Here is a 56,789-nt window from a genome sequence, read left to right on the forward strand (position 1 = left end):
AACTGCATGATTGCCGACCTGTGCGACTACAAGGAGAAGTCGCCGATGCCGGCCGTGGTATAGAGCAAAAAAAACGGCCCGCAAGGGCCGTTTTTTGATTCGCAGCAAGCGGGAGCTTACAGCAAGACCATATTATCGCGATGAATCAGCTCATGGCCTTCCATGTAGCCGAGGATGGACTCGATCTCGGTGGAAGGCTTGCGCATGATGCGGCGCGCTTCGCCGCTCGTGTAGTTGGACAGGCCGCGCGCCACGGGCGCGCCATCGGCATCGACGCAGGTGATCACGGCGCCGCGGCCGAATTCGCCATTCACGCCCGTCACGCCGATCGGCAACAGTGACTTGCCTTCCTGGCGCAGCTTTTGCACGGCGCCAGCATCGAGCACGACGGCGCCGGCCGTATGCAGATGATCGGCCATCCACTGCTTGCGCGCCGTCAATTGCCCCGTTTGCGCCCGCAACTCCGTGCCGATCGCTTCGCCCTGGGCCAGGCGGCTGAGCACGTCGCTGTCGCGGCCCCAGGCGATGATGGTATGGGCGCCGGACTTGGCGGCGCGCTTGGCGGCAAGGATTTTCGTCAGCATGCCGCCACGCCCCAGGCTGCTGCCGGCACCGCCGGCCATCGCTTCCAGGGCCGGATCGCCGGCGATGCCTTGCGTGATCAGGTAAGCGTCCGGGTCCTTGCGCGGGTCGGCCGAGAACAGGCCGTGCTGGTCCGTCAGGATGACCAGCGCATCGGCTTCGATCAGGTTGGCCACCAGGGCGCCCAGTGTGTCGTTGTCCCCGAACTTGATTTCATCGGTGACGACGGTGTCGTTTTCATTGATGATCGGCACCACGCCCAGACGCAGCAGGGTCGTCAGGGTGGAACGGGCATTCAGGTAGCGTTCGCGGTCGGCCAGGTCGGCGTGCGTGAGCAGCACTTGCGCCGTGCCGAGGCTGTGGGCGCGGAAGCTGCTTTCATAGATTTGCGCCAGGCCCATCTGGCCGACGGCGGCGCAAGCCTGCAATTCGTGGATATCGGTGGGGCGCTGCTCGAAACCGAGGCGCAGCATGCCTTCGGCGATAGCGCCGGAACTCACCAGCACGACTTCCTTGCCCAGGACGCGCAAGCCGGAAATCTGCGCGGCCCAGCGCGCGATGGCGGCATGATCGAGTCCGCGGCCATCGTTGGTGACCAGCGAAGAACCGACTTTGATGATGATGCGGGTAGCTTTTTGAATCACGGAATCCATGGGGCGGCGCTCTTCACTTAATAGACGTCAGCGCGCAGGACGCAGCAGCAGCAAGGCCAGCCCCGCCGTCAGCTCCATTGCGCACATGAACAACACAAAACCCTGGGGCAAGCCGAAGCTGATGGCCGCGAACAGACGGCCGGCGGGCTGCGCCAGGACCAACATTGCAGTGATATCGCCGAGGACAGGCGGTTCGCCCTGCCGTGCCGCGAACAGCGCCAGGAGCGCGGTAGCGCCCCAGACACCGACATGAGTAGCGTAGAACTGGCTGTAGCCGTTGACGCCATTGAGGAAGATGCCCATGCCGGCCGCCATTTCATCGGCGAACAACAGGCAGGCGACCGCGCTCAGCCCGTAAGCATACGCGATCAGATGCAATACACGGCGCTGCCACGCTTGCTTGCGCGCTGGCGCGACAGCGGCCGTCTGTACCGACATCAGGGTAAAGCCTTAGTCGAGGATCTTGAAACGCGGATCATCCGGGTCGATCGACGAGATACCGCGTGCTTCTTCGGTCATCTGCGTTTCTTCGGCACGGCTTTCGCTGTGTTTCTTCTCTTCCAGATGCTGGTAAATCGCATTCACCAGTTCCGGGCAACCCTGATGGTTCAGCGCGGAGATCTCGAAGACGGGACCTTTCCAGGCGAAACGCTTGAGGAAGTCCTTGACGATCTTCTTGCGCTCTTCTTCCGGCACCATGTCGAGCTTGTTCAACACCAGCCAGCGCGGTTTGTCGACCAGCGACTCGTCGTACTTTTTCAATTCCTTGACCAGCGCCTTGGCTTCCTTGACAGGATCGACGTTGGTTTCAAACGGCGCCAGGTCGACGATGTGCAACAGCAGACCCGTGCGCTGCAAGTGGCGCAGGAATTGATGGCCCAGGCCCGCGCCTTCGGAAGCGCCTTCGATCAAGCCGGGAATGTCGGCGATCACAAAGCTCTTCTCGTGCGACACGCGCACCACGCCCAGGTTCGGGTGCAGGGTGGTAAATGGATAATCGGCAATTTTCGGACGCGCGTTCGAGACGGCCGAAATGAAGGTCGACTTGCCGGCGTTCGGCATGCCCAGCAGGCCCACGTCAGCCAGCACTTTCAGTTCCAGGCGCAGTTCGCGGCGTTCGCCTTCCTTGCCCTCGCCTTTTTGACGCGGTGCGCGGTTGGTCGAGGACTTGAAGTGGATATTGCCCCAGCCGCCTTCGCCGCCCTTGGCCAGCATTTCGGTCTGGCCGTGCTCGGTCAGATCGGCCAGGATTTCGCCGCTCGCGTTGTCGATGATCAAGGTGCCGACCGGCATGCGCAGGTGGATGTCATCGGCGCCCTTGCCATAGCAATCTGCGCCACGGCCAGGCTCGCCATTGCGAGCCTTGTGCATTTTGGAGAAGCGGAAATCGACGAGCGTGTTGATATTGCGGTCGGCGACTGCCCAAATGGTGCCGCCCTTGCCGCCATCGCCGCCATCGGGACCGCCGAAAGGCCGGAATTTTTCACGGCAGAAAGAGGCGCAGCCGTTGCCGCCATCGCCCGCGATGACTTCGATTTTTGCTTCGTCGATAAACTTCATAATTTTGCCGCCATAAAACTAAAAAGGCTCTACCTTGGGCAGAGCCTTTCGATTGAAGGCTTGCGCCTTACATCATGCGATCATTGCGGAGCGAACTGGCGCTCCGCGACGAATTACGCTGGTACTGCTGCGTTAGGTACAACGGTCACGAATTGCTTCGAGCCTGCACCTTTGACAACGAACTTCACTTTGCCCGCGATCAGCGCGAACAACGTGTGGTCCTTGCCCATGCCTACGCCTTCGCCAGCGCGCACTGGGGTGCCGCGTTGACGAATGATGATGCCGCCAGCATTGATAGCTTGGCCGCCGTAGACTTTAACGCCCAGACGTTTTGATTCTGAATCACGGCCGTTTCGCGTTGTGCCGCCGCCTTTTTTATGTGCCATTTAAGACTCCTTGATAGCTGATTAATTCAAACAGCGGCGATTAGCCGTTGATCGAAACGATTTGGATTTCGGTAAAATTCTGGCGATGGCCTTGATGCTTTTGGTAATGCTTACGACGACGCATCTTGAAAATTTTGACCTTATCATGGCGACCATGCGCCACAACCGTAACCAGTACCGTTGCACCTTCGACCAATGGAGCACCAAACTTGATGCTGTCGCCCGCGCCTACTGCGAGAACTTGATCGATGGTGATTTCGGAACCAATGTCTGCCGGTATCTGTTCTACTTTAAGTTTTTCGCCAGCGACAACTTTGTATTGTTTGCCACCGGTTTTTATGACCGCGTACATGATTTGAAACCTCATCAAATGTTGAAAGAATTTGTCCCACTGCCATGAAAAGCAAGCCGTGCACAACAGGGGGAACCAGCGATTATACACGGACTGAGAAATTGCGTCAAAAACTATTCACAAAGCTTGATGATCGTGGTATGTCGACAACCTGACCATCATGTCAGGCTTGCGCCAGGCGGACAGCAAAACGCGCGCCAGTGCCAACAAGGTCAATCAATTGCTCTACAGTCATAGGCAAACGTCACGCACGCGCAAGCCTTGTCGTATAATCGCGGCACCCACAATCTAATGCAGGTTCGCCTTGTCTGACGCTAACAAACACGTTAACCAAAACACCATCGTGCAAACGATTGCCGCCGATATGGATGCAGTCAATACGGTGATCCGCCAAAAGTTGCACTCCGATGTGATTCTGATCAACCAGATCGCTGAATACATCATCAGCGCAGGCGGCAAACGCATCCGTCCCGTGCTGATCTTGCTGGTGGCCAATGCCCACGCCTATCGCGGCACGGCGCACCATGAACTGGCCGCCGTGGTCGAATTCATCCACACCGCCACCCTGCTGCACGACGACGTCGTCGATGAATCGTCGATGCGCCGCGGACGCCAGACGGCCAACGCCCTGTTCGGCAATGCCGCTTCGGTGCTGGTGGGCGACTTCCTGCACTCGCGCTCGTTCCAGCTGATGGTATCGCTGAATAATATGCGCGTCATGCAAATCCTGTCCGACGCCACCAACGTGATCGCCGAAGGCGAAGTGCTGCAGTTGCTGAACATGCACGATCCGGACGTGACACAGGAAAGCTATCTGAACGTCATCCGCTCGAAGACAGCCAAGCTGTTCGAAGCGTCGGCGCAACTGGGCGCCCTGATCGCTGGAGCCAGCGAAGACGATATCGAAGCGGCAGCCGAATACGGCCGCTCGCTGGGCACAGCTTTCCAGCTGATCGATGACGTGCTCGACTATGCAGGCGACGCCGCCGAAATCGGCAAGAACGTGGGCGACGACTTGCGCGAAGGCAAACCGACCATGCCGCTGATCTGGCTGATGGAAAACGGTACGCCAGAGCAACGCGAACTGGTGCGCAGCTGCATCGAGCAAGGCGACGAACAGCATTTCGACGCTGTCCTGACGGCCATCACCAGTAGCGGCGCCCTCGACTACACGCGCAGGCAGGCGGAAATCGCCGGCCAGCGCGCCGCCGATGCCATCGCCGGCTGGCCGGACAGCGTCTACAAGCAATCCATGCTGCAGCTGTGCTCGTTTGCCGTGGACCGCAATCACTGATCGCGTTTCATCCTATGCAATACAAAACGGCGCCACTGGCGCCGTTTTCTTTATGTGCCGCTTATTTGCTGCGCTCATGCTCCATCGCCGCGCCCGCCAATGCCTGGACGATGGCCGGTGCCGCTTCCAGCCGCTCGCTGTAGCGGCTGCCCAAATAATCGCGGCGGTCGCGCACCAGCAGGGTGAATTTATACAACTCCTCCATCACGTCGACCAGGCGCTCGTAATACGGCGACGGTTTCATGCGGCCGTCATCGTCGAATTCCTGATACGCCTTGGCAACCGAAGACTGGTTCGGTATCGTCACCATGCGCATCCAGCGTCCCAGCACGCGCAAGCCGTTGACGGCATTGAACGATTGCGAACCGCCCGACACTTGCATCACAGCCAGGGTTCGGCCCTGCGTGGGCCGCACGCTGCCCGTTTCCAGCGGCAGCCAGTCGATCTGCGACTTGAACACGCCCGTGACGGCGCCATGGCGTTCCGGGCTGCACCACACTTGCCCTTCCGACCATAGCGACAGCGCGCGCAATTCCTGCACCTTCGCATGCTCGGGCGACACGCTGTCGACCATGGGCAAGCCATGCGGATCGAACACGCGCGTGTCGGCGCCAAAGTGGCGCAGGATGCGTTCCGCTTCCAGGGTCAGCAGCTTGCTGTACGAACGCTCGCGCAAGGAACCGTACAGCAGCAGGATGCGCGGCGCATGGGTGGACACGCTGGCCGGCGCCAGCTTGTCCAGGTCCGGCACGTCCAGGTGCGCGGCATTGATATTCGGCAAATCATTCATTCAGGCCACCGGCTTGCCGTTGGCGCCGACCACGGCCTGGCCGTCTTCCTTGACGAAGGCCCCTTGCTGCGGCAGCGGCAGGATGTCCAGCACTTTTTCCGACGGCCGGCACAGGCGCACGCCCAGTTCCGTGACGACGATGGGGCGGTTGATCAAGATAGGATGGGCTTGCATGGCGTCGAGCAGGGCCGCATCGGACAAATCCGGATTGGCCAGGCCCAGCTCGTCGTACAGGGCGCCCTTGTCGCGCATGACGGCGCGCACGGTCAGGCCGGCGCGGGCGATCAGGTCGACCAATTCCTCGCGCGAAGGCGGATGCTTGACGTAATCGATGATGACGGGCTCGACACCCGTGTTACGGATCAGGGCCAGGGTATTGCGCGAGGTGCCGCACGCCGTGTTGTGATAGATCGTGATCGTCATGTCGTGGTGTCCTTGAGTAAATGAGATTCAGTGGCGCAACAAGGGGCGCCAGCACAGCAGTTCTCGGTCAAGAAGGCCAGCAAGCCATTCATGCCCGCATAGTTGGCGGCGTAGATGATGGAGCGGCCCGCCTTGCTCGCCGTCACCAGGTTGGCGTGCGCCAACTCCTTCAAGTGAAACGACAGCGACGATGGTGCGATCGCCAGCGCTTCGGCGATTTTCGTCGCCGCCATGCCTTGCGGCCCCGCTTGCACCAGCAGGCGGAACACGGCCAGCCGCGATTCCTGTGCCAGCGCAGCCAGGGCAGCGATGGCGGCCGCGCTTGTCAGCGGCGCAGCCTGCGTTGCGATAGTATTGTTGTTTTCCATAATTCAATAATACTCGAATTATGGAATCAATGCCAGTAATCACGATGCGTACGTAACCCAGCGCACCGACTGTCATGATCAATCGGTCTATCTTGATGAAAAAATCACTGCGATTGGCATCCCCATGACACGCTCGACACCCCTGAAAATCCTCGGCTGGAGCCTGGCCGCCCTGCTGGCCCTGATCGCCATCGTGGTCATCTTCGTGCTGACCTTCGACTGGAACCGCGCCCGCCCTTACATCAACGAAAAGGTGTCGGAAAGCACGGGCCGCACTTTCGTCATCGGCGGCGATTTGCAGGTGCAATGGAAGCAAGGGCTGAAAACGGAGCCGGGCTGGCGCCGCTACATGCCGCGGCCCATCATCAGCGCGCGGGACGTGCGCATGAGCAACCCGGACTGGGCGACGGCCGGCCCGCAACTGGCCAGCGCGAAACGCATCGACGTGGCCATCCATCCGCTGCCCCTGCTGCAACACAGGCTGGTGCTGACGGACCTGGCGCTCGACTCTCCCAATATTGCCCTGCAGCGGCGCGCCGATGGCAGCAACAGCTGGACCTTGAAGGACAACGGCCCTTCGGCATGGGACGTGGAAATCCAGCGCATGGCCTTCGGCGATGGTGCCATCCGCTATCTGGACGAGGGCATCGCGCTGGACCTGCGCGCCAAGGTCAGCTCGACAGCGCCCGACGCCACGCCGGGCGACGCGCCAGGCAGCGCGCCCGTGCAGAAATACGGCATCGAATTCACCCTGGGCGGCAGCTACCGCAAGGCGCCCGTGACGGGCGGCGGCAAGGCAGGTGCCGTGCTGTCCTTGACCGATAACAACACTGTCTATCCCGTGCAGGCGCATGCCGTGCTGGGCAAGAACAAAGCCAGCATCGATGGCACCTTGACGGACCCGCGCTCGCTGTCGGGCATCGATTTGCAGCTGAGCCTGGCCGGCGCCAGCATGGCCGACCTGTATCCGCTGACGGGTGTGCTGCTGCCGGAAACCCCGGACTACGCCACCAAAGGCCGCCTGCTGGGCAAGAAGGACGGCGCCATCTGGAACTGGACCTATCAAGACTTCAAGGGCACGGTGGGCCAGAGCGACCTGGCTGGTACCCTGCAGTACTTGCCGCGCCAGCCGCGTCCCTTGCTGCGCGGCGAAGTGACGTCGCAGCAATTGCGCCTGGAAGACCTGGGCCCCACCATCGGCGCCGACAGCAATGCGCAGAAACAGGCGCGCGGCAAGGCGCCTGTGCAGCCCGACAACAAAGCCTTGCCCGTGGAGCAGTTCAATACAGCCAAATGGAATGCGCTCGACGCCGACGTGAAATTCACGGGCAAGAAACTGGTGCGCACGCACGATATCCCGCTCAACAATGTCGTCGCCAACATCCACATGAAAGACAAGGTGCTGAGTCTGACGCCGCTCAACTTCGGCATGGCCGGTGGCGACATCACCTCGAACATCACGCTCGACGGCCGTCAAAAGACCATCGCCGCGCAAGCCAAGGTGGCGGCGCGCCACCTCAAAATTCGCGAACTGTTTCCCAAGCTGCAATCGATGCAAGCGAGCTTCGGCGAAGTGTATGGCGATGCGGCGCTGACGGGCCACGGCAATTCCGTCTCGGCCATGCTGGCCAGCGCGAATGGCGAGCTGGCGGCCACTGTCAGCGAAGGCTCCGTCAGCCAGTTCATGCTGGAACTGGCTGGCCTGAACCTGGCCAACGCCGTCTTCGTGAAAATCTTTGGCGACAAACAAGTCCACCTGAACTGCCTGGCCAGCGACTTCGCCGTCACGAATGGCCAGGCCAACGTGCGCCGCTTCGTGCTCGACACGGACAGCGCCGTCGTGAATGTCACGGGCAACGTCAACCTGGCAAGCGAAACCCTGGACCTCGACGTGCGCCCCCGTACCAAAGGCGCCCGCATCATCACCCTGCGCACGCCGCTGTATGCGAAAGGCACGTTCAAGAACCCGGACGTGGGCCCGCAAAAAGGCCCGCTGGCGTTGAAAGCCGGCGCCGCCGTGGCGCTGGCCACCGTCGTCACGCCGCTGGCCGCCCTGCTGCCGCTGGTCAGTGTCGACAAGGCCCCCGACACGGACTGCGCCGCCGTCATGGCGCAAGCCAACGCCACCCGCAAGGCCCCGACTTCGCCTGCGACGAATGCGCCAGCCAAGAAAGTGAGCGAAGCGGAAATCAGGAAGGCGCAGCAGGAAAAGAAATAGACCTTGATGCAGCCGCTTGAAAGCCGTGCCACCATCTGCTGTAATGAAGGAGCGGGGTGTGGCTCAGCCTGGTAGAGCGCTGCGTTCGGGACGCAGAGGCCGGAGGTTCGAATCCTCTCACCCCGACCAGCTTTTTTCCTCACTAGGCTGGCGTGAACTGCCGTCACCTTGACCTGCGCGTTGGCAGGTTGCCGGGAAGTATGATATTAACTGCATTATTAATATCTTGATCACTTCTCGCGCAAGGGCCTGACCGATGTCTTTCCTGATAGTTCTGGCCGCACTGGCCTTCCTGATGCTGGCCGCCTACCGTGGCTACAGCGTGATCCTGTTTGCGCCGGTCGCCGCGCTGGGTGCCGTGCTGCTCACCGATCCGTCCGCCGTGCCGGCTGTCTTCAGCGGTATCTTCATGGAAAAGATGGTGGGCTTTATCAAGCTGTATTTCCCCGTCTTTTTGCTCGGCGCCGTGTTCGGCAAGCTGATCGAGCTGTCCGGCTTTTCACAGTCCATCGTCGTGGCCGCCATCCGCTATATCGGCATTTCGCGCGCGAATGCCGTCATCGTTGCCGTGTGCGCGGCCCTGACGTACGGCGGCGTGTCGCTGTTCGTGGTGGTATTTGCCGTGTACCCGTTCGCGGCCGAGCTGTACCGCCAGAGCAATATTCCCAAGCGGCTGATGCCGGGCGCCATCGCCCTGGGCGCATTTTCCTTCACCATGGATACCTTGCCCGGCACGCCGCAAATCCAGAACATCATCCCCACCACCTTTTTCAATACGACCGGCTGGGCCGCGCCATGGCTGGGCACAATCGGCGCCGTGCTGACGGTGATCATGGGACTGGCCTTCCTGGAATGGCGCCGCCGGTCCGTCATGGCGACGGGCGAAGGTTATGGCGTGGAAGCGGAACAGGCCAAGACAGGCGGTGGCGACTTGCCCCATCCGCTGCTGTCGGTGGCGCCTTTGGTGCTGGTGGGCGTGGCCAACTTTGCGCTGACCAAGCTGATTCCCCACTGGTATGGCGACAGTTACGTACTCACCGCCGAGGCCCTGCCCGGCTTGCATGCGCCCGTGTCGACGTCGATAGCGTCAGTGACCGGTATCTGGGCCGTGGAAGGCGCCTTATTGCTGGGCATCTTGCTCGTGTGCCTGACGGCCTTCGGGCGCATCCGCGCCGCCTTTGCCGAAGGCACCAAGGCGGCCGTGGGCGGCGCCCTGCTGGCGGCCATGAATACGGCATCCGAATATGGCTTTGGCGGCGTCATCGCCGCCCTGCCCGGTTTTCTTGCCGTCAGCAACACCTTGCGCAGCGTGCCCGATCCGCTCGTCAACGCAGCGGTCTCCGTGACGACCCTGGCCGGCATTACGGGATCGGCTTCGGGCGGCATGAGCATTGCGCTGGCGGCCATGTCGGACAGTTTTATCCAGGCCGCGCAGCAGGCGCACATTCCGCTCGAAGTCATGCACCGCGTGGTGGCCATGGCCAGCGGCGGCATGGATACCTTGCCGCACAATGGCGCCGTGATCACCCTGCTGGCCGTGACGGGCCTCACGCACCGCCAGTCCTACCGCGACATTTTCGGCATCACCGTCATCAAGACGGTGGCCGTGTTCCTCGTCATTGCCATCTATTACATGACGGGACTGGTGTGAGGCTTGGGCAAGCTACAGCCGCGACGACGATGCCGGCTTCGCCAACGCTTGCGCCGGCTTGAACAGATGGCTGATGCCCATGGTCAGCAGCGGGCCAGCCAGCGCCAGGTAGGAACTGTCGACACCGTACGGATTGCCCGCCAGGAACCAGCCGATGGTGGCGATCACGGAAACGATCACGCCGACAAAGGCGCCGCGCGGCGTGCCGAACTTCGGCGCATAGAAGGCCATCAGTACCAGCACTGCCAGGGTGGCGCGCAGGGCCTTGCCCAGGAAGGCGATCATCAGCAGTTTTTCCGCATACAGCGCCAGCACCAGCGGCAGCAAGCCGGCCACGACGATGGCGATGCGCAGGAACATCAGCGATTTCGCGTCGTTCTTCGCCTTGTTGTACCAGGGATCATAAAAATCCTTCATGGCCAGGGTGGCCGATGCCAGGGTGGTGGCGGAAATGCCGCCGAACAGGGCGCCGGCCAGGCCGACGATCATGATGCTGGCGGAAAACGCCGGCATGTGGGCGATCAGGGTCGGGAAGGCGTCGATCGACTTCATGCCCGGATACAGCACGGCACTGCACATGCCGATCAGGGCCGCCATCAGGCCGAACGGAATCATCAAGGACGACACGTAATAGCAGGCCCGCTTGGCCACGGCCGGATTGTCCGTGCTGACCAGGGCCTGGATCACGTATTGCGTGGCGAAGATGGAACCGATGCCGCCGATCATCCAGGCGATGATCTGGCCCCAGCCGATCTCGACCCAGTTGAACATCTTGGCCGGCAGTTGCGCCTGCAGCGCGCCGATGCCGCCTGTTGCTTCCAGCGCATACGCCAGCGCCAGGATCACGCCCAAGTACTTGACGATGGAGTGGGCAAAATTGGTGTACACCACCGAGCGCATGCCGCCCAGGCTGACATAGATCACGGTAATGGCGCCCACCAGCAAGATGGCCACGGTCTTGTTGATATGCAACACGGCTGCCAGCACGGCGCCGCCACTCGCGTACAGGGCCACGGCAACGATGCTCAGCGCAACGATGGTGAGGATGGACGCCGCATAGCGCACGGGTTCGCCGTAGGTTTGCGCCAGGATGCCGGAAATCGTCGACTGCCCGCTTTCCTTGTATTTTTTCACCAGCACGATGGCCAGCAGCAAGAAGCCCAGCGACAGCGCCACCAGATTCCAGGCGGCGGAAATACCCAGTTCATAACCCTTCTGGGCCGTGCCGATGCTGACGGAGCTGCCGATAAATTCCGACAATAGCAGCGCGCCGATCAGGTAGGCGGGATAATTGCGCCCGCCCGCCGTCATGCCCTCGGCGCTGTTGGCATGCTTGCGCACGCTATACGTAATGTACGACATGAGGGCGAAATAGCCCACCGTGACTGCCGCGATAATGATCAATCTGTTTTCCATCTGTCTACTCCAAGTTTGCTTTTTTTCTTATTATTTTTTCAAAAAAGCTTCCCCTGCCGCGTGCCGGTCTTTGCCGGTGGCGGTGCTCAGGGGCAAAGCGAAATCTTACCTTGCCGGCGACGATACAAAGGCGCGCAGCTGCGCCGTGAAGGCTGGCGCCGCCTCGACATTCGACAAATGCGACGCGGGCACCTGGGCCAGCTGCGCGCCTGCCACCTGCCGCTGCAGCCAGCGCGCATCGTCCACCGTGGTGACGGGATCGTGTTCGCCGGCGATGATCAGAGTGGGCACCGCAATCGTGGGCACCTGCGCGCGCAAGTCCGCCTGCGCCAGCGCTGCGCAGCAGGCCGCGTAGCCTTCGGCATCCTGTCCGCGCAGGGTGGCGATCATGCGCGCCACCGTGGCCGCTTCCCGCGCGATGAAGGCTGGCGTGAACCAGCGCGCGGCGGCGCCATCGGCCACCGTGTCCATGCCGTCGCGGCGCACCTGCACCGCGCGCGCCAGCCAGGCGTCGGCCGTGCCGATGCGCGCCGCCGTATTCGCCAGCACCAGATGCGTCAGACGCCGCGGCTGATGGATGCCCAGCCACTGGCCCGTCAAGCCGCCCATGGAAATGCCGCAGAACGCGGCACGGGCGATATCCAGGTGGTCGAGCAGCGCCACCACGTCCAGGCCCAGGCGCTCGATGCCGAACGGCGCGCCGCCGCTGGCCGACCGGCCATGGCCGCGCGTATCGTAGCGCACGACATAAAAGTCGCTGGCCAGGTTCGCCGCCTGGGCATCCCACATGGACAGGTCCGTGCCCAGGGAATTCGACAGCAGCAGACATGGTTTTCCCCGCTCGCCATCGGTGCGGTAATGCAGCAGCGTATCTTCCCCGTTCCAGGTGGTCACGACAATTCCGGTATCCGTGTGTTTCATCGCATGTCTCCATTGCTCTGCGGGTCAGGCATCGCCGTCGCGCACCGACGAGGGATGGCGGCACAGCGGCATCACGTCGATCTGCATGTAGGGAAACAGCGGCAAGGAGGTGAGCAAGTTGTGCAGCTCCTCCACGCTGTCCACATCGAAGACGCTGATGTTGGCGTACTGGCCGGCGATGCGCCACAGGTGGCGCCACTTGCCCTCGTGCTGCAGGCGCTGCGCCAGTTCCCTCTCCGTCTGTTTCAGCTGCGCTGCCTGTTCCGCCGGCATGCTGACGGGCAGGTTCACGTTCATGCGTACATGGAATAACATGGTGTCTCCTTTATTGACGCTGCATGGCACGCAGCTTGTCGGTATCGATCTCCACGCCCAGGCCCGGCCCCGTCGGCACTTGCAGCATGAAATCGCGGTAGACCAGCGGCTCGCGCAGGACTTCCTGCGTCAGCAGCAGTGGCCCGAACAGCTCCGTGCCCCAGGCCAGTTCCGCGAACGTGGAGCACACGTGGGCCGTGGCGGCGGTGCCGACGCCGCCTTCGAGCATGGTGCCGCCGTACAGTCCCACGCCGGCCAGGCGCGCCACGGTGGCCACTTCCAGCGCGGGCAGCAAGCCGCCCGACTGGGTGATTTTCACCGCATACACGTCGGCCGCATCGGCCTGGGCCAGCGCCAGCGCATCGGCGGGACCGTGCAAGGCTTCGTCGGCCATGATGGCCACGTCGAAGCGCCGCGTCAGGCGCGCCAGCGCGGCGCGGTTGCCGGCTTTCACCGGCTGCTCGATCAGGTCGATGCCGCCCGCTTCTAGTGCGGCGATGCCGCGCACGGCGTCCGTCTCGCTCCAGGCCTGGTTGACATCGACGCGCACGCTGGCCCGTTCGCCCAGCGCCCGCTTGATCTCCAGCACGTGGGCCACGTCATCCATCACGTCGCGCATGCCGATCTTCAGCTTGAAGATGCGGTGCCGGCGCAAGTCCAGCATTTTTTCCCCTTCGGCGATATCGCGCGCGGTGTCGCCGCTGGCCAGCACCCAGGCCACAGGCAGCGCATCGCGCACGCGGCCGCCCAGCAATTCCGACAGCGGCACGTTCAGGCGGCGCGCCTGCGCATCGAGCAGCGCCGTCTCGATCGCGCACTTGGCGAAGCGGTTGCCCTGTATGACCTTGCGCACCCTGGCCATGGCCTTGGCCACTTCGCTCGCTTCCATGCCGACCAGCAGCGGCGCGATATAGGTATCGATATTCGTCTTGATGCTTTCCGGGCTTTCGCCGCCGTAGCTCAAGCCGCCAATGGTGGTCGCTTCGCCCCAGCCCGTGATGCCGTCAGCGCAGCGCAGCCGCACCAGCACCAGGGTTTGCGTATTCATGGTGGCGACGGACATCCGGTGCGGACGAATGGTTGGCACATCGACCAGGTAGGTCTCGATATTTTGAATCATATTTATTCCGTATAATTCTGTGGAGTGGTGACACGATATTCCCCGAATCTCTCCACGTCCAACACCGAGTTGGTATCAAACCTATACCTGAAAGGTATGAAGATGGAATTACGGCACTTGCGCTACTTCGTTGCGGTCGCGGAGGAAAGGAACTTCACGCGGGCCGCCGCGCGCTTGCACATCGCGCAGCCGCCGCTGAGCCGGCAGATGCAGCAGCTGGAAGAAATCCTCGGCGTGGCGCTGATCGAAAAGGGTTCGCGTCCCTTGCGCCTGACGGAAGCGGGCGAGTTTTTCCTCGCCCATGCGCGGCCCCTGCTCGACCAGGTGCGCGACCTGCAGGCGATGACGCAGCGTGTCGGCAAACTGGAACGCACCCTGTCGATCGGCTTTGTCGCCTCTACCCTGTATGGGGAATTGCCAGACATCGTGCACCGCTTTTGCGAGCGCCATCCCGAGGTCGACGTGACCCTGCATGAAATGACGACGGTGCAGCAGCTCAAGGCCCTGAAGGAAGGCCGCATCGACGTGGGTTTCGGGCGCCTGAAAAGCGAAGACCCCAGCATCCGCCGCATCCTGCTGCGCGAGGAGCGGCTGGTGGTGGCCCTGCCGCCCGGCCACCGGCTGGCCAGGGGGGAAGGCGGATTACGCCTCACGGACCTGATCCACGAAACCCTGCTCGTGTATCCGAAAGCGCCCCGCCCCAGCTTTGCCGACCAGGTGCTGGCCATGTTCAGCGAAGGCAATGTCACCCCCGGCCCCGTCACGGAAGTGCGCGAGCTGCAGATTTCCATGGGACTGGTGGCGGCCGGCCAGGGCATTTCCATCGTGCCGGAAAGCGTGCAAGCCATGCATCACCGGAACGTCGTGTACCGCAAGCTGGACGACAAGCATGCGTTCTCGCCGATTTTATTCAGCATGCGGCATATGGACCGCTCGCCTGAACTGGAAAACATCCTCGCCGCCGTGTACTCGATCTACGATGAACACGGCATCGTGCACGTCAAGGAAAGCCTGTAGCAGTGACTACGCCGCGTCGGCCAGCAATTCCGGGCGCAGCGCGCGGATGCGCAGTTCCGTGAAGTAGCCGCCCGCCTCGTTGTAGCGCAGGTAGTAACGGCCGCAGTTCAGGCAGCGGGCCACCTGGCTCAGGTTCGCGGGATAGTAGCGCGGGGCGATGGGCGCATCGATGCTGTCGTAGCGCGTGCCGTGCGGGTGGTATTCGGCAAACGTCGGTTCCTCGTACGGATCTTCGCGCAGGGTGCCGATTTCTTCAAAGCGGTCCAGCTCCAGCGAGGTAGGCAGGCGCTGCCAGGCGTCCAGCGGGACGGCGCAGCAGCTGCATTTTTTGGTAATCGTGGCCGAAGCGGTGGCCAGCGCGGACAAGGCGGGAAAGTCGAGGAATATCATGTTCAGCCATTGCAAAGGTGCGGCCTGTGGCAACGAGCCTGGCCGCGCCCTTTCATTCTAGCGGAATGCATCTTTCAATGCCCCATGAAGTCATTCCACTTCGGCAGCAGCACGATGCTGTTCGGATTGAGCCCCTTGTTTTTCAGGGTGTCGACACTCCCCGCCACCACCTCCTTTTTCATGTCGATGACGGTGATGCTGCCATCGCTCATGCCCGGCAGGTTGAGCAGCGCGTTCTGCACGAAGGCATAGCGGCCATCCCTGGTGAACGCCACGTGGTGCGCGCCTTCGGCGGCAGGGATCGATTTCAATAGCCGGGGCTTGCCGATGCCGCCCGTCAGGTCGAAGATATGCAGGTGGCCCGGCTTGGCCGTCGTCAGGTACAGCCGCGTCGCGCCCTTGTTGAAATACAGCTCCAGCGGCACGCCCGCCTTTTGTTCGGCAAAGTCATGCACCTGGGCCGTGTCGAAATCCCTGGTTGCCGGATTCCACGTGGCGGTCCACACGGTGCCGCCGTACATATTGGCGACGTAGGCGACAGGCGGTTTGCTGCCCGGGACGAACAGCACTTCCACCGGCGCTTCGCCAGACGGCGACGGCTTTTTCGACAGCTTGTGCGTGCCCAGCACCTTGCCCGTGCTCGTTTCCACCACGCTGATCACTTCCCCCGCGTCGCCCAGGTCCGTGGGGCGGATGGTGCTCGTCAGCAGGGTGCGGTCGATGCCATCGTGGACGGCCAGGCCATGCGGATATGGCGCCGGCAGCATGACGGTGCGTCCCGGCTTGTCGTGCACGGCGTCGCCTTCCAGCATGGCCTGCGATCCCATGCAGCTCAGATACCAGCGCTTGTGGTCATCCGAAAAGACGATGTCCTCGCCCACCTGGCAAGTCGGTACCTCGATCACCTTGATGGGAAAATCCTTGTGGCGCATGTCCATCACGCGCAGCTGCGTCTTGCCCAGCGCCGTGATGTAAGCCTTGCTCATGTCGTGGTTGTAGAAGATATGGTGCGCCACCAGGTCCGGCGGCAGGGCGATGTCGCGCACGATCTTGCCAAAGTTTTTCGACTCGGGATCGACATCGATGATGGCGATGCCCTCCTTGCGCGACGGCGGCGCGACAGGGCTTTTCAGCGATTTCAATGACTCGGGCGCCTTGCTCTCGTAATTGACCATGGCCAGGATTTCGGCCGACGCAGGCAACACCGCCAGGCATGTCACGGCCAGTGCAAACATCGCTTTTTTCATCATCTCCCCCGCCTTTTCCAAGTGTCGTCGGATCCGCGCCGATCATTCTACGGCCGCACTTTTTCAAACTGGCGTTTTTTTTCAGATGGCCAATGCTGGAAATCTTTCCTAAAATTTAAGCATGAAAAAATACTCAGTCCGCCCTCCGCTTGCCAGCCTGGGCCTGGCCATATTCCTGCTGTGCATATCGGCGCAAAGCCAGTCGCAGGGCGGCTCTGCGGCAAAACCGCAGCAACTGGAACAGCATGTGGCGCTGGCCATCGCGCAGCGCAAAATCGCCGCGAAGCCACCGACGATACGGGTCCGGCAGGACACCCGGATCACCGTGGATTGGAGTACCGACGAAATAGTCAGTATCCACTTGCATGGCTACGATCAGCTGCTGGAAGTCCAGCCGGGCGAGACAAAAGCCATGCGCATCGACGCCACGGTACCGGGACGCTTCCCTGTTTCCGCGCACGGCTATGGCGCGCAAACGGAGGGCAAGAAGGGCAAGCAGCACAAGCATCACCGCGAGGCGCCCCTGATATACCTGGAAGTGCTGCCGCGATGATGCGGCGCGCCATCGCTTTCGGCCTGCTGGCCGCGCCATGCATCGCCCATGCGCACGGCTTTGGCCAGCGCTACGACCTGCCCTTGCCGCTCTGGCTATATTTGCTGGGTGCGGGACTGACGGTGGCGCTGTCGTTTGCCTTCCTGGCACTGTGGCGCCGGGATGGCACAGCGACCTGCCAGGGCGACTATGCGCGCCTCGTCCTGCGGCAGGTTCCTGGCGCGCGCGCCATCGCTTTCGCACTGCGCCTGCTGGTGCTGGCGTTATATATCCTGGTGATCGTGGCGGGACTGGTGGGCGTGCAAAACCCCGTGAAAAATATCGCGCCCGCCATGGTGTGGGCCATCTGGTGGGTCGGCATGGCCTACGTGTCGGCGCTGCTGGGCGACTTGTGGGCGCTGGTCAATCCGCTCGACAGCGTGGCGCGCGCGGCCCAGCAACTGTTCCCCCGCTGGCGCGCACCGCTGGCGTGGCCGCGCTGGCTCGACAGCTGGCCGGCGGCGGCCCTGTTCTTCGGCTTTATCTGGATGGAGCTGAACTGGGAAGGCAGCGAGCAGCCGGCCAGCCTGGCCTGGACCATGCTGCTGTATTCTGCCTGCACGTGGGCAGGCATGGCGCTGTTCGGCCGCGCCGCCTGGCTGCGCCATGCGGAAGTTTTCAACGTCGTCTTCGGTCTGCTGGCCCGCTTCGCGCCCGTGACATTCCGCGACGGCGCCTGCTACGTGCGCCCGTATGCGGCGGGCCTGCTGGCGGTGGAACCCGTGCGCCCTGCCTGCCTGGTGCTGGTGATCCTCATGCTGGCCTCCGTCAGCTTCGACGGCATGATGGAAACGCAAGCGTGGTACGACATCGTCGACGCCGTCCTCGCCGTGGCGCCTGGTGCGCTGGCATGGATCACCACGGCCGCCCTGCTGCTGATGCCGGCCCTGTTCCTGCTGGTGTTCCTGCTGTTTTGCGCGCTGATCGCCCGCTGCGGCGCCAGCGATGGCCAGCCGGCCATACCCTTGCTGCGCGTGGCCGGGCACTTCGTGCTGACCCTGGTGCCGATCGCCATCGCCTACCATTTCGCCCACTACCTGTCTTTCCTGGCGATGGCGGGCCAGTACCTGATTCCGCTGGCGTCGGACCCGCTGGGCCTGGACTGGGACCTGTTCGGCACGAAGCTGTACTTCATCCGCCTTGGCATCGTCGACGCCAAGGTGGTGTGGTACGTATCGCTGTTCGCCATCGTCGCAGGCCACGTGGCGGCCGTCTGGCTGGCCCATGTCTGCGCGCTGCGCCTGTACGCCAGTCGCCGCGCGGCCCTGCGCAGCCAGTATCCGATGCTGGCCCTGATGATCGCCTACACTTTGCTCAGTCTCTGGATCATCGCGCAGCCCATCGTCGGCGGCTAGCCCGTGCCAGGAACAGCTCCAGCAGCAACAGCATGCCGCCGGAAACGAGCAGCAGCGGCATCAGCGCGCACATGGCGGCTGCCGCCAGCCAGGCCAGCGCGGAAGGCGACGTCCAGGCGCCCGGCAGCAGCCTGGGTAAACCCAGCGAGCCAGGCAAGCGCCGTTTGAAAAACATCACCCAGCCCGACACCAGCGAGAACAGCACGCTGGCGCCGAACAGCAGCAGCACGGCCTGGTTCCACCAGCCGAATTCGCCGCGGTGGAACGGAATGCCGATGGCGGTGGCCTTGCCGAACGCCGTCTGCGCTTCCCACCCCGCGTAATACAGGGGCTTGCCGCTATAGGCATCGAATTGCAGGTCGAAGCGCAAGGTGGGCTGGCTGCGGTCAGCCATGATGGCGCGCCACACATCGTCCTGGCTGGCCGGCGCCGTCAGCTGCACGGCGATGGCGGGCGCGTGGCTGCGCGCTACCTGCCACGCATCCTGCCAGTCGAGCGGAGCGCCCTCCTCGCGCGAGTGCAAATCACGTGGCACGGGCGGCGGCGCCTGGCCGCTGACGTCGCGCAACGCGCGGATGCGCCCGCCCGCCTGCTGGCTCCAGGTCAGGCCCGTCGTCAGGATCACGACGCTGACGATGCCGAGCGCCACGCCCAGGAAAGCATGCCACTGGCGCCAGCCATTGCGGCCCCGCGCCCCCCGCTTCGGCAAGCCCGATTGCGCGCCGCGCGGCCACCACAGCACCACGCCCGTCACCAGCATCACCATCAGCCAGCTGGCCGCCAGCTCGATCATCCAGCGCCAGCCATCGTTTTGCAGCAGGCGCGAATGCAGCTTTTTCGCCCAGTTGCCGAAGCGCTCGCTACTGGCCAGGCTGCCCAGCACGCGCGCGTCATAGGGATTCACATACACGACGATGGCCTGCGCGGGCAGGCCGAACTTCGGCCTGGCGGGCGTGAGCGGCGCGGCATGTCCGCCATGGCCCGCATGTTCATCCTGCGCGCCGCCAGACGGTGCAAACGCCACCTGCACCGCATCATCCTGTTGAAACGGCGGCACCACGTGCTGCACCGCCCAGCCTCGAGGCGCAGCCCGCTCCGCAGCCGCCACGGCGGCGTCCAGCGGCAGCATGGAGGCTTGCGGCGCCACATGGTCCAGGTGCTGGTACAGCCTTGCCTCGATCTGCGGCGTGAACACGTACAAAATGCCCGTCAGGGTGGCCATCAGGGCAAACGGCGAGGCGATCAGCGCGGCCCAGAAGTGGATGCGCCAGTACAGGCTTTTGCGCCGCGCGATGAGAAAGGTGAAATCGTCCATGGCCATCCTCACAGTGCGTTATAGGTATAGGACAGGCCCAGCATCACGCTGCGCGGCGCACCAGGCGTGTACTGGTTCTGGCTGTTCGGCGCATAGCTGCCCACTCCCGCATAGCTGCTGCTGGCCGAATCGGCATAGCGCTTATCGGCCAGGTTGCGCACCTGCGCCCACGCTTCCAGCCCGCGCGCGACCTGATAGCTGGCGCGCAGGTTCAGCAAGGCGTGGCCCTTGTACTCCACCGTGTTGGCATTGTTCATCCAGTAGCGCCCCTGGTGCACGGCTTCAAGTGCGATACGCGCGCCGGCCACGGGCTTGTAGCCGATCTCGAACGAGGTGATGTCGCGCGGCGCCTGCGGCATGGCGCGGCCGCTGTAATCGAGAGTACTGGAGAGCTGGTAGCGCAGGTAGCGGTGGCGCGCGATGGCCGTGGCGAAGCGCGCGTCGAACGGGCCGCTGTCGTAATTCAGGCCCAGCTCCAGCCCTTCGCTGCGCGTGCGCCCCGCATTGCGGTTTTCGCTGTTGCCCGGCGAGAGGGTGTAGCTGACGATGGTGTCGCGCCCATCGAGCCGGTACAGGGCCGTGTCGAGTTTCAAACGGCCCTGTAAAAAGGCCCAGCGCAGGCCCAGTTCATAGTTGTTGTAGACGGACGGCTGCAAGTTGGCGATGCCCGTCTTGCCATACAACTGGCTCACTTCCGGCGGCGTGAAGCCCTGGCTGACGTTTGCATACGCGCTGCCCGCATGGCCGATGGCGTAGGTGGCGCCCAGTTTCGGGCTCACATGCGAAAAATTGCGCGACTCGTCGGGCGCGCCGTAATTGACGCTGCCGCCGGGCGCCAGCTTGTTATGGTAGTCATAGCGAATGGCGTCCGAACGGCCGCCCAGCACCACGCGCGTGCCCACCAGCGGAGAAAATTCCCATTGCGCGAAGACGGCCGTGTTGAGGATATCCGTCTGGTAGTCGCGCACGCCCTGCGGATTGCTGGCATTGGCCAGGGAGTAGCGCAGGTAGCGGCCCGTGGCGGCATCGCGCACGATGGACAGATTGTCGCTGACAAAAGGATTGTCGCTCTTGTCCACGTACACACCAGCGATCAGGCGCGAACGCAGCCACGCGAATTCCTGCTGGTGCTTCACGTCCAGTCCCAGCGAATCGACGTGGTTGTTGTTGATGACGCCCTTGCACAGCATGCCCGCGCAACTGCCTATGGAATACGCGGGAATCTGCCCATGGTCGTTCCTGCGCGTAAACACGGTGACGGTGCTCGTGCCATTGACTGTCGTCGCGCCTTCCCACGCCAGGTTCATGCGCGTGGTCTTGTCCTTGCGGTAGGTAAACGTATTCAAACTCTTGCCGGGATTGCTGCGGTAATCGTTTTCGAACAGGCTGCCCGTCATGGCCGCATCGAGATCCGTGTGGACGATGGTGGCGCGCAGCTGCGAAGTGGGGCTGAGCGCATAGTCGGCGCGCAGCGAGAACGAATCCTTGTCGCCATAGCTGTACTCCTGCCAGTTATCGCGCGAACGGCGCGAGCTGTAATGGGAAAAGCGCAGTCCCAGCGGCCCCCAGGTATCGCTGGCGGAAGTGTCGTAGCGGGTGTAGCCGCCCACGTTATCGCGCCGCACGCCCACGCTTGCCGTGGGTGTCGCGCTGGCGCCGGCCGTGAGGAAATTGACGGCGCCGCCGACGGCATTGCTGCCGTACAGCGACGAGGCGGCGCCCTTCACCACTTCCACGCCGCTGGCGCCCGCCATGTTCATCTCGTTGAGCGAGTTATGGTTGAAGACGCCCAGCGGGCGGATGGGAATGCCGTCTTCGAGGTACTGGTAGACGGCATTCGTGCCGATGGGCTGGCGGATGCTCATGCTGTGCTGCTCGTTGCCCAGGTCATTCCAGTACACGCCGGCGATGCGGTTGAGGATATCGCCCATGGTCTTGGGCTTGTCGCGTTCCAGCATTTTGGCATTGACGGCACCGATGGCCTGCGGCGTCTCGGACAGCCACGATTGCGCGCGCGAACCGGAAACGACGACGGTGTCGATGGCGTGGTCGGTTTGGTCAGTTTGCTGCGCCTGCGCGCAGGGGTAAGCGAGGGTGATGGCGACGGCCAGCACCAATAATTTCTTGTTCATGTGATTCTCGTATAAGTGTGCGGATGCGGCGTGTCACACCGCAAGGTGGGCAGCGCCAGCATTGAAAATGCAAAAACCTAGACGAGAGCGGGCGGCGCGCGCGACTGCGCGGTGGACCAGATGAACAGCGGTGACGGAGACTGGTAGTACAGGGCCGGGAAAATGGCCGTGCCGCTGGCCACAAGCAGCGGCAGCACGGTACTGGCGGGCGGCAGGCCGACGGAACCCGCGTGCGTGGAACAGAAGGCGCAATGCTCCATCTGCATGGCCTTGCCGCCGGATTTTTCATCGGCGGCGCCGTCATTGTCGACCTGGACGAAACGGATGCCGGCCACCGAACAGATTTCCGCCCAGCCGGAGCCGGACTCCTGCTTTGCATTGGCGACGGCCTGGGAAATCGACGGCGCGAGCGCCGCCAGCAGGATCGCGAAACAGGCGATCCAGGCGGCAAAGCGGCGCGTGAACAAGGTCATTCCCATGGCCGCATTTTACCAGCGGCCGCCGGGACTGGGTAGCGGAAAGCGGCTCAGGCGGCCGGGCAGGCGGCGTTGCCGTTGTCAAAAGCGCGCACCACGCTCGCCGTATCGGCGGCGATACGGTTCACGGCGCGGCGGTGACCGAGCACCAGTTCATCGTAGCCGGCGCCCACCTTTTCATTGGCTATCGTGCGGCAAGTGACCACCTTGCTGCTGGCCAGCTGGCGCACGCTCCACACGGCATCGATCAGCGCATACTGGCCCATCACGGACTCGAAACGCTGCACATTGGTGCTGATACGGTACACGGGCAGGTTGTCCGGATGCGGCGTGCGGAACACATCGATGGCGCCCAGGTCGTTCGTCACGGCCGTCGACAGGGCCTGGCCGATCTCGCCGGCCAGCGGCCCGGCCCAGCGCTGCTGCTCCAGCAGTTCGATGCGCCCCGATGGCCCCGTCACGACAAACTGGTTGCGGCTCACCTGCTGCGGCACGCTGACAGCCAGCACCTCGACATAGTATTTGACGGGTTTGGCCGGCTGCGCGTCGGCGCCGCCGCTGAGCGTATAGAAATGCTCGGGCTGGGGCGTGGAACAGGCGCCCAGCAGGCTGGCCGCCAGCAGCGCGGAAAAAATCGGTTTCATCATTTTTTTTCATCTCCTTTTTTACCGCGGATCAGGGACTCGGGATGACGTTCCAGGTAATCCGACAGCGCGTTCAGCGATTGCAGGGTTTGCGTCAGCTGCTGCAAGGCTTGGCGCACGTCCGACTGCAGTGGCGAATCCTTTTGCAGCACCTGTTCGGCCGTGCCGAAGGTCTGTTTCGCCGCCGTCAGGGTATCGCGCATTTCCGGCACTACCTGGCCATCGAGCTGCCTGAACAGGGTATTGGCCTGCTTGATGGTGGCGTTCAGATTATTGCCGATCTCCGCATAAGGCACCTGATCGAGCTTGCGGGCAATGCTGGCGATCTGCGTCTGCAGTTCATCGAGGGTATTGGGCACGGTCGGCACTTCCAGCGGATACTTGTTCGGATCGAGCGCCACCTTCGGCGCTTTAGGGAAGAAGTCCAGCGCGATGTACAGCTGGCTGGTGAGCAGGTTGCCCGTGCGTAGCTGGGCGCGCAAGCCACGGCTGACCATGCGTTCGAGCAGCTGGTGGCCGGCCGAGCCTTCCTCATCGTCGACGGCGGCCTTGAAGCGCATGCCCAGGCGGGCCGGGTACAGATTGACGGTGACCGGCATGCGGAAGTTCTTCTTCACGGGATCGAACTCGATGCCGACCGAACGCACCTCGCCCAGTACGATGCCGCGGAAATCCACCGTGGCGCCAGGCTGCAAGCCGCGCAGCGACTGGTCGAAATAGAACACGGTGGTAATGGCCTGGCCATCGGGCTCGCGCATGGCGCTGGCCTCGTCGGCCGCCAAGCGGAAATTGGTATTGGCCGGCGCCGGTTCCTCGGGCTTGCGGCCATTTTCCGCCTCGAAGGCGATGCCGCCCACCAGCATGGCGGCCAGCGACTGCGTGTTCAACTTGAAGCCGTTGGAATCCAAGCGCACATCGACGCCGCTGGCATGCCACCAGCGCGCATTCTTGCCGACGAACTGGTCGTATGGCGCGTTCACGAAGACCGACATGGTAATGCCGTTGCCATCCTTGTCCAGCGCAAAGCTGACCACCTTGCCCACGCGCAGGCGGTGGAAGAACAGGGGCGAACCCACGTCGACGGAACCGAGACTTTCCGCATGCAGGGTGTACAGCTTGCCCTTCTGGTCACCGGCCACGGCGGGCGGACTCTCCATGCCGATGAAATTCTCCTTTTTGGCTTCCGACTTGCCCGTGTCAACGCCGATGTAGGCGCCCGACAGCAAGGTACCCAGGCCCGTCACGCCGCTGGCGCCGATCTGCGGGCGCACCACCCAGAAGCGCGAATCGGCGGTGGCGAATCGGCGCGCCTCCTTGCTCATGTCGATCGTCACGAGGACATTGCTCAAGTCGTCGCCCAGGGTGATGGCGCGCACCTGGCCGATATCGACATCCTTGTATTTGACCTTGGTCTTGCCCGGCTCCAGGCCTTCGGCGCTCTTGAAGCTGACCGTCACCGTGGGCCCCTGGTCAAGGATGGACTTGGCGGCCAGGCCGGCGCCTATCAGGGCGGCCAGCAGCGGAATAAGCCATACCAGCGACGGCAGCCAGCGGCTGCCCTGTTCCACATCGGGTTCCGGCAATGGACGGCCACCCGTTTCGGCAAGGCCGCCCGCTTCTTTGTCAGACATGCTGTTCTCCAATCACTGTATTGTTTCCGGTATTTGCCACCACCACGGGTTCTTCCTCGCCAGGCACCTGCCCGTCGACGGGGTCCCAGATCAGGCGCGGGTCGAACTGCATCGCCGCCAGCATGGTCAGCACCACCACGGCGCCAAAGGCCAGCGCGCCGGGTCCGGCCGTGATCACGGCCAGCGACTTGAAGCGCACCAGCGCCACCGTCAGGGTGACGACAAAGATGTCGAGCATGGACCAGCGGCCGATGAATTCGACCATGCGATACAAAATGGTGCGCTGGCGCGGGCGCCAGCGCGAACGCCGCTGCGCGGTGAACGCCAGCAGCGCCAGCACGCCCAGCTTGAGCATGGGCACGACCACGCTGGCGATGAAAATGATGATGGCCAGGCCTTTCGAGCCGCTGGTCCAGAACAGCACCACGCCGCTCATGATGGTATCGTTTTGTGCGCCAAACAGGGAATACGTCACCATCACGGGCAGCAGGTTGGCGGGAATATAGAGGATCATGGCGGCGATCAGCAAGGCCCAGGTGCGGTTGATGCTGTCCGGTTTGCGCACGTGCAGGGCCGTGCCACAGCGCACGCACGCCAGGTGCTTACCCTTGCCCAAGGGCGGCGCCACCAGGCCGCAGGCATGGCAGGGCACGACCTTCTCGCCGGGCGCAAAGGCCTTGTAGCGGATGCCGGGCAGCGCTTGCCGGGTCAGGTCGTCGCCCAGGTTCCACAGGGCCTTGGGGTCGAACGAGACGACGATGGCCAGCATCAGGGTCAGCGCGCCAAACGCGAACAGCCCCGGTTGCGGCAGCACCGTGGCCAGGCTGGTCATCTTGACGACGGTGATCAGGATGCCGATCATCAGCACCTCCGTCATGCCCCATTCGCGCGCCGTCTGCACGGCGCGCAGCACGCGGTTAAAACCGGGCACCTTGACGCCGCCGCGCAAGCCCAGCGCCACATACAGCAGCGAACCGAGTTCGATGGCGGGAAAGAGTATGGTGAACAGGAAGACCATCGTCGCCACGATATGCATCTGCTCGGACCACAGCACGCGGATGGAACCGAGCAAGGTGGCGCTGGACGTCAGGCCATTGACGTCGAGTTCGACGATGGGAAAAAACTGGGCGATCAGGAAGACAAAGGCGGCGCCCAGGGTCAGCGCCACCACCTTGCTCAATTCCGCCGATGCGCCGCGCGCATGCGAGCCGCGGTACAGCACCGAGCGGCAACGGATGCAGCGCGCCTTTTCGCGGGGACGCAGCGGACGTTTGCGGTACAGCACGCCACAGTCATGACAGCTAATCAGGTCGTATCGGTGCACAGGTTCACGATGAGCAGTTGAGTCCCCTGCATCATACGTCAAAGCAACCTTCTACCGCAGGCAAAAGAAGACAGACGAGCAGCCTCAGGCGATAGTCGCCACTGTTGGCGCCGGCGTGCTCACTTTGCCAAAAAGCAGTTTGGCGGCGATTTTATTTTTTGCCAGCACGACACCAGTCGCGCAGCAAATACATGTGACAAGCAAGCCGATACTGAAACCCACCAGAGTGGCAAGCGGCGCAAACGCCACCGGCTCAAAATAGCGCATCGAAATTTTAGTGACACCGATAAAAGCATACTGGCCGATGATATAAATATACAATGAATTTTTACCAAAGATAATAAACCCTTGGATGATCCTCTCACCAAGCTTCAAGTAGGCCACATAAAACACACACAATGCGAATACAGAGGCTATTGCACCTGCAATATAACGCAGCGCAATATTTTGAAAGTTTTCAGAACTTAACTCCATTCCTGTAACATAAATATAAGTCTGATTATTCCACAAGAAGAAACAAATCAGCGCAAGAACACCTGAAACAGGAAAAATTACATTTTTATATGGCATCAATTTTTCAACATACGAGCCAGCGGCCAGATAATAGCCAGCCAAGAAAAAAGGACATGTATATTTAATTAACGGCAAAATACCCCAGTCCGGAATGAACAGGCTGAAAAAAAACAGGATCAACGATACCCAGAACGAATAGCGGCCAAAGACATTGGCAATCGTCACCAATACGAGACTAGCGAACAACGCCCATAGAAACCAAAGGCTCTGCAGTATGCTGAGAAGCAAGGAGAGAGGAAAATCCTGGTCAATCTTTTTTTTAAAAACAAGGGTAAGCGCAACCCGAAATAAAATCTCCCATATGGCAATAGGAACCAGTAAGGAAAATATTTTCGATTTAATGAACTCCAAAGGCGGTGTGCGGAGTACACTATTACGGCTCACATAACCGCTAATAGCGATAAACAACGGCATGTGAAACATGTAGATTGCTTTAAAGGTAGGGTCTTGGAAGAATCCCTCTTCCTGATATGCTGCACATTGCACCGCATGTCCGATCGACACCAGAAAAATCAACATCCCCTTGTAAAAGTCTACGCAATTACTTCTCAGCATGAATAAACTCCGGCGTTATGATTTTTTTGGATAAATTCCGGCACCCGAAACAAATTTTTGCATAAAGTATGTGGGCACAGGACAGTGGAAGACACTCAATGTCATTCAACGTCGCGATCCGCGTATGTTACAGACCACGTTACTTTTGCGGATTTTCACTCAGACGCAGCGGGCGCTTTCGCTACAACAGCCACATTCATGACAAATGATCAGCTTGTTTCAGAACACAGTGTGAAGTTTACCGGTACACAGTGCGTGCCTATTCCATATCAGTGCCAGCCATCCTATTACAAAGGCCCCCCTTGCGCCACTGCAAGGTTAACGTTCGAGCAACAGTGCCTCCACGGCACGGCCAATTTGCAGCACTCTTTCATCCGCGCCGGCCAGGCCGCAAATGCTCAGCCCCACGGGCAGTTCGCCCTTGGCATGGCACGGCAGCGACAGCGCGCAGCCATCGAGGAAGTTGATCACGCTGGCGTTGCGCAGAACCAGGCCATTCGTGGCAAAGAAGGTGGCGTCATCCGCTTCCAGGGGCGCAACCTGCGGCGCCAGAATCGCCACGCTGGGCATCAGCCAGGCGTCGAATGGCGCCAGGCGCCGCCGGGCGACGGCGATCAGGCGCGCGCGCGCATCGAGCAAATCGATGTAATCGGCCGCGCCCTGCTGCTGGCCGCGTCGGATGCGCGCCGCCACGCGCTGGTCGTATTGCGCACCTTTTTCCGCGAGCAGCGCGCGGTGCCAATGCCAGGCTTCCGCCGCCACCAGGCCGCCGCCGCCATTGATCTCCGGCAGTTCCAGCAACTCGGGGAAATCGAACTGTTCCACCAGGGCGCCGGCTTGCCGCAGCTTGTCCAGCGCGGCGTCGAAAGCCCGCTGCACCTGCGGCTCCACGTGCGTACCGACATAATCAAGGGTAAAACCGAAGCGCAAGCCTTTCAGCGCTGGCGCCTGCACGCCGATGTCATGGCCCGACAGCGCAGCGTACAGAATGGCGCAGCAGTCGACGCTGCGGGCAATGGGCCCTGCCGAGTCGAGAGAGCGCGACAAAGGCACCGTGCCCGCCAGCGACACGGAAGCGGCCGTCGGCTTGAAACCCGTCAAACCGCAAAAGGCGGACGGGATGCGGATCGAGCCGCCCGTGTCCGTGCCCAGCGCGCCGGCCGCCATTGCCAACGCCACCGTGACGGTGCCGCCCGAAGTGGAGCCGCCCGCCACACGTTCATGGTCCAGCGGATTGCGCGGCGTGCCGTAATGGGGATTCAAGCCCAGGCCGGAAAACGCGAATTCGCTCATGTTGGTGCGGCCCAGCAGGACGGCGCCAGCCCGACGCAGGCGCGCCACGGCGCCCGCATCGGCCACGGCGGGCGGGGCGTCGGCCAGCGCCAGCGAAGCGGCGCTGCTGGTTTGCCCCTCGACGTCGAACAGGTCCTTGATCGAGATGGGCACGCCGGCCAGGGGCGAGGCAACGATACCGGCCGCGCGCGCCGCGTCGCTGGCCCGCGCCTCGGCCAGGGCCTGTTCGCCATCGAGGCTGACATACGCATGGCCGCCCTGCGCCCGGTGCGCCTCGGCGCGCGCCAGCATGCGCTGCGTCAGTTCCACGCTGGTGATGCGTCCGGCGGCCAGGTCGGCCGCCAGTTCGCGGATAGTCTTGGTCAACTGGGTCATTCTCTTATCCTTCCACGGGCAGGGTTTGCACGGCATAGCGGTGCTGCAGGCGGCGCTGCAAGGCTGGATCATACAGCTCCAGTTCGAAGGCGTCGCCGTGGCCCATTTCACCGATGATGGGCTGCGTGCCGCAGAACATGGCGCTGCCCACTGGCAGGGTCGCTTGCCCCGTGTAGCGCAAAATCAAATCTTCCGGCGAGAGCATGCGCGTCACGGGCCCCTCCTGATACAGGGCCGGGACGCCGGCGCGCTCGCGCCAGGAGCGCATCTGCAGCTTGTCCCAATGACCGGCCACGTCGGCATAGCGCCACAAGGTATCGCCCACGGGCTTGCCGCACATCTGCTTCGACACCGTCACGCCATAGCTTTCCACCTTGCGGTCCGTATGGTCGGAACCGATCCCCACCAGCAGGCCGTATTCCGTGGAGAACAGCACGAATTCCGCCTCGCCGGACGAATCGCTGCCCGGCACTTCGATGGCGGCGTCGCTCGAGAGCAGCGCTGCCGAAACCCGGTAAAACGTCGGCACGCTTTTCGGGCGCGCCACGCCGATGGCTTCCAGTTCGGCGATATGGTGTTCCACCATCGCCATGTCGCGGCCCGTCCAGCCGGCGATGATCAACTGATCGATATCGAAGGTGACGGGGCCGTGGCCGGCCAGTTGAAAACTCAATGTCGTCATGATTTTATTCCTCAAGGGGGCCGCGGCCCGTTTCGCGTGCAGCAAAAACGGCGGCGCCGGTGATCAGCAAGGCCGCCGCCACATACAGCGAGACGGCCATGCTGCTGTTGTACGAGCGGTACAGGCTGGCGATGACGAGCGGGGCGAAGCCGCCGCCGATGACGCCGGCAAGGGTGTAGGCCAGCGAGGACCCCGCATAGCGCACCTTGGTCGGGAATTGCTCGATGACGAAGGCGGCCTGCGGGCCGTACATGATGGCGTGGATGACCAGGCCCACGACGACAGCCGTGACGATGGCAGCCGGGCTGGCAGTATCGAGCAAGGTGAAGAAGGCAAACGCCCACACGAGACCCAGGCTCGCGCCCAGCGCATACACGGGACGGCGGCCGATCTTGTCCGACAGCGCGCCAAACACGGGCACCGCCAGCGCATTGCAAGCCGTGCCGATCATGATGGCGGTCAGTGCCAGCGTCGACGACAGGTGCAGCACGGTCGTCACATACGTGAGCGTGAACACCACCACCAGCGCATACAGCACGTCCGAACCGATGCGCACACCGCCGGCGATCAGCAGACGGCGCCAGTAGATGCGCAGCACGTCGCCGATCGGCGCTTCCGCCTTCGCATCCTGCTGGTCGAGTTCCTTGAACAGCGGGGTTTCCTCGATGCCGCTGCGTATCCACATGCCGAAGGCCACCAGCAGCAGGCTGGCGATGAACGGCATGCGCCAGCCCCAGTCCATGAACGCTTCATGCGGCAGCAGGTAGGTGATCAGGCCGATGCAACCGGTCGCCAGCAAAGTGCCGAACGACGGTCCCACCTGCGTCCACGACGCGTTGCGGCCCCGCTTGTCCGCTGCCCCGTGTTCGACGGAGATCAGCACGGCGCCGGCCCATTCGCCGCCCAAAGCGATGCCCTGCACGAAGCGCAGCGCCACCAGCAGGATGGGGCTCCAGATGCCGGCCGTCGCGTAAGTCGGCAAGAGGCCCATCAGGCCCGTCGTCACGCCCATCAGCATCAGGGTCACCACCAGCACCCAGCGGCGTCCCAGCTTGTCGCCCAGGTGGCCGAAGATCACGCCGCCGATCGGGCGCGAGATATAGCCGACGGCATACGTGGAAAAGGCCAGGATGGTGCCCGTCAGCGGATCGAACGAGGGAAAGAACAGGTGATTGAAGATCAGCGCGGCCATGGTGTTGTAGACGGTGAAGTCATACCATTCCAGGGTCGTGCCGACCATGCTGGCCGTGGCCAGGCGGCCCGTTTTCGGCTTGTCGCCCGGCGCCTGGGCCGCCGGATGCGCAGCGTTTGCCGTTGTATATGTGCTCATTGCCTACCTCTCTCGTCAGTTTTATTGCAGGCCCGGCGCAGGATGCTTTGCCCTGCGCCGTGGCCCGTGTCTCGTGTTATCAGTGCCGGCAAGATGCGCGCGGCCGTGTCAGGCAGCGTGCAGGTCGGCCTCGCGCAGTTGCCAGGACAGTTGCAGGATGGCTGCCTGCTCAGCGTCCAGGCCCAGCGCCGCGCTGGCGGCATCGGCCGCCGCCGAGGCGGCGCTTTCGGAGGACGCGTCGATCAGGAAGATCGGGTCGAGCACGCGGCCCTCCTTCTGCTCCGCCGGCAGGGGGCCGGACAGATTCGCGTCAGGCGTGAGCAAGCGCGTGGCAATGACGCCATCGATCTGCAAAAGCTGCGCGCCCAGCGCTGCCATGCTGGCCACGGCTGCGGCATCCTGGCCGATGGCGGACGCGCCCAGGCGCAGCACGGCCAGCCAGGCGCCCGTGCCCATGCCCGTTTCCGCCTCGATGGCGCAGACGCGGCGCATCGGATCGAGCATGCGCTGCAGATTCGTCACCGACCATGGCGTCTGCTGGCCGAAGGCCTTGAAATAGTCGGGGGTCTGGAAGGCGCCCAGCGAATCGGTGCGGTACAGGCCCAGGTATTTGCGCGAACCGCGCACGCTCTGGTAGCGCGTGCCGCTGACGAAGCCGGGAATGCGCACGCGCTCTTCCACGTGCTCGCGGTCGTACCAGCGGTTGAAATCGAGCTCGTGTTCCGGGTCGGCGCTGGTCCAGACAAACAGGATGCCTGGCAAGGTGTGGGACGTCGTCATGATGGTTCCGTTCTGCGTGGTGGATGGTGTGCCAACCCAGAATAGGTGGCACGCCGTCACTTGGCAAACGGGTTATTCTGAACGCGACTGATAAGTTTTTCTTGTGGGTGGAGCCAACAATGCAGTCGGATTACGCGCCTGGGCGCTCATCCGACCTACGCGACTCACCTCAACCACGGCATCGTAGGTCGGCTTAGCGCCAGCGTAAGCCGACATCACCCTGCCCCATATTCCTCACCCAGCGCCAAAGTGAACCTGGCCGCCTCCTCGCATGCCAACATGGCCACCAGCTGGATCGCTTCCGTCGTGATGTCTTCGCTATAGCTGATGACGATGCGCTGCGGCGCCAGGCTGCTGGTGCAGGGAATCAGGGCGATGTGGCCCTGTTCGATTTCCTCGCGCAGGGGCGCCAGCGGCAGCACGGCGATGCCGAAGCCCGCTTTGACCAGGCGCACGATGGCGGAGATCGAGCTGACGCAGTGGACCCTTCCCAGCTGCACACCCTCGTCCTGGCATAGCGCCTTCAAGGCGGAATGCGGCTGCGAACCGCGGTTCATGGTGATGATGGGGTGCTGCGCCAATTGCGCCACCGTGAATGGCGCGCCCGTATCGGGCCAGTCGGCGGCCCTGCCGGCCCAGCCCATGGCGATGGCGCCGCTGCCCGTGCTGCGGATATGGTCGCCCGTCAGCATGTCCGTCTGCAGCGCGATATCGAGTTCGCCCTGCTGCAGCTGTTCGTGCAGGCGGCGCGTCGATTCCGAGGTCAATTGAATCTCGATGCCCGGATAGCGCTCCTGCACGCGCTGCAGAAACGGGATCAGCCACGTATGCACGATGGTTTCGATGACGCCGATGCGCACTTCGCCCGTGATCTGCGCGGGCGAGGAATTGGCCGCATACATGTCGCGGCACAGTTCCAGCATGCGTTCGGCATACACGAGCAGGTTGCGCCCGGCAAAGGTCAGGCGGATTTCACGCGCGTCGCGGTCGAACAGGCGCGTGCCGAAATCCTGCTCCAGCGAAGCGATGCGGTTGGAGATGGCCGCCTGCGTAATGTGCAGCTTGTCGGCGGCCGTGCGAAAGCTGCCCAGCCGCGCTGCCCAGACAAACGCTTCGAGAAAACGGGTATTCAATTTGGCTCTTCAATCAATGGGGGCACTTCTTCACAGAATGTGTGGTCGCCCCATTGTAAGCCAAAGCGCGCTGCCTTATTTCTGGCCCAGGAAGTCCAGCAGGGTCAGGGCGACGATCTTGCTGGCCTTGCGCAAATCATCGAGCGCCAGGCGCTCGTCAGCCTTCTTCGCGTTCGATTCGGGCACCGTGCGCGGCCCGGCGCCATACAGCACGGCTGGGATGCCCCGCTCGCCATACAGGCGCGCGTCCGCATACAGGGGCGTGCCGACGGCGGGAATCGTCTCGCCGAGGATGGCTTGCGCATTCTTTTGCAGGCTGCCGACCAGTTGTTCGGAACCGGGCAAGGGCCGCAGCGCGTGCGACAGCAGCAGGCGGCGGATCTCGATGCGGATGCCAGGCTCGCCCCGCACGGCGTCTTCGATCAGCGCGCGCACCTGCGCTTCCACCGCCACAGGATCTTCTTCGGGAATCATGCGGCGGTCCATCTTCATGACGACCTTGCCCGGCACCACATTGGTATTCGTGCCGCCGTCGATGCGCCCCACCAGCATGGTGGGCGAGTCGATGCCGGCCACTTTGGATTTGATCTTTTTCAGCTCCGGCAACTGGCCGTAGATGGCGTTGAGTATCTTGTTGGCCGCCTGCAGCGCGTCATGACCCGTCTCCGGCATGGAACCATGGCCAGCCTTGCCGTGCACGGTGATTTCCAGCTGCAGGCAGGCGTTGTGCGCGGTGACGATGCCGTAGCTGAAACCGGCGGCGATGACGAAATCGGGCTTCGTCAGCTGCTGTTCCAGCAGCCAGCCCGGCCCCAGCAAGCCGCCGAATTCCTCGTCGTAAGTGAAGTGCAGCTCCAGCTGGCCTTTGAGTGGAATGCCCAGCGCTTCGAGGGCGCGGGCGGCAAATACATAGGTGGCGAAATCGCCTTTCGAGACGGCCGTCGCGCGGCCATACATATAGCCGCCGTCGATCTGGCCGCCATAAGGCGGATACGTCCAGTTGTCGCCGGGCGGCACCACGTCGCCATGCGCATTCAGGGCCACGGTCGGCCCGCCTGCGGCATACGGCCGGCGCACGATCAAATTGGTGATGCTTTGCATGCCGTACGCTTCCACCTGATCGTTTGGGACGGCGTGCTTTTCCGCCTGCCAGCCATACGCCTGCAGCAGTTGCGCCACCAGGTCCGCATGGGGCGCGTTGTTGCCGGGCGGCGTATCCGTCGGCTGCTGCACCACCTTCTGTAAAAATGCGACTTCCTCGTCGAAGTGATCATCGATCCAGGCCGTGATTTTTTCTGCGTGCGTTGTCATTTTGCTCCTTGCATGGTCTGTTGCAGCCAGGCGCCAAGTTCGCTGCGCTCGGCCTCCGTCATGTTGGTCAGGTTCCCGATCGGCATGGCCTTCAATTCGATGGCCTGCTTGTAGATTTGCGCCGCGTGCTGGCGGATTTCAGTTTCATTATCCAGCATCATGCCGGCCGGCGCCGTGGCGAAACCCGGTTGCGTGGGCTGGGCCGAATGACAGGTGGCGCAGCGCTGGGCGATGATGGCATGCACGCTCTTGAATTGCGCCGCCGGATCCACCGCCGGCGCGGCCGCCACGGCCACTGGCGCTTTCGGCGCGATGGCGATAGCTACGGCCAGCAGCAGGGCCACGCCGATGGCCGGATAGCGCCATTCCACTCTTCCCTTGTGGCGCAGGTTGAAAAAGTGGCGGATGAAGACGCCGGCCGCCATGATCAGCGCCAGCACCAGCCACGCGTGGTCGTTCCGGTAGGTCATCGCATAATGGTTGCTGATCATGATGAACAGCACCGGCAAGGTAAAATAATTGTTATGCACACTGCGCTGCTTGGCTTTCAGGCCGTGCTTGGGATCGGGCAGCTTTCCGGCGGCCATGGCCTCGACCATCTTGCGCTGGCCCGGAATGATCAGCATCAGCACATTGGCCACCATGATGGTGCCGATCATGGCGCCCACATGGATATAGGCGGCGCGTCCGCTGAGCAAATGCGTGAGCACGTAGGCGGCACCGACGATCAGCGCGAACACGGTCACGCCGAACCACAGTTCATATTGCGCTAATGTTGACCTGCACAGCAAATCGTACACGGTCCAGCCGATGACGAGGGTGGCGATGCCGATACCGACTGCCTGCCCGCTGGAGATGTCCGCCACGGATTTGTCGATCATCATGGCCTGGGCATTGAAATAATACGCGATGGTCAGTAGCGCGAAACCGGACAGCCAGGTCGAATATGCTTCCCATTTGAACCAGTGCAGTTCCTTCGGCAGTTCGGCGGGCGCCACCAGGTATTTTTGCGGGTTGTAGAAGCCGCCGCCATGCACGGCCCACAGTTCTCCCGACACGCCCTTCTTCGCCAGCTCTGAGCCGGGCGCGGGCGGGCGGATCGAGTTGTCGAGCCAGACGAAATAGAAGGAAGCACCGATCCAGGCGATGCCCGTGATGACGTGCAGCCAGCGGACGATCAGGTTCAGCCACTCAAGGCCGTACGGGATCAGGTAGGCAAATACTTCCATAAATTTCCTCTAGTCAGACCGAACCAATATTCGTGCCAATCTACACAAGATAAACGGATTTACCGCCCACCACATGAAAAATATCGTATATTTGACATATTCAAATCGATATACAACAGAGGCGCCGCCACATGTCCAGTCTGCCGCAACACCTCGACCTGCACCTGATCCGCATCCTCTACCTGCTGCTGGTGGAAAAGAACGTCTCGCGCGTGGCGCTGAAACTCAATCAGCCGCAGCCATCGATTTCCGCCTCCTTGCGCAAGCTGCGCGAACTGACGGGTGACCCGCTGCTCGTGCGCGGCGCGCGCGGCATGGTGCCAACCCAGCATGGCGAAAGCCTGCTCAATCCGGCCAAGCGCATCCTCGACCAGACGGAGAGCCTGTTCGTCAAGAAGACGCCGTTCGTGGCGCAGGAAGAGGCACGCACCTTCCATATCGCCGCGCCCGATTACCTGGACAGCCAGTTCCTGCCCAACGTGGTGGCCCTGCTGCGCCGCGGCTCGCCAAAAAGCCGCGTCGTGCTGCATAGCCTGGGGCCGGGCATCGACCATATCCGCCAACTCTCCGACGGGGGCCTGGACCTGGTCATCGCCAACTGGGACGAGCCGCCCGCGCATCTGCACATTTCGAAGCTGTTCGAAGACCCCATTATCTGCGCCATGCATGCGGAAAACGCCTATGCGCGCCGCACGGCCAGCGACGCCATGACCCTCGACGACTATTTGAGCCTGCCCCATGTGGCGCCGTCGCAGATGATGCCCGGCTATCACGGCGTGATCGATTCCTTCCTCGAGCGGCAAAACCTGCAGCGCAACGTGGTGGTGGAATCGGCGTATTTCGGCCTGATCCCCTACATGCTGACGCAGACGGACCTGGTACTCACCACGGGCCGGCAATTCATGCGCTTCTATGAAAAGACGCTGCCGCTGAAAACGTATACTGTGCCGTTGAAATTCCCGCCGATGCGCTTTTACCAGCTGTGGCACCAGCGCGTGCACCAGGCGCCCGAGCACAAATGGCTGCGCGACCAGGTCAGCGCGGCCGCCAAGGCGCTGGTGCAGCGATAGCCGCTATCAGCACGCGCATATAATGGACGCAGGAACGGGGCGCTATCATCACCGCTTGCATGATCGGAAAACCATGACCACCCTTTCAGACCTGAACGCCGGCAGCCCGGCAGACTTTATCGCACGGCTGCATGGCATCTACGAACACTCGCCCTGGATCGCCCAGCGCGCGGCCCCCGCCCGGCCGTTTGCCAGTCTGACGGCACTCAAGACGGAGCTGCAGCGCGTGCTGGCGCATGCCTCGCCCGAAGAGCAGCTGGGACTGATACGCGCCCACCCGGAGCTGGCCGGCAAGGCCGCCATCGCCGGGCAGCTGACGGCGGAATCGACACGCGAGCAGGCCAAGTCCGGCCTGAACCTGTGCAGCGCCGAGGAATTCGCCACCCTGCAGCGCCTGAACGACGACTACAACGCCAAGTTCGGCTTTCCCTTCATCCTGGCCGTCAAGGGCCCGACGGGCGAAGGCTTGACGCGCCAGGACATCATCGCCACGTTTGCGCGGCGCCTGAAGAACCGGCGCGCCGATGAACTGGCCGAGTCGCTGCGGCAGATCAAGCGCATCGCCGAGCTGCGCCTGAACGACCTGTTCGACGTGCGCCTGGACTTCGGCCCGGCCATCATGCAGCAGGCCGAAACGCTGGCTGCCTGGAGCGACAGCGATTACAACCTGACCTGCGCCTACCTGACGCCGGCGCACCAGAAAACGGCCGCGCAGCTGGCCGAATGGATGCGGGATGCGGGCATGCAGGTGCACATCGACGCCGTCGGCAATGTCGTCGGGCGCTATCTGTCCGACGCGCCCGGCGCAAAAACCCTGATGACGGGATCGCATTACGACACGGTGCGCAACGGCGGCAAGTACGATGGCCGCCTGGGCATCGTGCTGCCCATCGCCGTCGTGCGCCACCTGCATGAGCGGGGCGAAAAGCTGCCCTTCCACTTCGAGATCGTCGGCTTCGCCGAGGAAGAAGGCGTGCGCTTCAAGAGCACGTTTTTGGGCAGCACGGCCGTCACGGGCAAGTTCGACGTGTCGCTGCTGGAACAGGTGGATGCGGATGGCGTGAGCATGCGCGACGCGCTGGCGGCCGCCGGCCACGAGGCAAGCGCCATCGGCGCCATCGCGCGCGATCCCGCCGACCTGCTCGGTTATGTGGAAGTGCATATCGAGCAGGGCCCGGTACTGCTGGAACGCGACCTGCCGCTGGGGATCGTCACGGCGATTGCCGGCAGCTCGCGCTACCTGGTCAATCTTGGCGGCGTGGCCAGCCACGCGGGCACCACACCCATGACCATGCGCAAGGATGCCGCCAGCGCGGCAGCCGAAATCATCCTGCTGGTGGAACAGCGCTGCAGCAAGGGCGAGGCGCTGGTGGGCACCGTTGGGCAGCTGCACGTGCCCAACGGCTCCGTCAACGTGATCGCCGGCGCGTGCACCCTGTCGCTCGACATCCGCGCGGCCGTTGATGCGGTACGCCAGGCGGCCGTCGACGATATTCTCGATGGCATCGCCGCCATCTGCGCGCGGCGCCAGATCGACTATCAGCTGGAACTGCTGCTGTCGGCGCGTGCCGCGCCATGCGCGCCATGGCTGATGGCGCAGCTTGCGCAAGCCGTGGAAGCGGTCGGCATCGAACCGTATGCGCTGCTGTCTGGCGCCGGCCACGACGCCATGGCCATGGCCGCCATCACCGACGTGGCCATGCTGTTTACCCGCTGCGGCAATGGCGGCATCAGCCACAACCCGCTGGAAAGCATGACGGCGGACGATGCCGACATCGCGGCGCGCGCGCTGCTGGCGTTCCTGCGCGGCTTCCAGCCCAAGCCCTGAGCTTACACGGCCACGGCCCGCTCCAGCATCGCGTGCAGCAGGACATTGCAGCCCGCTTCCAGGTGCTCGGGCTTGGCGTCTTCGATTTCATTGTGGCTGATGCCATCCTTGCACGGCACGAAGATCATGCCGGCCGGCGCCAGCCGGGCCGCGTAGATGGCATCGTGGCCGGCGCCGGACACCACGTCCATCACCGAGTAGCCCAGCTTTTCCGTGGCGTTGCGCACGGCGCCCACGCAGTCGGGGTGGAACGGGCATGGCGGGTAATAGGAAACACGTTCAAGAGATATATCCAGTCCCGTAGCAATACGCGCGGCATCGATGAAGGCCGTGATCTCGCCATGCATGGTGTTAAGCAGTTCGTCGTTCACATTGCGCAGGTCGATGCTGAATGTGACTTCGCCGGGGATCACGTTACGGCTGTTCGGGAAGACCTGCACCATGCCCACCGTGCCGCGGCCATACGGCGGGTAGCGGTTGGCAATCGCCACCACTTCCTGCATGATCGTCGTGGCCACCTGCAGTGCATCCTTGCGCAATCCCATGGGGGTGGGGCCAGCATGCGCTTCCATGCCCGTTACCACGCAGTCGTACCACGACAGGCCCATCACGGCCGGTACCACGCCAATGACTTTATCGGCGTCTTCCAGCACGGGTCCCTGCTCGATATGCGTTTCAAAGTAGGCGCCGATGGGATGGTCTCCCGGCACCTGCTCGCCCTTGTAGCCGATGCGCGCCAGTTCCTCGCCCACGGTTTTCCCCTCGGTATCCTTGGCCGCATACGCCGTCTCCAGCGAGAAGGCGCCGCAAAATACGCCGGAACCCATCATCACGGGCACGAAGCGCGAGCCCTCCTCGTTGGTCCAGAAGGCCACCTCGATGGGCGCCTGCGTCTTGATTTTCAAGTCGTTCAGGGTGCGCACCACTTCCAGGCCCGCCAGCACGCCGTAATTGCCATCGAACTTGCCACCCGTGGGTTGCGTGTCGATATGGCTGCCCGTCATCACGGGCGGCAGGCTGTTGTCGGCGCCGTCGCGGCGCATGAAGACATTGCCGATCTGGTCGATCGTGATGCTCATGCCCGCTTCGCGCCCCCATCCCACCACCAGGTCGCGGCCCTGCTTGTCCAGGTCCGTCAGGGCCAGGCGCTTGACGCCGCCCTTCGCTGTCGCGCCGATCTGCGCCAGCTCCATCAGCGCAGCCCACAGGCGCTCGCCATTGATACGCAATGCATCCATCGTCAACTCCTTATGCGGTGGTGGCGGAAAAGGCGGGCCGTTCGACATAGCGCCCCGCCCCTTCGACGGCCGTCAGTTCGCCCTGGTGGAAGACCACCTTGCCGGCGGCAATCGTGGTGCTGGGGATGCCGCGCACGGTGCGCCCTTCGAAGACGTTGAAGCCTCCCTTGGCGAACTGCGTGGCGGCGGAAATGGTGCGCGTGCCCTGCGGATCCCACAGCACGATGTCGGCATCGCTGCCAGCGGCGATGACGCCCTTGCGCGGATACATATTGAAGATCTGCGCCGCATTCGTCGATGTCACCTTGACGAATTCGGAGGGCGTCAGCATGCCGGAATTGACGCCGGCGTCCCACACGACGGCCATGCGTTCCTCTACGCCGCCGCAACCGTTCGGGATGCGCGTAAAGTCCTGCTTGCCCGCCGCCTTCTGTTCAGCGCAGAAGGTGCAGTGGTCGGTGGCCGTCGTCTGCAGGTTGCCGCTTTGCAGGCCGTGCCACAGCGCCGATTGATGGTGCTTGCCGCGAAACGGCGGGCTCATGACGTGGCCCGCCACGTAGTCGAAATCGTCGCTCTGGTAGACGCTGTCGTCGATCACCAGGTGGCCCGCCAGCGCTTCGCCATACACGCGCTGGCCATTGGCGCGCGCCCGCGTGATGGCGTCGAGCGACTCGGCGCACGAAACGTGCACGATGTACACGGGGGTATTGAGTACGTTGGCAATTGCGATGGCGCGGTTGGCGGCCTCCGCTTCCACGGCCGGCGGGCGCGACCGCGGATGCGCCTGCGGCCCGGTAATCCCCTTCTTGAGCAAAGCTTGCTGCAATTGAAAAACCAGCTCGCCGTTTTCCGCATGCACGGTGGGCAGCGCCCCCAGTTCCAGCGAACGGGTAAAACTTTTCACCAGGGTTTCATCGTCGGCCATGATGGCGTTTTTATATGCCATGAAGTGCTTGAAGCTGTTCACGCCATGCTCGCGCACGAGGGTGCCCATCTCTTCATGTACCTGCTCGCTCCACCATGTGATCGCCACATGGAAGGTGTAGTCGCCAGCCGCCTTGGCCGACCATTCGCGCCACTGGTGATAGGCCTCGATCAAGGATTGCTTGGGTGCCGGGATGACGAAGTCCATGATGGTGGTGGTGCCGCCGGCCAGTCCCGCCGCCGTGCCCGTGAAAAAATCGTCGGACGTCACGGTGCCCATGAAGGGCAGGTTCATGTGCGTGTGCGTGTCGATCCCGCCCGGCATCACGTACAGGCCGCCCGCGTCGATTACCGTGGCGTCGGCGGGTGCCAAAAGGTTCTCGCCGACGGCGGCGATGGTGTCGCCCTCGATCAGCACATCGGCGCGGAATGCGCGGTCGGCGTTGACGACGGTACCGCCACGTATCAGTATAGCCATCTTGTCTCCTTTGTGATTACGACTGCGGCGCCTGCTGCACGTGCGCCACGGCCTTGCCCTTCATCATGACGCCGTACACGACGGCGGCGATGGCCACGCCCACGAACCAGGCGTAGGTGTAGATGGTTTTAAAGCCTTCGGCCACGTCGGGAAACGCCGTGGGAAAGGCCGCGTTCAAAAAGCCCGGGATATTCGGCAGCACGGCGATGACAAAGGCGATCAGCGCCGCCATATTCCAGCCATTGCCATACGAGTAGACGCCGTCGTCGCGGTACAACTGCCTGACGTCGAGCTGCGTCTTGCGCACAAAATAATAGTCGACGATGAGGATGCCGGCGATGGGGCCCAGCAGGGCCGAGTAGCCGATCAGCCATGTGAAGATATAGCCCTGCGTCGACTCGAGCACCTTCCACGGCATCATGACGATGGCGATGAAGGCCGTGATGTAGCCGCCCATCTTGTAGGAAATCTGCTTCGGTGCCAGCGAGGAAAAGTCGTACGCCGGGCCCACCAGGTTGGCGGCCAGGTTGACGCTGACCGTGTCGATCAGGAGGATGATCAAGGCGATCAGCACGGCGGCGCCCGTCATGCGGCTGGCCAGGTCGACCGGGTCCCAGATGGCCTTGCCGTACATGACGACGGAGCCGGCAGTGACGATCACGGCCAGCATGGCCAGCAATCCCATAGGCACCGGCAAGCCGATCGACTGGCCGATCACCTGATCGCGCTGCGTCTTGGCAAAGCGCGTGAAGTCGGGGATGTTCAAGGCCAGGGTGGCCCAGAAACCCACCATGGCCGTCAGCGACGGCCAGAAGACGCTCCAGAACTGGCCCGCCTTTTTACCGCCGGGAATGAATTGCGATGGCTGGTCCAGCAGGCTGGCCACGCCGCCGGCCTTGCTGTGCACCCAGTACAGCAGTACGAAGCAGATGAGGATTTTCAGCGGCGCAGTGTAGGTTTCGAGTTTGCGGATCGACTCCATGCCATGCAGGATGTAATAGAACTGGATGGCCCAGAAAGCCAGGAAGCACAATAGCTGGCTGCCATTGATGCCCAGTCCCGCGATCTTCTCGCCGCCCAGTTCATGGCCTACCAGCACGCCCATCAGGGTATAGATCATCTGCCCGCCGAACCAGGTCTGGATGCCATACCAGCCGCAGGCGACGATGGCGCGCATCAGGGCCGGCAACCGCGCGCCCATGGTGCCGAACGAGGCACGCGCCAGCACGGCATACGGAATGCCGTACTTGGTACCAGCATGGCCGATCAGCAGCATCGGCAGGAGCACGATGGCGTTGGCGAGAAACACCGTGAGCACGGCCTGGTAACCGGACATGCCGCTGTCGATCAGGCTGGCCGACAGGGTGTAGGCGGGAATGCACATGACCATGCCGACCCACAGCGCGGCGAAGTGATACCAGCGCCAGGTGCGCTGCGCCGCCGTGGTGGGCGCCAGGTCTTCATTCCAGAGTTGCGTGTTGCCTGAATAGTCGTGGTTCACAGGTTTGCTCCATCGGTTAGACCGCTGGCGTAGCGAGGACGCCAGGGATACGGCAGTGTGGAAACGGCTCGGCTTTTAAGTAATCTAGCTTACTGCAAAGACGCGCCGCTGTTTATAAAATAAACGCACGCAATAACCGTGCCCTATGCCGTCTCCGCCAGCGCGCGGGGATTCCTGGGATCCTGCGTCCAGTTCATGTACGGCTTGCCCGTGGCCTGCGGCACCATCGTGATGCAGCCCTGCACCGGACAGGTGATTTCGCACAGGTTGCAGCCCACGCACTCCTCCTTGATCACCTCATACGTGCGCGTGCCGGCGGCGTCGATCAGTTGCGCAATCGACTGGTGCGAGGTGTCTTCGCAAGCCACGTAGCACTTGCCGCATTTGATGCAGTCGTCCTGGTTGATCTGCGCGATGACCTGGTAATTCATGTCCAGGTATTTCCAGTCCGTCGTGTTGGCCACGGCCTTGCCGGAAAAGTCGCTGATGCGCTCGTAGCCCTTCTCGTCCATCCAGCGCGACAGGCCATCCTTCATCTCTTCGACGATGCGGAAGCCATGCAGCATGGCGGCCGTGCACACCTGCACGCAGCCCGCGCCCAGGGCGAGGAATTCGGCCGCGTCGCGCCAGTTGCCGATGCCGCCGATGCCGGAAATGGGCAAGCCGCGCGTCTGCGGATCGCGGGCGATTTCCGCCACCATGTTCAGGGCGATCGGTTTGACGGCGGACCCGCAATAGCCGCCGTGCGTGCTGGCGCCACCGACAATCGGCAAGGCCACCATGCGGTCCAGGTCCAGCGAGGTGATGGAATTGATGGTGTTGATCAGCGAGACGGCGTCCGCGCCGCCCGCCTTGGCCGCGCGCGCCGGCATGCGCACGTCCGTGATGTTGGGCGTGAGCTTGACGATGACGGGAAGACGGCTGTGCTTCTTGCACCAGGCGGTCACCATCTGCACGTACTCGGGCACCTGGCCCACGGCCGCGCCCATGCCCCGCTCCGGCATGCCGTGCGGGCAGCCGAAATTGAGCTCGATGCCGTCCGCCCCTGTCACCTCCACCTTGGGCAGGATGTCGGCCCAATAGTGCTCTTCGCAGGGCAGCATCAGGGAGACGATCATGGCGCGGTCGGGCCAATCCTTTTTCACCTGCGTGATTTCGCGCAGATTGATCTCCAGCGAGCGGTCGGTGATCAGCTCGATGTTATTGAAACCAACCACTTCGCGGTTCTTGCCATACAGGGCCGAGTAGCGCGACGAGACGTTGACGGCGGCCGGGTCTTCACCCAGGGTTTTCCACACGACGCCACCCCAACCCGCCTCGAAGGCGCGCACCACGTTATAGGCCTTGTCGGTCGGCGGTGCGGACGCCAGCCAGAAGGGATTCGGCGCCTTGATGCCGCAAAATTCGATGCTGAGATCAGCCATTATGCAGCCTCCACTTTATTCAACAAATCGGAATGGATGGCCAGTGCGGCCAGCTTGCCATGCTGGACGGCTTGCACCGTCAGGTCCTGCCCCGGCGCCACGCAGTCGCCACCCGCGTAGATCCCCGGCAGCACCGTGCGAAAACCCGCATCGACGGCGATCTTGTCGCCTTCGCGCTGCAGCAGAGACGCCATCGGATCATGCAGCACGTCGGTGTCGAGGCTCTGGCCGATGGCCTTGAAGATGGCGTCGGCCGCCACGTCGAACGTTTCACCCGTCCCCGCCAAACGCGTGCCCTGCATGCGCGTCTTCTCGAAACGCATGCCGGCGACCTTGCCGGCAGTATCGAGCAGCACCTGCTGCGGCTGGGCCCACGTCAGCATGCGCACCTGGTTGGCCTTGGCGATTTCCTGTTCATGGTGGGTGGCCGTCATGGCGTCGAAACCGCGCCGGTAGACGAGGGTGACTTCCTCGGCGCCCAGGCGTTGGATCTGCACGGCCATGTCGATGGCCGTATTGCCGGCGCCAATCACAATCGCCCGTTTCGGCACGGGCAGCGCAGCCAGGTCGTCGGCCTGACGCAGCGCGGCGATGTAATCGACGGCGGCCAGCAAACCCGGTGCGTCCTCGCCCGTCAGCCCCAGCTTGCGGCTGGCGCCCAGGCCCAGGCCGAGGAACACGGCGTCATACTGCGCGTGCAAATCGCGCAGCTGCAGGTTCTCGCCCAGCGCCTGGCGACATCGGATCTCGATACCGCCGATATCCAGCAGGAAGTCGATTTCCTTTTGCGCGAAATCGTCCGTCAGCTTGTATTTGGCGATGCCGTACTCATTCAGGCCGCCCGCCTTGCCTTCCTTTTCAAAGATCACCACGTCGTGGCCCAGCATGGCCAGGCGGTGCGCGCACGACAGGCCCGCCGGTCCCGCGCCGACGATGGCTATCGTCTTGCCGGTGCTTGGCGCCCGTTTGAACGGGTGGCTTGCGAAATGCATGTGATCGACGGCGTAGCGCTGCAAGAGGCCGATCATGACGGGCTGCCCCTCCGCGTCGTGGTTGCGCACGCAGACATCTTCACACAGGATTTCCGTGGGACAGACGCGGGCGCAGCTGCCGCCCAGGATGTTCTGTTTCAGGATGCCTGCCGCGGCACCGTTGATGTTCTTGTCGTGGATATTGCGGATGAAGCTGGCCACGTCGATTTCCGACGGACAGATGCGGCTGCACGGCGCGTCATAGCAGTACAGGCAGCGGGCGCTTTCGATGGCCGCCTGGCGCGCGCTCAAGGGAGGTGCCAGGTCGGTGAAATGGCCTGCCAGTTCCTCGTTGGGCAGGGCGGGATGCGGCAAATAGTTCAAAGACTCGATCATCGCGTATTCCTCTTGTTATGTGCGGCCGGCTTGTAGTTTGAAACCTTTACTTCATCTGGGGAAAAGCAAATTCCACACCAGCGCTTGCCGTATTCGGCCAGCGCTGCATCACGGCCTTGTGGCGCGTGTAGAAACGCACGCCTTCGGGGCCATAGGCGTGGTGGTCGCCGAACATGCTGCGCTTCCAGCCGCCGAAACTGTTGAAGGCCATCGGCACGGGCAAGGGGATGTTGACGCCCACCATGCCGACCTGGATCTGGCGCACGAATTCACGCGCTACGCCGCCGTCGCGCGTGTAGATGGCCACGCCGTTGCCATACTCGTTGGCGTTGATCAGCTCCACCGCATGCACCACGTCAGGACACCGGAGCACGCACAGCACGGGACCGAAAATCTCTTCCTTGTAGATGCTCATGTCGCGCGTCACATGGTCAAATAAAGTACCGCCGACAAAGAAGCCGTTCTCGCGTCCCGCCACCACATGGTTGCGGCCATCGACCACCAAAGTTGCGCCCTGCTCCACGCCCGAGGCGATCAGTTTTTCGATGCGCTGCTTGGCGGCCAGCGATACGACCGGCCCCATTTCCGCACCATCGGCCATGCCGTCGCGCACTTTCAGTGCGGCCGTGCGCGTTGCCAGTGCATCGATCAATTTGTCGCCCGCGTCGCCCACGGCCACGACGACGGAGATGGCCATGCAGCGCTCGCCCGCCGAACCGTAGGCCGCGCCGATCAGCGCGTCGACCGTCATGTCCATGTCCGCGTCGGGCATCACCACCATGTGGTTCTTCGCGCCGCCCAGCGCCTGCACGCGCTTGCCGCTGGCGCTGCCGCGCGCATAGATGTATTCGGCGATCGGCGTGGAGCCGACAAAGCTGATCGCCTGCACCACGGGATGGTCGAGCAAGGCATCGACCGTGACCTTGTCGCCCTGTACCACGTTGAAGACGCCGTCGGGCAAACCCGCTTCTTTCAGCAGTTTCGCGTGCAGCAGGGAGGCGGACGGATCGCGCTCGGACGGTTTCAGGACGAAGGTATTGCCGCAGGCGATGGCAACGGGGAACATCCACATCGGCACCATTACGGGGAAATTGAATGGCGTGATGCCGGCCACCACGCCGAGCGCCTGGCGCATGGACCAGGCATCGATGCCGCGCGAAATCTGGTCCGTGAATTCACCCTTTAACAATTGCGGAATGCCGACGGCAAATTCAACCATCTCGATGCCGCGCGCCACCTCGCCCTGCGCATCGGCAAAGGTCTTGCCATGCTCGCGCGTGAGCATGGCGGCAAAGTCGTCCGTGTGCTGCTGGCATAACTGCAGGTAGCGGAACAGCACCCGCGCGCGCGTCAGGGGCGGCGTGGCCGACCAGGAGGGAAAGGCGGCGGCGGCCGCCTGCACGGCCGCGTCCACGTCTGCCACGGTGCCCAGCGCGACGCGGGCGACGGGCTCGCCGAGCGCGGGGTTATACACATCGCCATAGCGGCCGCTCTGCGTGTCGACTTTGGCGCCGTTGATGAAGTGGGTGATGGTGTCGAGAGTGTTCATGGTGTTCCTTTGTCAAACCCAAAAACAAGTGCCGGGGTCGGACCCTCAGGGTCCGACCCCAGGTTTTGCTTGGGGTCGCAATTCAATCAAGATTTTTGAGTACCTTGGCCAGCTTGCCAAACAGCTCGTCGACATGCTGTTTCTCCAGCACCAGCGGCGGCGACAGGGCGATGATGTCGCCGGTCGTGCGTATCAGCACGCCGTCGGCGAACGCCTGCTTGAAGGCGTTGAAGGCGCGCGTGCCGGGTTTGCCGGCGATGGGATCGAGCTCGATGCCGGCGATCAGGCCGATGCTGCGCAAGTCGATCACGTGCGGCAGGCCCTTCAGGGAATGCACGGCGTCGCTCCAATACGCCTGCATCGCTTTAGCGTGGCCCAGGATGTCCTGTTCCTCGAACACTTGCAGGGTCGCCAGCGAGGCGGCGCAAGCCAGCGGGTGGCCGGAATACGTGTAGCCGTGGAACAGTTCGATGCCGGCCGGCGCGTCCATGAAGGCGTCGTGGATGTATTGTTTGCTGAACACGGCGCCCATGGGCACCATGCCGTTGGTCAGACCCTTGGCCGTCGTCATCAGGTCCGGCTCGACATCGAAATAGTCGGCAGCGAACGGCGTCGTCATGCGGCCGAAACCCGTGATCACCTCATCGAAGATCAGCAGGATGCCGTGCTTGGTGCACAGTTCGCGCAAGCGTTTCAGATAGCCTTTCGGCGGGATCAGCACACCCGTGGAACCGGCCACCGGTTCGACGATGACGGCGGCAATCGTCGAGGCGTCGTGCAGGGCGACGATGCGTTCCAGTTCATCGGCCAGGTGGGTGCCGTATTCGGGCTCGCCCACCGTGTAGGCGTTCTTGTCCAGGTTATGCGTGTGCGGCAGGTGGTCCACGCCCGGCAGCAGGGGACCGAAGGTCTTGCGGTTGCCGCCGATGCCGCCCACGGAAATGCCGCCAAAGCCCACGCCGTGGTAACCGCGTTCGCGGCCGATCAGACGGGTGCGCGCGCCCTCGCCGCGCGCCCGGTGATAGGCCAGCGCGATCTTCAACGCCGTGTCGACGGCTTCGGAACCGGAGTTCGTATAAAACACGTGGCCGAACTTGTGGCCCGTGTAGTCCATCAGCTTTTCCGCCAGGTCGAAGGCGGCCGGATGGCCCATCTGAAAGGTCGGCGCGAAGTCCAGCTGGCCCACCATGTCGCGGATGGCAGCGACGATTTTCGGCTGCGCATGGCCGCACGGCACGCACCACAGGCCGGCCGTGCCATCGAGGATGGCGTTGCCATCGACGTCCTTGTAGTACATGCCTTCAGCCGACACGAGCAGGCGCGGGTTGGCCTTGAAATCACGGTTGTTCGTAAACGGCATCCAGAATGCCGACATCGATTCCGGCCTTGTTTCGTTCATGACCTTCTCCTTGGGATGGGCTGGCGCGGAGCCAGGATCGTTTTTGACGAAGCGTAAAATAATTTACCAGTTGGCAAAAAGCTGATGTAATAATAGACAGGCCATCCCCAATGGCACAGATACACAAACGGCAAAGTACCCCAACCGTACAGGTCGGAAAACCACTACAGTTTTGTGCAAGGCAGCATAAGGAGCCACCGTGAAGCACAGCGACAGCACAGACGATGCCCCCGAGCAAGCAAGCGGCTGGCCCGTGCTGGACATCGACCGCCAGAAAAAGGGCGGCCTCGTCGAGCAGATCGTCATCGCCATCAGCGTCATGGTGGGCAGCCGCGCCCTGCGCATCGGCACGCGCATGCCGTCCGTGCGCCAGTTCGCCCGCTGCAATGGCGTGTCGACGTTTACCGTCGTCGAATCGTACGACCGCCTGGTCAACCTGGGCTTGCTGTCGTCGCGCCGCGGTTCCGGCTATTTCGTCGCGCGCCACGATGTCGCCGCCTCGCCGCAGGCGGCCGTACACGCGAGTCCCACCGCCATCGATGCCCTCACGCCGGACCTGTATTCGGGCGTGTCCGATGCCCTGCCCGTGGGTGCGGGCTGGCTGCCGCCCGAGATGTATGGCGAAGCGACCGTGCTCGATGCCGTGCGCCAGGCCATGCGCATTCCCGCCAGCCGGCTGCGCGGCTATGGCCATCCTCTCGGTTTTCCCTCGCTGCGCCAGCACCTGGCCACCAGCCTGTCGGAAGACCTGTTTCAGGTGGAGCCGGACCAGGTCTTGCTGACGCATGGCGCCACGCATGCCTTCGATCTGATCCTGCGCAGCCTGACCAAGCCGGGCGACACGGTGCTGGTGGAAGACCCCGGCTACAGCAATCTGCAGTCGCTGATCCGCCACCACGGCTGCATCCCCGTCGGCATCAGCCGCGGCGAGGCGGGCCTCGACCTCGATGCGCTGGCCAGCGAGGCCGCGCGCACCCAGCCCAAGCTGATGTTCGTCAACACGGTGCTGCAAAACCCGCTCGGCACCTCGCTCAGCCAGGCGCAGACGCACCGGCTGCTGGCGCTGGCCGAGCAATTCGATTTCTGGCTGGTGGAAGACGATATCTACCGCGAACTGGCGGCACGCGGCGACGCATCGCTGGCGGCCATGGATGGCTTGCGCCGCGTGATCCGCGTGGGCAGCTTTTCCAAGACCCTGTCACCCGTGCTGCGCGTGGGGTCGATTTGCGCCTCGCCTTCGCTGGTGGCCGAACTGGTACGCGTGAAAATGCTGGCGGGACTGACGACGTCGGAAATCAACGAGCGCGCCGTCTACCACGCCATCTCCGCGCGGCCCTACAAGCGGATGGTCGAGCGGCTGGTGGCGCAGCTCGATGCGGCACGCGAGCGCAGTATCGACTGCCTGGCGCAGGCGGGCATGGCGCCCGTGGCACGGCCCCGCGGCGGCATGTTCGTCAGCGCCGGCTGGCCCGACGTGCAAACGCCGGAATGGAATGGCAAGATCATCGCCGACATGGCCTTGAAGGCCGGCATCCTGCTCTCGCCGAACGAATTTTTCATGCTGCGCGCGCCCGAGACGGTGTGGTTCCGCTTCAACGTGGCCTACACCGATACCCCCGTGCTGCAAGCGTTCCTGCAATCGATCCGCCCACGCTAAAGAACCTGCCATGGCCAGCGAAAAATCCCCTGCCCTTCCCGTGAAAAATGCCGGCGGCCGGCGCCTGCAAAACCGCGACCGCCTGGAAGCGGACATCCTGGAACAAGCCGTGCGCGCGTTCGCGGAAAGCGGCTATGAGGGCGCGTCGATCGCCACCATCGCCGAACGGGCCGGCCTGTCGAAGCAAAACCTGATGTATTACTTCCCGTCCAAGCAGCTGCTGTACCAGCGCGTGCTCGACGATGTGCTCGACGACTGGCTGGCGCGCATGGAGTCGCTGGCCAAAGAACACGACGAGCCGCGCGACGTGCTGCGCGCCTACATCGGCGCCAAGCTGCGTTTTTCGCGCGAACAGCCGTGGGCTTCGCGCGTGTATGCGCTGGAAGTGATCAATGGCGCGCCCCTGTACGGCGCGCAGATACGCGACCGGGTCGTGCCCCTGCTGCGCAAGGATATCGCCGTCTTCGAAGCCTGGATCGCGGCCGGCAGGATAGCGCCCGTCAACGCCACGCACCTGATGTTCGCCATCTGGGCCATGACGCAATCGTATGCGGATTTTTCAGCGCAGATGGCCCTGGTGCTGGAACGCAAGCAGCTCACGCGCAAGGATTACGAGGATGCGGAAATCCTGATCGCGCACATGGTGCTGGCGGCCGTGTCCATGCCGCCCGCAGGCGAAAAAAAACCGCCTTGCGAGGCGGTTTCCTGAACAGCGCAAACGCCTATGCTGCCGTCTTGCCCTTGCGGCGGCGCGCCATGAAGCCAACCAGGCCCAGGCCTGCCAACAACATCGCATAGGTTTCCGGTTCCGGCACGGCCGAAACATAACCGGCCACGTTGGTGGCGTTGAAATAATGGTTGGCGTTGACCTGGATGTTCGAAGCCCAGTTACCCACCACCACGTTGCCGTTGATCTGGCCATTGCCGCCGGCCAGGGTCGCCAGCGGCGCCAGAATGCTGCCATACAGGCCCACACCATTCAAGGTGATGTTTTGCGCTTCATAGAAGTTGTACAGCACATTGTATTTGCTGAAATCGCCGTAGCCGCCGGACAGGTTCACATTCTTGCCGCTGATATTGAGGATCAGGGTGTCGTTCGTGTGCAGGTTGCTGAACTTGAAGTTGTTCACCGAGCCCAACGCCGCGGAAGTCAGATCGAACACTTGCACGCTGCCCGTGCCGCCCTTCAGGGTCATGCCGCCGTAGGCCACGGAGCTGCTGCCCGTGGACGCCACTTTCGCCAGCGAGGTCGAGGTGCTTTTCAGCTGGGCCGAGGTGGAGGCAAACGATACGGGCGACGCCGTGGTCTTGGTCGCCGTGTTCAGGCCCACGCTGCTCGTCGTCGTGCTGCCGCCCACAAAATAGTTGCCGTTCTTGATCGAACCGGAGCTGTAGTTCAGATTGCCGCCAACGACCAGCGCATAGCCAGTATTACCGTGCGTGACGTAGGCGTCCTTGTTCTTGTCATTGATCGAATAGCTCGATGCGGACAGGTTACCGGCAACCAGCACGCCGCCTTCGACATCGCTGCCGGACGCGCTGAAGTTGCTCAGGGAATACAAATTGGCGCCACCGATACCCAGATCGACAACACCGGCTTGCGCGGCGCCGGCAGTGAACACGGTCGACAGAACGAGAAGGAGTGGCAATTTAGGCATGCTTGGCATTTTTATTTCCAAAAAGAAAATTAACTTGACGCCAGAATATCATATCTATTTGATTTGAGATGTCGCAAATCAACAACTTTTGTAATTATTATGCAAACATAGTTTCACAAAAGAAATTGTTTTCCTGTCGCTGCCCGGAGAACGCCTTAGCCATCCGGATGGCGCTATGAACAGACGGGAAAACAGCCATCTGTTCTGGTGTTTCAATATTGCTTAGAAGCGCAGCCAACTTGGTGATACGATCGCGGCAGCGCCAGACCAGGCCAGGCCACAGAATACGAAATCATAAGGATGAAGCACGCATGAAACGATTGTCCCTAGGCGCACTGATGCTGGCATATGCCTGCGGCGCACACGCCGATGTTGTGAACATGATCGATAACCAGCCGCTGAGCGAAACCTGGCTCAACGCGGGCTTTTATTCGTACCACTTTCAGCGCGACAAGAACCTGAATGACAGCAATCCGGGCCTGGGCGCCGAATACCGCTTTTCCACGGTCGCGTCGGTCACGGCGGGCCGCTTCTACAATAGCGACCGTGCCTACTCGAACTACCTGGGCGTGTACTACCAGCCGATCAAGGTAGGCCCGCTGCGCGTCGGCGCCGTCGTTGGCGGCTTCAGCGGCTATCCGAAGATGCGCGATGGCGGCTGGTTCCCGGCCCTGGTCCCCACCATCAGCTATGAATACCAGCGCGTGGGCGTGAATATCGCCATCGTGCCTTCCTACAAGGACCGCCTGTATGGCGCCCTCAGTTTCCAGCTGAAACTCAAGGTGTTTGAATAACCGTTTGTCCTGATTTGTCGCCGTTCGGTCCGCCATTCCTGCCATTCGTCGCATACGCGATGCCCGGCAGTATAGTTCTGCCTATAGTGGACTCATCGCCAGCATGCATACGGCAGCGGCACCCACACGACAGGAGAACGGCATGAAAGACATCAATTCGGCACCGGGCAGCACTTCCTTCAGCGCTTTCTGGAACGAGCTGTGCGCTTACACGCGCCAGGGCATGGCCGCCTTGCGTGCCATGTCGTGGCCCATGCTGCTGGCGTGCTGCCTGGGCCTGGCGTTCCTGATTACCATCTTGCCGCTGGCCATCATGCTGTTTGCCCTCGTCATGCTGCTGAAATGGGCAAGCAACAGCGATGATGCCGGCGCAGACGAAAAAGCGCCGGGCTCGCAGCAGTCGCCGCAATAAAAATTTGCGTCGTGGCAAGAGTGCAATGATTGTTCTATGGCACTATGGATGGGCACAGCACTGACAGGCATCAAACCCATCCCGATGGACGGTATGGGTACGGAACGCCACGCAGTATCCATGATCGAAGCTACTCCCCCACCGCCATAGGAGTTTTCTGATGACCACGACAGCAAAAGCTACAGCAGCGACGACCATTCCCTGCCTGCGCTACCGCGACGCGCCCGCCGCCATTGAATGGCTGTGCAAGGCGCTCGGCTTTGAAAAACAATTGATCGTGCCTGACGGCAACGGTGGCGTCGCCCATGCGCAGCTGAGCTTCGGCAATGGCATGGTCATGGTGGCGCCAGCCATCGACAGCGACTATGGCCGCCTGATGAAACTGCCCGGCGACGTCGGCGGCGCCAATACGCAAAACTGCTACCTGGTCGTCAGCGATGCCGATGCCGTCTACCGCAGCGCGCGCGAAGCCGGCGCCGAAATCGTGCTCGACATCAAGGATGAAGATTACGGCGGACGGGGATTTACCTGCCGCGACCCGGAAGGCCATATCTGGAGCCTGGGCACCTACGATCCATGGTAAAACGGAGAACAATGATTATCAGTACCCTCGCCGCCGCCAGCCTTGCGCTGATCGGCGGTTTCCTGTCCGCTCCCGTCCTCGTCGACGAACACCTCAACCGTGTCCACCCTCCGTCCGGCAAGGCGCCATCGGCAGCCACCGTGGCCCTGCACCAGAGCCTGTGGATCGCCGACCTGCATGCGGACAGCCTGCTGTGGCAACGCAACCTGAACCGCGACAGCCAGCGCGGGCATGTCGACTTCCCGCGCCTGCAACGGGCCAACGTGGCGCTGCAAGCCTTTTCCGTCGTGACCAAGACGCCGCGCAAGATGAATATCGAGCGCAATGGCAGTGACACGGACAACATCACGGCCCTGGTGGTGGCACAAGGCTTGCCGCCCGCTACCTGGAACAGCCTGCTGGCGCGCGCCACCTGGCAGGCCGACGAACTGCGCCAGCAAGCGGCCAAGAGCCATGGCAAGGTCCGGGTGATCGGCAGCCGCGCCCAGCTGCGCAGCTTCATCGCCGCGCGCGAAAAAGACCCCGCCCTGCTGGCCGGCTGGCTGACACTGGAAGGCGCGCATGCGCTCGAAGGCAAGCTGGACAACCTCGATGCCCTGCACCGGGCCGGCTTCCGCATGGCCGCGCCCACGCATTTCTTCGACACGGAACTCTCCGGTTCCCAGCACGGCATGAAAAAAGGCGGCCTGACGCCGCTGGGCCGGCAATGGCTGCGCGCCATGGAGCAGCGCAAGATGATCGTCGACCTGGCGCACGCCTCGCCGGCCACCATCGACGACGTGTTAACGATGGCGAAACGCCCCGTGATGGTCTCGCACACGGGCGTGCGCGGCACTTGCGCCAACGGCCGCAACCTCAGCGACAGCCAGTTGAAACGCATCGCCGCCCAGGGTGGCCTGGTGGGCATCGGCTTCTGGAACACGGCCGTCTGCGGCAAGGACGTGGCGTCCATCGCGCGCGCCATCAAGTACACGGTAAGACTGATCGGCGCCGAACACGTGGCCTATGGCTCGGACTTCGACGGCGCCGTCACCACGGCCATCGATGCGACGGGCTTGCCGCGATTGACGCAGGCGCTGCTCGACGCTGGCCTGTCGGAAGCGCAGATCCGCCGCGTGGCGGGCGAAAACGTACGCGACTTCCTGCTGAAGAACCTGCCGGACGACGACGCCTAACCGAGTGCGCTGATCAACGCATGGTCCGCCACCTGGCTTGGCCGGATGCGTATCAGCTTGCGGTACAACGGCGGCATCGACTCGCACAGCGCCAGCAGCGCGTCTTCATCCATGGCCGGGCGCACATACTGGAATTGCGCGGGATTATTTTCCGGCAGCGCCCCCTCCATGGTGGAGCCGTAGGCGCCCAGGGTCATGAAGCTGGCGGCGCTGTCGTCCGGGCCGATGGCCAGCACGAAGGTGCCATGCTTGGGATGCCCCAGGTAGCTTTTGATTTCTTCCTGCAGCGCCGGCTCCGCGTTCGCCATCAATTCAAAGCGCAGTTGCGCGTACTGGCGCGTGCATTCCATGAATGGCGTGCGGATGACCGACTGCGCCAATTTTCCCGGCATGCACAACAACAGGTTGCCAAAGGAATCGAGCAAGGCGGTCGCGTCGCCCTGCCCGCCATCGCGCACGTCCTGCTCCATGGCCGCCTGCAAAAATGGCGCCAGGCCGGCATCCGGCGCATGCGGCGCGCAGCGGTAAGTGAGGGCATCAGGATAGCGGCGGCGCAGGGCGCGCACCACGGCATGCTCGGACGGCAAGGTGGCGGGATCGCGCAAGTACACGTCGTCGCCGGCGTTCAGCAACTGCATCACCTGCGCCGATGTCGACTCGAACACGAGCGAGCACAGTGCCTGCGTCGCCTCGTGGATGCTCTTGCCGATGAAAAAAGATTTGGGCGCGGCGCCGGAAGGCAGGCGCGCATACTCGGTGGCGCCACGCACGGCCGGATAGCAAAAGCTGCGGCCGGCCTGCGCCTGCAGCGGCGCCGGCAAGGCGGTAAAACTGGCGCTGCCATCGTAATTGATGCCCGCCTTGACATCGGGAGCGGCCACCACCACGTTGAAACCGGCCGCCAAAATCGCCCCCGTGCACATGCAGCACGGATCGAGCGAGGTGACGATGGTCAGTTCGCCCGGCGGCGGCAAGGGTGTGCCCTTGGCCCGTTCGGCGAAATACCAATCCACCAGCTGGCGCTCGCCATGCGCGGTGGGGTCGAACACCAGGCCCTGGCGCACGACGTTGTTGTGCATCGATTGCAGCACGTTGCCGGCGCCATCGAGCAGCACGCCGCCCACGCCAAATGTACCCTGCGTCTTGGCTGCCATGGCTTCGGCCGCGGCAATCGCCACGGCGGCCTGGATGTCGATCGTCTTGTTCAAGCGGATCCTGTTACTTCATGTCCAGGTCGGAATTGCCGAAGCCGTGCGGCAGCAGCCAGCCCGCCGTCACTTCCATGACATCGTTTTTCAGATTGGTGAGGATCACCGGCAGGTCGGCGCCGCCCATCTCGAAGATCACCTGGCGGCAGGCGCCGCATGGCGAGATCGGTTCCGCCGTGTCGCCCGTGACGGCCAGCCTGGCAAAGTCGCCCGGCTTGCAGCCATGCGCGATGGCGCTGAAAAACGCCGTGCGTTCGGCGCAGTTGCACAGGCCATACGCGGCATTTTCCACGTTACAGCCACGGAAGACGCGGCCATCCTTGCACAGCAGCGCCGCGCCCACCTTGAAACGCGAGTATGGCGCGTAGGCCAGTTCGCGGCCGGCGTTGGCTTCGGCGATCAGTTCTTGGTTGTTCATTTGCTTATTTACCTGTAAAACCCGCAAGGGCTGGGGTCGTACCCTCAGGGTACGACCCCGGACTCTGCTTTGGGGCTAAAAATAGTTATGGTCGAATGGTACGGTAAATCACCGGATTGGCCGCCAGCGCCACCGCGCTGATGGCATATGCCTCCTGGATTTCCCTGACGGCTTGCTGCGCCGCCGCTTCCGTGCGCGCGTGCACCATGGCCAGCGGCTGGCCGACAGCCACCTGCTCGCCCAGGCCCACGAGGTCCGTCAGGCCGACAGCGAAATCGATGCTGTCGGTCGGACGGCGGCGGCCGCCGCCCAGGGCCACCACGGCCAGGCCGATGGCGCGGCAATCGCGCACGTTGGCAAAGCCGGCAGACAGCGCCGGCGCCGGCACGATGAATGGTGCCTGTTCCAGGTGCTTGTCCGGATGTTCGACCAGGTCGGCCGGGCCACCCAGGGCAGACACCATGCGCGAAAAGCGCTCGGCCGCTTCACCCGAATCGAGGGCCGCCATCAATTTCACGCGCGCTTCTTCTTCGGTGGCAGCCAGGCCGCCCAGCACCAGCATCTCGGCGCACAGCGCCAGGGTGACTTCATGCAGGCGCGCGGGACGCGAACGGCCCGTCAGGTAATCCATGGCGCCGCGCACTTCCAGCGCATTACCGGCGTATGGCGCCAG

General features: G+C 62.9%; 54 protein-coding genes and 1 tRNA gene (2 of these 55 running past the window's edge). 16 read left to right on the forward strand and 39 right to left on the reverse strand.

What is annotated here, in order from left to right; translation table 11 throughout:
• Positions 1-63, forward strand: partial view of an endonuclease III gene (gene nth, locus BLT98_RS23260; RefSeq protein ID WP_092611859.1) — the 3' portion only. Its footprint begins 585 nt before the window's first position; the window shows 63 of its 648 coding nt (coding positions 586-648); the start codon falls outside the window, past its left edge; it ends in the stop codon at positions 61-63.
• A gap of 53 nt (positions 64-116) precedes the next feature.
• Here the strand turns inward: nth and proB are convergent, their stop codons facing one another.
• From proB to rplU, 5 genes are all read right to left on the reverse strand, one after another.
• Positions 117-1,235 carry a glutamate 5-kinase gene (gene proB / locus BLT98_RS23265; protein ID WP_070260073.1) on the reverse strand — a complete coding sequence of 373 codons (1,119 nt, stop codon included), beginning with the start codon at positions 1,233-1,235 and terminating at the stop codon, positions 117-119.
• A gap of 27 nt (positions 1,236-1,262) precedes the next feature.
• Positions 1,263-1,673, reverse strand: a complete 411-nt coding sequence (locus tag BLT98_RS23270; protein WP_034782445.1) for a hypothetical protein — start codon at positions 1,671-1,673, stop codon at positions 1,263-1,265.
• A 12-nt stretch (positions 1,674-1,685) separates the two neighbouring features.
• Positions 1,686-2,795, reverse strand: coding sequence for a GTPase ObgE (obgE, locus tag BLT98_RS23275; RefSeq protein ID WP_034754647.1), 1,110 nt, complete (start codon positions 2,793-2,795; stop codon positions 1,686-1,688).
• A gap of 113 nt (positions 2,796-2,908) precedes the next feature.
• Complete coding sequence (gene rpmA / locus BLT98_RS23280) at positions 2,909-3,181, reverse strand: 50S ribosomal protein L27 (protein WP_010395157.1); 273 nt, start codon at positions 3,179-3,181, stop codon at positions 2,909-2,911.
• A 40-nt stretch (positions 3,182-3,221) separates the two neighbouring features.
• A complete protein-coding gene (gene rplU, locus BLT98_RS23285; protein ID WP_034754730.1) occupies positions 3,222-3,533 on the reverse strand; it encodes a 50S ribosomal protein L21 in 312 nt (103 codons plus the stop codon).
• 304 nt (positions 3,534-3,837) lie between these two features.
• On the opposite strand from rplU, the gene ispB reads away from it, so the two are divergent.
• Positions 3,838-4,827 (forward strand): octaprenyl diphosphate synthase, encoded by a 990-nt coding sequence (gene ispB / locus BLT98_RS23290; RefSeq protein WP_092611862.1) that lies wholly within the window; start codon positions 3,838-3,840, stop codon positions 4,825-4,827.
• Between the two features lie 61 nt (positions 4,828-4,888).
• On the opposite strand, the gene arsH is transcribed toward ispB, so the two are convergent.
• From arsH to BLT98_RS23305, 3 genes are read right to left on the reverse strand one after another with little or no spacing between them, the layout of a single operon-like run.
• Positions 4,889-5,617, reverse strand: coding sequence for an arsenical resistance protein ArsH (arsH, locus tag BLT98_RS23295; protein WP_092611865.1), 729 nt, complete (start codon positions 5,615-5,617; stop codon positions 4,889-4,891).
• Positions 5,618-6,040, reverse strand: coding sequence for an arsenate reductase (glutaredoxin) (gene arsC / locus BLT98_RS23300; protein ID WP_092611868.1), 423 nt, complete (start codon positions 6,038-6,040; stop codon positions 5,618-5,620). It abuts the gene before it with no gap.
• Positions 6,037-6,408, reverse strand: a complete 372-nt coding sequence (locus tag BLT98_RS23305; protein WP_170846473.1) for an ArsR/SmtB family transcription factor — start codon at positions 6,406-6,408, stop codon at positions 6,037-6,039. The genes arsC and BLT98_RS23305 overlap by 4 nt, the downstream gene beginning before the upstream one ends.
• Positions 6,409-6,532: 124 nt before the next feature.
• Between BLT98_RS23305 and BLT98_RS23310 the strand changes: the two genes are divergently transcribed.
• The 3 genes from BLT98_RS23310 to BLT98_RS23320 all read left to right on the forward strand — a co-directional run bounded on the left by BLT98_RS23310 (position 6,533) and on the right by BLT98_RS23320 (position 10,277).
• Complete coding sequence (locus BLT98_RS23310; RefSeq protein ID WP_092611871.1) at positions 6,533-8,626, forward strand: AsmA family protein; 2,094 nt, start codon at positions 6,533-6,535, stop codon at positions 8,624-8,626.
• 52 nt (positions 8,627-8,678) lie between these two features.
• Positions 8,679-8,755: transfer RNA gene (locus BLT98_RS23315), tRNA-Pro, on the forward strand.
• Between the two features lie 127 nt (positions 8,756-8,882).
• Entirely contained in the window at positions 8,883-10,277 is a 1,395-nt protein-coding gene (locus BLT98_RS23320) for a GntP family permease (RefSeq protein ID WP_092611874.1), read from the forward strand.
• 12 nt (positions 10,278-10,289) lie between these two features.
• Here the strand turns inward: BLT98_RS23320 and BLT98_RS23325 are convergent, their stop codons facing one another.
• The 4 genes from BLT98_RS23325 to BLT98_RS23340 all read right to left on the reverse strand — a co-directional run bounded on the left by BLT98_RS23325 (position 10,290) and on the right by BLT98_RS23340 (position 14,049).
• A complete protein-coding gene (locus BLT98_RS23325; RefSeq protein WP_034782432.1) occupies positions 10,290-11,693 on the reverse strand; it encodes a sodium:solute symporter family protein in 1,404 nt (467 codons plus the stop codon).
• A gap of 105 nt (positions 11,694-11,798) precedes the next feature.
• A complete protein-coding gene (gene pcaD / locus BLT98_RS23330) occupies positions 11,799-12,614 on the reverse strand; it encodes a 3-oxoadipate enol-lactonase (protein ID WP_092611877.1) in 816 nt (271 codons plus the stop codon).
• Positions 12,615-12,638: 24 nt separating this feature from the next.
• Positions 12,639-12,929, reverse strand: a complete 291-nt coding sequence (catC, locus tag BLT98_RS23335; protein WP_092611880.1) for a muconolactone Delta-isomerase — start codon at positions 12,927-12,929, stop codon at positions 12,639-12,641.
• A gap of 10 nt (positions 12,930-12,939) precedes the next feature.
• On the reverse strand, positions 12,940-14,049 hold the full coding sequence (locus BLT98_RS23340; protein ID WP_092611883.1) for a muconate/chloromuconate family cycloisomerase: 1,110 nt from the start codon (positions 14,047-14,049) through the stop codon (positions 12,940-12,942).
• 102 nt (positions 14,050-14,151) lie between these two features.
• On the opposite strand from BLT98_RS23340, the gene BLT98_RS23345 reads away from it, so the two are divergent.
• The gene (locus tag BLT98_RS23345; protein WP_092612096.1) at positions 14,152-15,066 is read left to right on the forward strand and encodes a LysR family transcriptional regulator; all 915 of its coding nucleotides are present in this window, start codon (positions 14,152-14,154) and stop codon (positions 15,064-15,066) included.
• A gap of 6 nt (positions 15,067-15,072) precedes the next feature.
• On the opposite strand, the gene BLT98_RS23350 is transcribed toward BLT98_RS23345, so the two are convergent.
• Positions 15,073-15,456, reverse strand: coding sequence for a hypothetical protein (locus tag BLT98_RS23350; RefSeq protein WP_070281055.1), 384 nt, complete (start codon positions 15,454-15,456; stop codon positions 15,073-15,075).
• A gap of 74 nt (positions 15,457-15,530) precedes the next feature.
• Positions 15,531-16,706 (reverse strand): YncE family protein, encoded by a 1,176-nt coding sequence (locus BLT98_RS23355; protein ID WP_211615089.1) that lies wholly within the window; start codon positions 16,704-16,706, stop codon positions 15,531-15,533.
• Between the two features lie 118 nt (positions 16,707-16,824).
• On the opposite strand from BLT98_RS23355, the gene BLT98_RS23360 reads away from it, so the two are divergent.
• Entirely contained in the window at positions 16,825-17,256 is a 432-nt protein-coding gene (locus BLT98_RS23360; protein ID WP_092611886.1) for a cupredoxin domain-containing protein, read from the forward strand.
• Positions 17,253-18,650 carry a hypothetical protein gene (locus BLT98_RS23365; protein ID WP_092611889.1) on the forward strand — a complete coding sequence of 466 codons (1,398 nt, stop codon included), beginning with the start codon at positions 17,253-17,255 and terminating at the stop codon, positions 18,648-18,650. The genes BLT98_RS23360 and BLT98_RS23365 overlap by 4 nt, the downstream gene beginning before the upstream one ends.
• Here BLT98_RS23365 and BLT98_RS23370 read toward each other — a convergent pair.
• From BLT98_RS23370 to BLT98_RS23435, 14 genes are all read right to left on the reverse strand, one after another.
• Positions 18,622-19,965, reverse strand: a complete 1,344-nt coding sequence (locus BLT98_RS23370) for a PepSY-associated TM helix domain-containing protein (protein ID WP_092612102.1) — start codon at positions 19,963-19,965, stop codon at positions 18,622-18,624. The genes BLT98_RS23365 and BLT98_RS23370 overlap by 29 nt on opposite strands.
• A gap of 8 nt (positions 19,966-19,973) precedes the next feature.
• Positions 19,974-22,097: a TonB-dependent receptor family protein gene (locus BLT98_RS23375; protein WP_244517653.1), complete on the reverse strand. Its 2,124-nt coding sequence runs from the start codon at positions 22,095-22,097 to the stop codon at positions 19,974-19,976.
• Between the two features lie 77 nt (positions 22,098-22,174).
• On the reverse strand, positions 22,175-22,576 hold the full coding sequence (locus BLT98_RS23380) for a DUF2946 domain-containing protein (RefSeq protein ID WP_225317194.1): 402 nt from the start codon (positions 22,574-22,576) through the stop codon (positions 22,175-22,177).
• A gap of 47 nt (positions 22,577-22,623) precedes the next feature.
• Positions 22,624-23,220 (reverse strand): PqiC family protein, encoded by a 597-nt coding sequence (locus BLT98_RS23385; protein ID WP_052140127.1) that lies wholly within the window; start codon positions 23,218-23,220, stop codon positions 22,624-22,626.
• Complete coding sequence (locus BLT98_RS23390; RefSeq protein ID WP_034782421.1) at positions 23,217-24,848, reverse strand: PqiB family protein; 1,632 nt, start codon at positions 24,846-24,848, stop codon at positions 23,217-23,219. The genes BLT98_RS23385 and BLT98_RS23390 overlap by 4 nt, the downstream gene beginning before the upstream one ends.
• The gene (locus BLT98_RS23395) at positions 24,841-26,172 is read right to left on the reverse strand and encodes a paraquat-inducible protein A (protein ID WP_092611895.1); all 1,332 of its coding nucleotides are present in this window, start codon (positions 26,170-26,172) and stop codon (positions 24,841-24,843) included. Before BLT98_RS23395 ends, BLT98_RS23390 begins: the two co-directional genes overlap by 8 nt.
• An 84-nt stretch (positions 26,173-26,256) precedes the next feature.
• The gene (locus BLT98_RS23400) at positions 26,257-27,300 is read right to left on the reverse strand and encodes an acyltransferase family protein (protein ID WP_092611897.1); all 1,044 of its coding nucleotides are present in this window, start codon (positions 27,298-27,300) and stop codon (positions 26,257-26,259) included.
• Positions 27,301-27,618: 318 nt separating this feature from the next.
• A complete protein-coding gene (locus BLT98_RS23405; RefSeq protein WP_092611900.1) occupies positions 27,619-28,968 on the reverse strand; it encodes an amidase in 1,350 nt (449 codons plus the stop codon).
• A 4-nt stretch (positions 28,969-28,972) separates the two neighbouring features.
• Positions 28,973-29,650 carry a DUF2848 domain-containing protein gene (locus BLT98_RS23410; RefSeq protein ID WP_092611903.1) on the reverse strand — a complete coding sequence of 226 codons (678 nt, stop codon included), beginning with the start codon at positions 29,648-29,650 and terminating at the stop codon, positions 28,973-28,975.
• A gap of 4 nt (positions 29,651-29,654) precedes the next feature.
• Complete coding sequence (locus BLT98_RS23415; protein ID WP_070260110.1) at positions 29,655-30,980, reverse strand: MFS transporter; 1,326 nt, start codon at positions 30,978-30,980, stop codon at positions 29,655-29,657.
• Between the two features lie 108 nt (positions 30,981-31,088).
• Positions 31,089-31,760 (reverse strand): DUF4286 family protein, encoded by a 672-nt coding sequence (locus tag BLT98_RS23420; RefSeq protein ID WP_092611906.1) that lies wholly within the window; start codon positions 31,758-31,760, stop codon positions 31,089-31,091.
• Between the two features lie 215 nt (positions 31,761-31,975).
• Positions 31,976-32,893 carry a LysR family transcriptional regulator gene (locus BLT98_RS23425; RefSeq protein WP_034782414.1) on the reverse strand — a complete coding sequence of 306 codons (918 nt, stop codon included), beginning with the start codon at positions 32,891-32,893 and terminating at the stop codon, positions 31,976-31,978.
• Positions 32,894-32,968: 75 nt separating this feature from the next.
• Positions 32,969-34,204 carry a M20/M25/M40 family metallo-hydrolase gene (locus BLT98_RS23430; RefSeq protein ID WP_070280907.1) on the reverse strand — a complete coding sequence of 412 codons (1,236 nt, stop codon included), beginning with the start codon at positions 34,202-34,204 and terminating at the stop codon, positions 32,969-32,971.
• Positions 34,201-35,433 (reverse strand): urate hydroxylase PuuD, encoded by a 1,233-nt coding sequence (locus tag BLT98_RS23435; RefSeq protein ID WP_070260122.1) that lies wholly within the window; start codon positions 35,431-35,433, stop codon positions 34,201-34,203. The genes BLT98_RS23430 and BLT98_RS23435 overlap by 4 nt, the downstream gene beginning before the upstream one ends.
• 131 nt (positions 35,434-35,564) lie before the next feature.
• Here BLT98_RS23435 and BLT98_RS23440 point away from each other — a divergent pair, with 131 nt between their 5' ends.
• Positions 35,565-36,503 carry a LysR family transcriptional regulator gene (locus BLT98_RS23440; RefSeq protein ID WP_034754583.1) on the forward strand — a complete coding sequence of 313 codons (939 nt, stop codon included), beginning with the start codon at positions 35,565-35,567 and terminating at the stop codon, positions 36,501-36,503.
• Positions 36,504-36,576: 73 nt separating this feature from the next.
• Positions 36,577-38,331 carry an allantoate amidohydrolase gene (locus BLT98_RS23445; RefSeq protein ID WP_092611909.1) on the forward strand — a complete coding sequence of 585 codons (1,755 nt, stop codon included), beginning with the start codon at positions 36,577-36,579 and terminating at the stop codon, positions 38,329-38,331.
• Positions 38,332-38,333: 2 nt separating this feature from the next.
• On the opposite strand, the gene BLT98_RS23450 is transcribed toward BLT98_RS23445, so the two are convergent.
• The 7 genes from BLT98_RS23450 to BLT98_RS23480 all read right to left on the reverse strand — a co-directional run bounded on the left by BLT98_RS23450 (position 38,334) and on the right by BLT98_RS23480 (position 48,211).
• Entirely contained in the window at positions 38,334-39,569 is a 1,236-nt protein-coding gene (locus BLT98_RS23450) for a Zn-dependent hydrolase (RefSeq protein ID WP_092611912.1), read from the reverse strand.
• A gap of 10 nt (positions 39,570-39,579) precedes the next feature.
• Positions 39,580-40,971, reverse strand: a complete 1,392-nt coding sequence (gene hydA / locus BLT98_RS23455) for a dihydropyrimidinase (RefSeq protein ID WP_092611915.1) — start codon at positions 40,969-40,971, stop codon at positions 39,580-39,582.
• A 16-nt stretch (positions 40,972-40,987) separates the two neighbouring features.
• Entirely contained in the window at positions 40,988-42,472 is a 1,485-nt protein-coding gene (locus BLT98_RS23460) for an NCS1 family nucleobase:cation symporter-1 (RefSeq protein ID WP_034782401.1), read from the reverse strand.
• Between the two features lie 143 nt (positions 42,473-42,615).
• Positions 42,616-43,896 carry an NAD-dependent dihydropyrimidine dehydrogenase subunit PreA gene (gene preA, locus BLT98_RS23465; RefSeq protein ID WP_211615091.1) on the reverse strand — a complete coding sequence of 427 codons (1,281 nt, stop codon included), beginning with the start codon at positions 43,894-43,896 and terminating at the stop codon, positions 42,616-42,618.
• Complete coding sequence (locus BLT98_RS23470; protein WP_092611922.1) at positions 43,896-45,263, reverse strand: NAD(P)-dependent oxidoreductase; 1,368 nt, start codon at positions 45,261-45,263, stop codon at positions 43,896-43,898. Before BLT98_RS23470 ends, preA begins: the two co-directional genes overlap by 1 nt.
• A 46-nt stretch (positions 45,264-45,309) precedes the next feature.
• A complete protein-coding gene (locus BLT98_RS23475) occupies positions 45,310-46,812 on the reverse strand; it encodes a CoA-acylating methylmalonate-semialdehyde dehydrogenase (RefSeq protein ID WP_092611925.1) in 1,503 nt (500 codons plus the stop codon).
• Between the two features lie 82 nt (positions 46,813-46,894).
• Entirely contained in the window at positions 46,895-48,211 is a 1,317-nt protein-coding gene (locus BLT98_RS23480; protein ID WP_092611928.1) for an omega-aminotransferase AptA, read from the reverse strand.
• 199 nt (positions 48,212-48,410) lie between these two features.
• Between BLT98_RS23480 and BLT98_RS23485 the strand changes: the two genes are divergently transcribed.
• A complete protein-coding gene (locus tag BLT98_RS23485) occupies positions 48,411-49,868 on the forward strand; it encodes an aminotransferase-like domain-containing protein (RefSeq protein WP_092611931.1) in 1,458 nt (485 codons plus the stop codon).
• Positions 49,869-49,878: 10 nt separating this feature from the next.
• Positions 49,879-50,577, forward strand: coding sequence for a TetR/AcrR family transcriptional regulator (locus BLT98_RS23490; protein ID WP_092611934.1), 699 nt, complete (start codon positions 49,879-49,881; stop codon positions 50,575-50,577).
• A gap of 13 nt (positions 50,578-50,590) precedes the next feature.
• Here the strand turns inward: BLT98_RS23490 and BLT98_RS23495 are convergent, their stop codons facing one another.
• Positions 50,591-51,526 carry a choice-of-anchor A family protein gene (locus BLT98_RS23495; RefSeq protein WP_092612105.1) on the reverse strand — a complete coding sequence of 312 codons (936 nt, stop codon included), beginning with the start codon at positions 51,524-51,526 and terminating at the stop codon, positions 50,591-50,593.
• A 311-nt stretch (positions 51,527-51,837) separates the two neighbouring features.
• Here BLT98_RS23495 and BLT98_RS23500 point away from each other — a divergent pair, with 311 nt between their 5' ends.
• The 4 genes from BLT98_RS23500 to BLT98_RS23515 all read left to right on the forward strand — a co-directional run bounded on the left by BLT98_RS23500 (position 51,838) and on the right by BLT98_RS23515 (position 54,490).
• Positions 51,838-52,320 (forward strand): hypothetical protein, encoded by a 483-nt coding sequence (locus BLT98_RS23500; RefSeq protein ID WP_034785567.1) that lies wholly within the window; start codon positions 51,838-51,840, stop codon positions 52,318-52,320.
• Positions 52,321-52,462: 142 nt separating this feature from the next.
• Positions 52,463-52,732, forward strand: a complete 270-nt coding sequence (locus BLT98_RS23505) for a hypothetical protein (RefSeq protein WP_070260145.1) — start codon at positions 52,463-52,465, stop codon at positions 52,730-52,732.
• A gap of 160 nt (positions 52,733-52,892) precedes the next feature.
• Positions 52,893-53,315 carry a VOC family protein gene (locus BLT98_RS23510; protein WP_034785571.1) on the forward strand — a complete coding sequence of 141 codons (423 nt, stop codon included), beginning with the start codon at positions 52,893-52,895 and terminating at the stop codon, positions 53,313-53,315.
• Positions 53,316-53,326: 11 nt separating this feature from the next.
• Positions 53,327-54,490, forward strand: a complete 1,164-nt coding sequence (locus tag BLT98_RS23515; RefSeq protein WP_092611940.1) for a dipeptidase — start codon at positions 53,327-53,329, stop codon at positions 54,488-54,490.
• Here BLT98_RS23515 and BLT98_RS23520 read toward each other — a convergent pair.
• The 3 genes in view from BLT98_RS23520 to deoA are tightly spaced (at most 58 nt apart) and all read right to left on the reverse strand, a layout consistent with a single transcriptional unit that may run on beyond the window.
• Positions 54,487-55,704, reverse strand: a complete 1,218-nt coding sequence (locus BLT98_RS23520) for a nucleoside deaminase (RefSeq protein WP_170846479.1) — start codon at positions 55,702-55,704, stop codon at positions 54,487-54,489. The two genes, BLT98_RS23515 and BLT98_RS23520, sit on opposite strands and share 4 nt — an antisense overlap.
• Positions 55,705-55,708: 4 nt before the next feature.
• On the reverse strand, positions 55,709-56,143 hold the full coding sequence (locus tag BLT98_RS23525; RefSeq protein WP_348272745.1) for a cytidine deaminase: 435 nt from the start codon (positions 56,141-56,143) through the stop codon (positions 55,709-55,711).
• 58 nt (positions 56,144-56,201) lie between these two features.
• Positions 56,202-56,789, reverse strand: partial view of a thymidine phosphorylase gene (gene deoA, locus BLT98_RS23530; RefSeq protein WP_092611946.1) — the final stretch only. The gene runs 735 nt beyond the window's last position; only the last 588 of its 1,323 coding nucleotides appear in the window; its start codon lies beyond the right edge, outside the window; its stop codon occupies positions 56,202-56,204.

The sequence above is a fragment of the Janthinobacterium sp. YR213 genome (assembly GCF_900099875.1).
In the GTDB taxonomy this organism is placed as follows: domain Bacteria; phylum Pseudomonadota; class Gammaproteobacteria; order Burkholderiales; family Burkholderiaceae_D; genus Janthinobacterium; species Janthinobacterium lividum.

Bases quoted from the DNA above. Each gene is read 5' to 3' on its own strand.
- BLT98_RS23320 (WP_092611874.1), top strand. From the start codon at position 8,883: ATGTCTTTCCTGATAGTTCTGGCCGCACTGGCCTTCCTGATGCTGGCC.
- BLT98_RS23480 (WP_092611928.1), bottom strand. From the start codon at position 48,211: ATGAACGAAACAAGGCCGGAATCGATGTCGGCATTCTGGATGCCGTTT.
- BLT98_RS23405 (WP_092611900.1), bottom strand. From the start codon at position 28,968: ATGACCCAGTTGACCAAGACTATCCGCGAACTGGCGGCCGACCTGGCC.
- BLT98_RS23350 (WP_070281055.1), bottom strand. From the start codon at position 15,456: ATGATATTCCTCGACTTTCCCGCCTTGTCCGCGCTGGCCACCGCTTCG.
- BLT98_RS23365 (WP_092611889.1), top strand. From the start codon at position 17,253: ATGATGCGGCGCGCCATCGCTTTCGGCCTGCTGGCCGCGCCATGCATC.
- BLT98_RS23435 (WP_070260122.1), bottom strand. From the start codon at position 35,433: ATGGAAGTATTTGCCTACCTGATCCCGTACGGCCTTGAGTGGCTGAAC.
- BLT98_RS23420 (WP_092611906.1), bottom strand. From the start codon at position 31,760: ATGACGACGTCCCACACCTTGCCAGGCATCCTGTTTGTCTGGACCAGC.
- BLT98_RS23440 (WP_034754583.1), top strand. From the start codon at position 35,565: ATGTCCAGTCTGCCGCAACACCTCGACCTGCACCTGATCCGCATCCTC.
- BLT98_RS23415 (WP_070260110.1), bottom strand. From the start codon at position 30,980: ATGAGCACATATACAACGGCAAACGCTGCGCATCCGGCGGCCCAGGCG.
- pcaD (WP_092611877.1), bottom strand. From the start codon at position 12,614: ATGAAACACACGGATACCGGAATTGTCGTGACCACCTGGAACGGGGAA.
- rplU (WP_034754730.1), bottom strand. From the start codon at position 3,533: ATGTACGCGGTCATAAAAACCGGTGGCAAACAATACAAAGTTGTCGCT.
- BLT98_RS23410 (WP_092611903.1), bottom strand. From the start codon at position 29,650: ATGACGACATTGAGTTTTCAACTGGCCGGCCACGGCCCCGTCACCTTC.
- preA (WP_211615091.1), bottom strand. From the start codon at position 43,896: ATGGCTGATCTCAGCATCGAATTTTGCGGCATCAAGGCGCCGAATCCC.
- BLT98_RS23270 (WP_034782445.1), bottom strand. From the start codon at position 1,673: ATGTCGGTACAGACGGCCGCTGTCGCGCCAGCGCGCAAGCAAGCGTGG.
- obgE (WP_034754647.1), bottom strand. From the start codon at position 2,795: ATGAAGTTTATCGACGAAGCAAAAATCGAAGTCATCGCGGGCGATGGC.
- rpmA (WP_010395157.1), bottom strand. From the start codon at position 3,181: ATGGCACATAAAAAAGGCGGCGGCACAACGCGAAACGGCCGTGATTCA.
- BLT98_RS23375 (WP_244517653.1), bottom strand. From the start codon at position 22,097: ATGAACAAGAAATTATTGGTGCTGGCCGTCGCCATCACCCTCGCTTAC.
- hydA (WP_092611915.1), bottom strand. From the start codon at position 40,971: ATGGCTATACTGATACGTGGCGGTACCGTCGTCAACGCCGACCGCGCA.
- BLT98_RS23355 (WP_211615089.1), bottom strand. From the start codon at position 16,706: ATGATGAAAAAAGCGATGTTTGCACTGGCCGTGACATGCCTGGCGGTG.
- BLT98_RS23430 (WP_070280907.1), bottom strand. From the start codon at position 34,204: ATGACAACGCACGCAGAAAAAATCACGGCCTGGATCGATGATCACTTC.
- arsC (WP_092611868.1), bottom strand. From the start codon at position 6,040: ATGACGATCACGATCTATCACAACACGGCGTGCGGCACCTCGCGCAAT.
- BLT98_RS23450 (WP_092611912.1), bottom strand. From the start codon at position 39,569: ATGGATGCATTGCGTATCAATGGCGAGCGCCTGTGGGCTGCGCTGATG.
- BLT98_RS23515 (WP_092611940.1), top strand. From the start codon at position 53,327: ATGATTATCAGTACCCTCGCCGCCGCCAGCCTTGCGCTGATCGGCGGT.
- BLT98_RS23305 (WP_170846473.1), bottom strand. From the start codon at position 6,408: ATGGAAAACAACAATACTATCGCAACGCAGGCTGCGCCGCTGACAAGC.
- BLT98_RS23400 (WP_092611897.1), bottom strand. From the start codon at position 27,300: ATGCTGAGAAGTAATTGCGTAGACTTTTACAAGGGGATGTTGATTTTT.
- BLT98_RS23445 (WP_092611909.1), top strand. From the start codon at position 36,577: ATGACCACCCTTTCAGACCTGAACGCCGGCAGCCCGGCAGACTTTATC.
- BLT98_RS23495 (WP_092612105.1), bottom strand. From the start codon at position 51,526: ATGCCTAAATTGCCACTCCTTCTCGTTCTGTCGACCGTGTTCACTGCC.
- BLT98_RS23470 (WP_092611922.1), bottom strand. From the start codon at position 45,263: ATGATCGAGTCTTTGAACTATTTGCCGCATCCCGCCCTGCCCAACGAG.
- proB (WP_070260073.1), bottom strand. From the start codon at position 1,235: ATGGATTCCGTGATTCAAAAAGCTACCCGCATCATCATCAAAGTCGGT.
- BLT98_RS23360 (WP_092611886.1), top strand. From the start codon at position 16,825: ATGAAAAAATACTCAGTCCGCCCTCCGCTTGCCAGCCTGGGCCTGGCC.
- BLT98_RS23505 (WP_070260145.1), top strand. From the start codon at position 52,463: ATGAAAGACATCAATTCGGCACCGGGCAGCACTTCCTTCAGCGCTTTC.
- BLT98_RS23310 (WP_092611871.1), top strand. From the start codon at position 6,533: ATGACACGCTCGACACCCCTGAAAATCCTCGGCTGGAGCCTGGCCGCC.
- BLT98_RS23510 (WP_034785571.1), top strand. From the start codon at position 52,893: ATGACCACGACAGCAAAAGCTACAGCAGCGACGACCATTCCCTGCCTG.
- BLT98_RS23345 (WP_092612096.1), top strand. From the start codon at position 14,152: ATGGAATTACGGCACTTGCGCTACTTCGTTGCGGTCGCGGAGGAAAGG.
- arsH (WP_092611865.1), bottom strand. From the start codon at position 5,617: ATGAATGATTTGCCGAATATCAATGCCGCGCACCTGGACGTGCCGGAC.
- BLT98_RS23385 (WP_052140127.1), bottom strand. From the start codon at position 23,220: ATGATGAAACCGATTTTTTCCGCGCTGCTGGCGGCCAGCCTGCTGGGC.
- BLT98_RS23325 (WP_034782432.1), bottom strand. From the start codon at position 11,693: ATGGAAAACAGATTGATCATTATCGCGGCAGTCACGGTGGGCTATTTC.
- BLT98_RS23390 (WP_034782421.1), bottom strand. From the start codon at position 24,848: ATGTCTGACAAAGAAGCGGGCGGCCTTGCCGAAACGGGTGGCCGTCCA.
- BLT98_RS23370 (WP_092612102.1), bottom strand. From the start codon at position 19,965: ATGGACGATTTCACCTTTCTCATCGCGCGGCGCAAAAGCCTGTACTGG.
- BLT98_RS23490 (WP_092611934.1), top strand. From the start codon at position 49,879: ATGGCCAGCGAAAAATCCCCTGCCCTTCCCGTGAAAAATGCCGGCGGC.
- catC (WP_092611880.1), bottom strand. From the start codon at position 12,929: ATGTTATTCCATGTACGCATGAACGTGAACCTGCCCGTCAGCATGCCG.
- BLT98_RS23380 (WP_225317194.1), bottom strand. From the start codon at position 22,576: ATGGGAATGACCTTGTTCACGCGCCGCTTTGCCGCCTGGATCGCCTGT.
- BLT98_RS23475 (WP_092611925.1), bottom strand. From the start codon at position 46,812: ATGAACACTCTCGACACCATCACCCACTTCATCAACGGCGCCAAAGTC.
- BLT98_RS23500 (WP_034785567.1), top strand. From the start codon at position 51,838: ATGAAACGATTGTCCCTAGGCGCACTGATGCTGGCATATGCCTGCGGC.
- BLT98_RS23340 (WP_092611883.1), bottom strand. From the start codon at position 14,049: ATGATTCAAAATATCGAGACCTACCTGGTCGATGTGCCAACCATTCGT.